Origin of the sequence: Nonomuraea harbinensis (assembly GCF_019396385.1) — a bacterium.
GTDB lineage: Bacteria > Actinomycetota > Actinomycetes > Streptosporangiales > Streptosporangiaceae > Nonomuraea > Nonomuraea ferruginea.
In genome coordinates, this window is record NZ_JAHKRN010000058.1 from 1 (window position 1) to 54,219 (window position 54,219).

A 54,219-nucleotide genomic window follows, 5' to 3' on the forward strand; every position below is an offset into this window, starting at 1 on the left:
GACGGCGCCCGGCGTGCCGGGCGCCGTCGCCTCGTTCAGGACGCGCTGTTGCTCATGTAGCGGTCGATCTTCCAGGAGTCGTTGTCCTTCATCAGCAGGAAGAACCCGCGGGTCGCCTCGGCGCCCTGTCCGGAACTCGCGAAGACGAAGGCGCTCTTGCCCATGGTCTCCGACTCCTCGATGCTCGGCGTGCCGCCGGCGCCCTGCTGGCTCTTGAAGAGCTCGGTCAGCGCCTGCGTGCCCTCCGCCGTCTCGTGTCCCTGCACCGCCGCCACGCCGTCCGAGGTGAACATCTTGGCGGCCTGCTCGCCGTTGCCCGAGGCGAGCGCCTGGTAGAACTTCTCCACCACCGACCGGGGCGAGCCCTTGCCGGTCTCGGTCGGTGTCGCCGTGCCCGTTTCGCCGGGCATCGGGCTTTCGGTCATGCCGGGCTCGGTGCCCGTAGGCGAGGCGGGGCTCGCCGCGCCCTTCATCGCTTGTCCGGTGCCGCCCGCGGCGCAGCCGGCGGTGAGGAGGGCAGGAACGACCATGGCCAGCAGGACGCCCCTGCGCAGGAATTTCATGCTCATGGCCGCAGTGATGCCCGCCCCGGTCGTCCGGGAATGCGCGCTTGATCCAGTCCGGACGAGTCCTTTACCGGCTGCGGATTACTCACACGAATGGTTCACCCGATTTGTCGAGATCGTTCAGAGGTGCGATCGTTGCCACCTCGATACCAATTTGGCAAGGCGTCGCCTATAGCGTCCCTTCAGTGCCGCAAATTAAGGCGAACCTAAGCACGGAGCCCGAGCCCCTGCCCCTGCGTGAGGAGGCCGAGCGCTGTGCCGCGGTCGACGCCGGCCGACGCTGCGTGCTCCCGGCGACTCACCCGGGCGCCCACGTCTACCCGCCCACCGACACGAGCCCGCGATCCTGAGCGCGGGCGCCGGACGGCGGAACACTGACGGACACCTGAACCGCGCCGTCGCGGACGCGCGCCCGGTAGACGGGGATCGCGACCGCGGGCTCGTCCAGGCAGCGCCCCGTGACCAGCGAGAACACCTGCTTGTGCAGCGGCGAGGCGACGGTCGCCTCGCCCTTCCTGGTGCCGACGATCCCGCGTGAGAGCACGTACGCCCCGCTGAACGGGTCGCGGTTGCCCAGCGCGTGCACCGTGCCGTCGTAGGTGCGGAAGAGCGCCACCTGCTCGCCGTCCACCAGCGCGCACACGCCGCGCTCGGGCAGCAGGAGGTCGTAGCCGCAGATGCCGATCCAGTTCATGACATCACCACCGGTTTGATCTGGTCTCGCTCTGTCGCGAAGACGATGGACGGGTCGGGGACCCCTGGTGCGTTGACGAAGCTGACGAACCGGCCGAGCTTGTCCGGGTCCTCCAGCGTGGCCCGCCACTCGTCGGCGTAGGTGGCGACGTGCCGCTCCATGTGCGCGTCGAGGTCGGCGCAGATGCCGAGCGAGTCGTCCATGATGACCGAGCGGAGGTACCCGAGCCCGCCGTCGAGCGACTCCAGCCACGCGGAGGTGCGCTGCAGCCGGTCGGCGGTGCGGATGTAGAACATCAGGAACCGGTCGATGGTCCTGATCAGCTCCTCGCCGGTCAGGTCGGCGGCGAGCAGGTCGGCGTGGCGGGGCTTGAAGCCGCCGTTGCCGCCCACGTACAGGTTCCAGCCCTGCTCGGTGGCGATGACGCCGAAGTCCTTGGACCTGGCCTCGGCGCACTCGCGGGCGCAGCCGGAGACGGCCGACTTGAGCTTGTGCGGCGAGCGCAGCCCCCGGTAGCGCAGTTCCAGCGCGATGGCCATGCCGACCGAGTCCTGCACCCCGTACCGGCACCAGGCCGAGCCGACGCACGACTTCACCGTGCGCAGCGCCTTGCCGTAGGCGTGGCCGGACTCGAACCCGGCGTCGACGAGCCTGCGCCAGATCTCCGGGAGCTGGTCGACGCGGGCGCCGAACAGGTCGATCCGCTGCCCGCCGGTGATCTTCGTGTAGAGGCCGAAGTCGCGGGCCACCTCGCCGATGACGATGAGCTTGCCGGGGGTGATCTCGCCGCCGGGGATGCGCGGCACGACCGAGTACGTCCCGTTCTTCTGGATGTTGGCGAGGAAGTGGTCGTTGGTGTCCTGCAGGGCGGCGTTCTCGCCCTCCAGCACGTGCCCGTTGTGCAGCGAGGCGAGGATGGAGGCCACGGCGGGCTTGCACACGTCGCAGCCGCGGCCCTCCCCGTGCTCGGCGATGAGCTGGGAGAACGTGCGGATGCCGCGCACCCGTACGATGTCGAACAGTTCCGCCCTGGAGTGGGCGAAGTGCTCGCACAGCCCCTTGCCGGTGTCCACGCCGGCCTTCTCCAGCAACTGCTTGAGCATCGGCACGCAGCTCCCGCAGGTGGTGCCGGCGCGGGTGCACGCCTTGACGCCGGGCACGTCGGCGCAGCCCTGGTCGTGGATGGCGGCGCGGACGGCGCCTGCGCTGACGTTGTTGCAGGAGCACACCTGCGCGTCGTCGGGCAGGTCGAGCTGGACCCCGCCGCCGGCGAACAGCAGGTCGGCAGGGGGTGCGGGCAGCGGCTTGCCGACGTAGGAGCGCAGCGTGCCGTACGGGGACGCGTCGCCGACGCAGATGCCGCCGAGCAGGGTGGTGGCGTCGTCGCTGATGAACAGCTTCTTGTAGACGCCGCCCACCGGGTCCATGTAGGTGACGTCGAGCGCCCCTTCCATGGCCCCGAACTGGGCCACCTCGACGCCGAGCAGCTTGAGCTTGGTGGACAGGTCGGCGCCGCCGAACGCCGCCCCGCCGCCCGTGATCCGCTCGGCGGCGACCTCGGCCATGGTGAAGCACGGCCCGGCGAGCCCGTACACCATGCCGTCGTGCAGGGCGCACTCGCCGACGGCGTAGATGTGCGGGTCGGAGGTGCGCATGGCGGAGTCGACGACGACGCCGCCGCGCTCCCCCACCGCCAGGCCGCACTCCCTGGCCAGCTCGTCGCGCGGCCTGACCCCGGCGGAGAAGACCACGATCTGGGCCTCGACGAGGGTGCCGTCCGGCGTGCGGAGGCCGGTGACCTTCCCCCGGCCGTCGGTGACGATCTCCTGTACGCCGGAGCCCGCGTGCACGCTCAGCCCGAGCGCCTCGATGTGGCCCTTGAGCACCGCGCCGCCGCCCTCGTCCACCTGGCGGGGCATCAGCCACGGGCTCATCTCCACGATGTGGGTGCGCAGCCCGAGCCCGCGCAGCGCGTCGGCGGCCTCCAGACCGAGCAGCCCGCCGCCGACCACGACGCCGTCGGTGGCCCCCTCGGCCGCCGCCCTGATCGCGTCCAGGTCGTCGATCGTCCGGTAGACGTGCGCGTGCCCGGCCCCCGGCACCGGCGGCACGAACGGCCTGGACCCGGTGGCGAGCACCAGCACGTCGTACGGCTCCGGCTCGCCGCCCTCGACGGTCACCCGGCGGGCCCGCCGGTCGATGCCGGTGACGCGGCTGTTAAGCCTGGTCACCACGCCGGGCGGCACCGGGTAGGACAGCTCCTCGGCCGAGACGCCGTCCAGGTACGAGGTGAGCGCCACCCGGTCGTAGGCGGGCCTGGGCTCCTCGCCGATGACCGTGATCGTCCCGTCGAAGTCCCGCTCCAGCAGGGCCTCCACGAGCCGGTGGGCGGCCGGCCCGTACCCGGCCACGACGATCTTCCTCATGCGGGAACCCCTTCCTGTTCGCACAGCCAGCCGACGATGCCCGCCACGGCGTCACGGCAGGTGCCGCAGCCGGTCGTGGCCCTGGTGGCGGCGGCCACGCCGGCCACGTCCCTGGCGCCCGCCTCCCAGCACGCCCTGATCTGTCCCTTGGTCACGTCGTTGCAGTGGCACACCTTGGCCGCGTCGGGCATCAGCGTCGGGCTGTCGGCCCTCGCCGCCGGCGCCGGCCCGGGGAACAGCAGCCCGGCCCGGTCCCCCGGCAGCGGCCCGCCGCGGTCGTAGAGCTGGGTGAGGGTGCCGACGGCGTCGGTGTCGCCCAGCAGGATCGCGCCGACGAGCCGGTCGTCGCGGATGACGAGCTTGCGGTAGGTGCCCCGGGCCCGGTGGCTGAAGCGCACCACCTCGGCCTGCTCGTCGGTGAGGTGCGTCTCGCCCATCGCGGCCAGCTCGACGCTGCTCGCCTTGAGCCGGGTGACCAGCCGGGAGCCGCGGTAGCGCGACGCTCCGCCGGTGATCACGTCGGCGGCCACGGCGGCCTGTTCCCAGGCGGGCGCGACCAGCCCGTACACGGTGCCGTCGTGCTCGGCGCACTCGCCGATGGCCAGGATGGACGGGTCGTCGGTGCGCAGCTCGTCGTCGACCACGATGCCGCGCCGCACTTCCAGCCCGGCCTCGGCGGCCAGCGCGGTGAGCGGGCGGACGCCGCACGCGAGCACCACCAGGTCGCCCTCGACCAGCTCGCCGCCGGCCAGCCGGACGCCGCCGTCCTCGACGGCGACGGCGCTGGCGCCGGTCCTGATCGCGACGCCGAGCCCGGCCAGCGTCTCGCCCAGCACCAGGCCCGCCTCGGGGTCGAGCTGCCGTTCCATCAGGTGGCCGGCCAGGTGCAGCAGCGTCACGGGCAGCCCGCGCCCGGCCAGCCCGCGGGCGGCCTCGACGCCGAGCAGCCCGCCGCCGATCACCACCGCGCGGCGGCTGTCGGCGGCGGCCTTGACGATGCGGTCGCAGTCGTCGAGCGTCCGGAACGGGATGGCGCGCCCCACGCCGGGGATGGGCGGCACGATCGCCTCGCTGCCGGTGGCCAGCACGAGCAGGTCGTACGGCGCGCGCCGGCCGTCGGCGGTGTGCACGGCGCGCGACTCGCGGTCGATCCAGGCCACGGCGCTCCCGAGCACCGCCTCCACCCGGTGCGTGTCGTACCAGGACAGGTCGTGCAGGCCGAGCTGCTCGGGCCTGGCCTGCCCGGCGAGCACGTTCGACAGCAGCACCCGGTTGTAGGGGCTGCCCTGCTCGGCCCCGAACACGGTGACCTGCATCCGCGGGTCGCGCGCCCGTACCTCGCTGACCAGGCGCGCGCCCGCCATCCCGTTGCCGACGACGACGAGCCTCATGTGACCCGCTCCACCCGTACGGCGCAGACCTTGAACTCCGGCATCCGGGACGTGGGGTCGAGCGCCGGATTGGTCAGCCGGTTCGCCCCCTCCCAGTGAAACGGCATGAACACGGTGTCGCTCCTGATCGCGTCGCTGATCCTGGCCACGCCCTGTCCCTGGCCGCGCCTGCTGGTGACCCGCACCAGGTCCCCCGCCCCGATGTCCAGCCGCCCGGCCAGATCGGGGTGGAGCTCCACGTACGGTTCGGGCACGGCGGCGGCGAGGGCGGCGATCCTGCGGGTCTGCGCGCCGCTCTGGTAGTGCGCGAGCACGCGGCCCGTCGTGAGGTAGACGGGGTAGTCGTCGTCGATCTCCTCGGCCGGGCCCCGGTGCTCGACCGGCACGAACCTGGCCCGCCCGCCGGGGGTGGCGAAGGCTTCCAGAAACGGCCGCGGCGTCCCCGGGTGCCCCGGCGCGGGACACGGCCAGAAAACCCCGACTTCCGCCCCGCCCCGATCATCCGCGCGGTCCCGGACCTCTCCTCCGTACGGGACGTCTCCCCCACCATGGGTTTCCCCGGGGTCTTCCGTTTCTCCCGTGATGCGGTCGTACGTGATGCCCGAGTAGTCGGCGGGGCCGCCCGCGCTGGCGCGGCGCAGTTCCTCGAACACCTTGCCCGGCTCGTCGGCGAAGTCGTGGCCGAGCCTGCGGGCCAGCCCGGCGATGACCTCCAGGTCGCTCCGCACGCCGGGCGGCGGCCGGACCGCCTGCCGGCGCAGCAGCACGCGGCCCTCCAGGTTGGTCATGGTGCCCGTCTCCTCGGCCCACTGGGTGACGGGGAACACCACGTCGGCCAGCGCCGCCGTCTCCGACATGACCACGTCGCAGACGACGAGCAGGTCCAGCGACCTGATCCGCTCGGCGACCCGGGCGGAGTCGGGCGCGGACACGACCGGGTTGGAGCCGAACAGCAGCATCGCCTTCGGCCCCGCCGGCGTGCCGAGCGCCTCCAGCAGCTCGAACGCCGACCGCCCAGGACCCGGCAGGTCGCCGGGGTCGACGCCCCACACGCCGGCGACGTGCTCGCGGGCCGCCGGGTCGTCGATCCTGCGGTAGCCGGGGAGCTGGTCGGCCTTCTGCCCGTGCTCCCTGCCGCCCTGGCCGTTGCCCTGCCCGGTGAGGCACCCGTACCCGGAGCCGAGCCGTCCGGGCAGGCCGAGCGCGAGCGCCAGGTTGACGAACGCGGTGACGGTGTCGGTGCCCTGGGCGTGCTGCTCGGCGCCGCGCCCGGTGAGCACGTACGCGTTCTTCGCGTACGCGAGCGCGCGCACGGCCTCGCGCATCCGCGGCACGGGCACGCCGGTGATCCGCTCGACGCGCTCCGGCCACCAGGCGGCGAGCGAGGTCCGTACGGCGTCGAACCCGCTCGTGCGCTCCTCGACGTACGCGGCGTCGACCAGGTCCTCGGCGACGGCCAGGTGCAGCAGGCCGAGCGCGAGCGCCAGGTCGGTGCCGGGCGCGGGCCGCAGGTGCAGCCAGGCGAGCCTGGCCGTGGCGGTGCGGCGCGGGTCGACGACGATGAGCCGCGGCCCGTCCAGGTGGCGGACGAACGGCGGCATGGTCTCGGCCGGGTTGGCGCCCGCCAGCAGCACCACGTCGGCCCCGGCCAGGTCGGTGACGGGGAAGGGCATGCCGCGGTCCATGCCGAACGCCCTGATCGAGGCGGCGGCGGCCGACGACATGCAGAAGCGGCCGTTGTAGTCGATCTGGCTGGTGCCGAGTGCGACCCTGGCGAGCTTGCCCAGCAGGTACGCCTTCTCGTTGGTGAGCCCGCCCCCGCCGAACACGGCCACGCCGTCGGGGCCGTGTTCGAGCCTGATGGCGGACAGCCGGTCGGCGACGTGGCCGAGCGCCACGTCCCAGTCCACCGGCCGCCCGTGCAGGAGCGGGCTGGTCAGGCGGGCGCCGTTGGTGAGCAGGTCGGCGGCGGTCCAGCCCTTCTGGCACAGGGCTCCGGCCGCGTTGGCAGGGACGTCGGTCCGCGGCGTGATCGTGATCCCGGACGCGGTGGCGCTGATCGCCATCCCGCACTGCAGCGCGCAGTACGGGCAGTGGGTCTTCACCGGCTCGGCCATCCGGTCAGACCCTCGCGTGGGCGAGGCTGGCCACCCGAGAGACGCCGACGGTGCGCAGGTAGCACCACCAGGTCAGGGCGGCGCAGCTCGCGTAGAAGAGGCCGAAGGCGAGGAACGCGCCCGCCGGGCTGCCGGTGGCGGCGAACGACATGCCGAACGCCCGGTTGATGAGGAAGCCGCCGAGCGCCCCGACGGCGGAGATGATGCCGATGGCCGCGGACGCCTGCCGCTTGCCGTGCAGCAGCGCCGCCTCGTCGTCGCCCTTCTCCGCCACCGCCTTGGCCTGGAAGATCGCGGGGATCATCCGGTAGGTGGAGCCGTTGCCGATGCCGGCGGTCAGGAACAGCGTCTGGAAGGCGAGGAAGAACAGCCAGAAACTGCCCGATCCCGACGCCGCCCAGACGAGCAGGACGCCGCCGCCCATAGCCGCGAAGTTCCACAACGTGACCGGGGCCCCGCCGAGCCGGTCGGCCAGCCACCCGCCCACCGGCCGGATCAGCGACCCGATCAGCGGCCCGGCGAACGCCACCGCGGCCCACGGCGCGTCCGGGAACAGGCTCGTGCTGAGCAGCGGGAAGGCGGTCGAGTAGCCGATGAACGAGCCGAACGTGCCCACGTACAGGAACGACATCACCCACGTCTGTGCCTTGCCGGCCACCGCGAGCTGCTCGCGCGGGCTGGCCTTGGCGCTGGTGAGGTTGTCCATGAAGAACCAGGCGCAGACGGCGGCGACCACGACGAACGGCAGCCAGAACCACCCGGCGGCGGCCAGCCCGAACGCGCCGATCACCAGCGGCATGACGAGCTGCACCGAGCTGACGCCGATGTTGCCGCCGGCGGCGTTCAGGCCGAGCGCGACGCCCTGCTTGCTCCGCGGGTAGAAGTAGGTGATGTTGGCCATGCTGGAGGCGAAGTTGCCGCCGCCCACCCCGGCCGTGGCCGCGATCAGCAGGAACATCCAGTACGGGGTGTCCGGGCTGCTCACCGCGACCCCGAGCAGCACGGCGGGCACGACCAGCAGCAGCGCGCTGACGACGGTGAAGTTGCGTCCGCCGAACCTGGCCGGCCCGAACGTGTACGGCACCCGCAGCACGGAGCCGATCAGGTTCGGCAGCGCGACCAGCCAGAACAGCTGGTCGGTGGTGAACTCGTAGGCCCCCATCCGGGCGGCCACGATGCTCCACAGCGTCCAGACGGTGAAACCGAGATGCTCGGCCAGGATCGAGAAGACCAGGTTGCGCCGGGCGACCTTCCGGCCGGTGGTCCGCCAGAAGGCCGCGTCGTCGGGATGCCACTCGGCGATCCAGCGCGCCATCATTCCTCCTACGTTCTGAGCTGACTCGAACGTAGGAACCCGGGGTTACGCACAGAGGCGGATCGGCGCTGTGCGTTCGTTACGGGTGACTCACCCGGGCAACAGGCGATACACAAGCGTCACGCCGGAAACACGCCGTTAACGAACGCTCCTGAAGAAGGCCCGGATGTCGCGGACCAGCAGCTCCGGCTCCTCCATCGCGGCGAAGTGGCCGCCGGTCTCGAACTCGGTCCAGTGGACCACCTTGTCCGTCCGCTCGGCCAGCCTCCTGATCGGCAGCACGATGTCGTGCGGGAACACCGCGACGCCGAGCGGGGTGGGCGACGACTGCGGCATGGACCAGGCGTGGGAGAACTCCCAGTAGATCTGCGCCGCCGAGTCGGCCGTGTTCGTCAGCCAGTAGAGGCTGACGTTGGTGAGCAGCCGGTCGCGGTCCACCGGCCGGTCGGTCCACTCGCGGAACTTCTCCGCGATCCAGGCGAGCTGCCCCGCCGGCGAGTCGGCCAGGCCGAACCCGAGCGTGTGCGGCCGGCTCGACTGGATCGCCATGTAGCCGCCCATGTCCCCGGTGAACTCCTCCAGCTTGGCGAGCCGCGCCTTGTCGGACTCGCTCACCTCGCCCAGGTCGCCCGACGGGAACGTCATGAGGTAGTTCACGTGCACGCCGATCACGTGCTCGGAGTCGGTCAGCCCCAGCTCGCGGGAGATCCCGGATCCCCAGTCGCCGCCCTGCGCCCCGTACCGCTCGTACCCGAGCCTGGCCATCAGCGTGGCCCAGGCGCGGGCGATCCGGCCGAGCGTCCAGCCGGTGCCGCGCAGCGGGGCGGAGAGTCCGAAGCCCGGGACGGACGGGATGACCAGGTGGAAGGCGTCGGCCGGGTCGCCGCCGTGCGCCTCCGGGTCGGTCAGCGGCCCGATCACGTCGAGGAACTCGACGACCGAGCCCGGCCAGCCGTGGGTGAGGATCAGCGGGGTGGCGTCCGGCTCGGGCGAGCGCACGTGCAGGAAGTGGATGTCCTGGCCGTCGATCTCGGTGACGTACTGCGGGTGGGCGTTGAGCTCGGCCTCGTGCGCCCGCCAGTCGTAGCCGGTGGCCCAGTAGCCGGCCAGCTCGCGCAGCTCCGCCACGGTGACGCCGCGCTCGCTGCCTGCGCCCGGGGTCTGTACGGGGTAACGGGTCCGGCTCAGCCGCTCGCGCAGGTCGTCGAGGTCGGCCTGGGGGATGTCGAGGTGGAACTCCCTGATGGTCATAGATGTACCGTCCCAGGGATTGTGGCAAGCTTTTTGCCGCTTTTTCCGGGAAAATCGGCAAATGCTGGAAACCTCCGCGCGGCTGCTGCGCCTGCTGTCGCTCCTGCAGACCCGGCCCGCCTGGACCGGCGCCGAGCTGGCCGAACGCCTCCAGGTCAGCCCCCGGACCGTCCGCTACGACATCGGCAAGCTGCGCGGCCTCGGCTATCCGGTCCACGCCACGCCCGGGGTGGCCGGGGGTTACCGGCTGGGCGCCGGGGCCGAGCTGCCGCCGCTGCTGCTGGACGACGAGGAGGCGGTGGCGGTCGCGGTGGGGCTGCGCACCGCCGGTGCGGTGGAGGGCATCGAGGAGACGTCCCTGCGCGCCCTGGCCAAGCTGGAGCAGGTGCTGCCCGACCGGCTGCGCCGCCGGGTCCGGGCGCTGCACGCGGCCACCGTGTCCCTGGCGCCGGGCGGGCCGGCCGTCCCCGCCGAGACGCTGACCGCCGTCGCCACCGCCTGCCGCGACCGGCACCGGCTGCGGTTCGACTACCGGACGCACGACGGGTCCGTACGAATGCGGGACGTGGAACCGTACCGGCTGGTGCACACCGGGCGGCGGTGGTACCTGATCGGCTGGGACGTGGAGCGGGACGACTGGCGCACCTTCAGGGTCGACCGGCTCGCGCTGCGGACGCCCGGCGGCCCGCGCTTCACCCCCCGGGAGGCGCCGCCCGCGTCGATGGTGCCGAAGGGGGTCGACACGGCGCTGATGCGGCACCGGGCGCGGGTCACGGTGCACGCCCCGGCCTCCGCCATCGCCCCGCTCCTGCCGGAATCGGTGCTCGTCGAGAGCGCCGGAGACCGTACGTGCGTGGTGCACGCGGGCGGCGAGACCCCGATGCGGCTGGCGCTGCACATCCTCGCGCTCGACGCCGATTTCACCGTCGACAACCCCCCTGAGCTGCTGGAAGCCCTGCGCACCCTCTCGGCGCGGGCCGAGGTTACGGCGCTCGGGACAGGGGAACAGCATTCACAGCAAGGGGGGACATCATGATCAAAATGCTCCACAAGATGGGCATCAAGTCAAATCACATGTATCTGGCAGGAATCGGCTCCGTCGGCCTGGCCCTGGCCAGCTGGGTGATGTCGAAGAACTACGAAGGCGCGGAGCTGGATCGCGCCGACCGCTGGGGGATCTTCATCGGCGAGTGGGCGCCCACGTTCTTCGCCATGGGCGTGGCGCTCCGCATCGAGGAGACGCACCGCGAGCTGGGTGAGGGGCCGGAGGAGATGTACGGCCAGACCGGCCGCCAGCCGGAACGGGTGCACGCGGGCACCGGCATGTGACTTCCGAGAAGGCCCGCAGCCCGCCAGGTCTGCGGGCCTTCTCGCGTCCCGCCCCGGCTCGTGGTTCAGGTCCGGGAGCCGGCCGCGCCCACGGTCCGGACGACGATTTTCCCGCGGACTCCGCCGGATTCCAGCGCGCGGTGCGCCCCGGCGATGTCCGCCAACGGATGGACGGCGTCCACCACCGGCCGGATCGCCCCGCTCTCCACGAGCCGCGTCAGGTCGGCGAAGAGCTCGTGGGTGGGGTTCCCGCTGAAGAACCGTACGCGTCGCGAGCCGTACACGGTGGAGACCAGGATGGAGGCCAGGGACGGGACGAGGCGGCCGAGGTCGAAGCTGATCGTCACCATGCGTCCGCCGGGTGTGAGGAGCCGGCGTTAGGCGCTCAGGGCGGTGCCTGCGGTGTCGAGGATCACGTCGAACCGGCCGAGGTCGCCGGGTTCCGCCTGCGCCTCGACCGTCGACGACGCCCTGGAGGACCCCGACCCGTGGCGCGCCTTCCGCACGGTCATCGAGACGCTCTGCGCCATGCAGGCCGCCGACCGGGGGTTCACCGCCGCCTTCCTGACCGCGTTCCCCGAGGCCCTGGACTACGAGGACAAACGCGCCCGCGCCGAGCGGGGCTTCGCCGAACTCACCCGTCGCGCCAAGGCCGCCGGACGGCTGCGTCCCGACTTCGACCTGGCCGACCTCGTGCTGCTGCTCCTGGCCAACAACGGCATCGTCACCGAGTCGTCCGGGGCCGCGGCGGCCGCCTCCCGCCGCTTCGTCGCCTACCAGCTCCAGGCCTTCCAGTCCGACCGCGCCGGACCGCTGCCGCCCCCGCCCCCGCTCGGCCTCGACAGCCTGTACGCCTTGCCGTCCACGGGCCGGTAGCTACGACTTGCCGAACTGCTCCAGGGCGTCGCCACTGAGCCGGTAGCGGATCCACTCGTCGCAGGGGATGGCGCCGATGGACTTGTAGAAGTTGATCGTTGGTTCGTTCCAGTCGAGCACGGACCATTCGAAGCGCCCGTACCCGCGCTCGAGGCAGATCCGGGCCAGCTCGGTCATGAGCGCCTTGCCGTGGCCGCCGCCCCGATGCCGGGGGCGCACGAAGATGTCCTCCAGGTAGAGGCCGTGGGTGCCGGTCCAGGTGGAGAAGCTGAGGAACCACATGGCGAAGCCGACCACCTCGCCGTCGTCGTTCTCGGCCATGTGGGCGAACACCTTGGGCTCGGGGCCGAACAGCGCCTGGCGCAGCTGCTCCTCGGTGGCCTCGACCTCGTCGAGCGACTTCTCGTATGCGGCCAGCTCACGGATCAGCTGGTGGATGGCGGGCACGTCGGCAGGGGTGGCAGAGCGAATCACGCACACAGATTAGGACATATCCACTAGAGCAGCAGATTCAGGATCAGCGTCAGCAGCACCGACAGCACGACCGACACGATGATCATGATCAGGCAGCCCAGCCCGCCGCCGGCCGGCCGGATGTCCCAGTTCCCGAGTCTCATGCCTGACGGCTGCCCCGGATACATCCATCGATGTATCCGAGATCAGCCCATGTGAGGACCTTCTCCCCGCTGGGCGACGGCATCGTGGAAAGGTGACAGGCAACAGGATCGAAGCACTGGACGTGCTCAGGGGCGCGGCGATCGCGGGCACGCTGGGCACGAACATCTGGATCTTCACCAGCCCGGGCGGGCCCGCCGATCTGGCGGGGGCGCTGGGGCAGGCGGGGGCGGTGGAGTCGTTCCTGCGCTTCCTCGCCAACGGCAAGTTCCTGGCGTTGCTGACCCTGCTGTTCGGCGTCGGGCTGGAGCTGCAGTACCGCTCGGCCCGGCGGCGCGGGCTGCGCTGGCCGGGGCGCTACCTGTGGCGGGCGGCGCTGCTGTTCGCCGAGGGGCTGCTGCACTACGTGCTGGTCTTCGAGTACGACGTGCTCATGGGGTACGGGGTGACCGCGATCGTGGTCGCGTACCTGATCGGGCGGAGCGACCGGGTGGTGACCGCCTGGATGACGGCCGTCGGGTCGCTGTTCGTGCTGTTCGTGGGGCTGGCCACGGCCGCGCTCCTCAACAGCGGTGCCGCACTGGCCGGATCCTCGCCGGGGTCGCTGTTCACCGAGGGGTCCTACCTGGACCAGGTGGCGTCCCGGATCGAGCTGGCCGGGGTGTACCGGGCGGAGGCGGTGTTCATCGTGCCGCTGGGCGTCGTGCTGTTCCTGCTGGGGGCCCGGCTGCTGCGGGCGGGCGTGTTCGACGGCACCGAGCGCGGCGCGGCGCTGCGGCGCAGGCTCATGGCGATCGGCCTGGGCGCAGCGCTGCCGCTCAACCTGGTCACCACGTTCGCCGGCCCCGGCTGGTTCCTGGTGGACCGGTACCTGCTGCCGCCCCTGGTGGCGCTGGGCCTGCTCGCCCTGATCACCTCGCTGGTGCGCCGGGACGCCGCGCCGGGGCCGCTGCGCCGCGGCCTGTCCAACGTGGGCAGGACCGCGCTGAGCTGCTACGTCTTCCAGAACGTGGTCGCCTCGGCCCTCTGCTACGGCTGGGGGCTCGGGCTGGCCGCCCGGCTCGACTGGCTGCGGCCCTGGTGGGTGCCGGTGGCGTGGCTGGCCATCTGCGCGCTGTTCATGGCCCTGTCCACGCTCTGGCTGCGGCGGTTCAGCCGGGGGCCGATCGAGGCCGCGTGGCAGTGGGCGTACCAGCTGCCGTGGCGGTCGGCGCCGGCCCCCGCGCGCTCCGGGTCCGCCTAGACCATGCGCACCACGTGCAGCAGGTACTCCTTCCGGTTGCGCGGGTCGTGGCCGATGCGGCGGCGGGCGGGCGGCGGCCCTGGCACCCGCTGGTAGCGGTCGAAGGCGGTCTCCAGGACGCCTTCGCCGCGGGTCAGCGACGGCAGCGCCCGCTCCAGCCCGTGCACCAGCGCCGCCGGCACCGTCCCCTCGATCCGGTACGTGTCGCCGTGCGGCCGCGAGCCCGTCGGGACCGCGCGCAGCCGCGACAGTACCGGCAGCACCCCGCCCAGCAGGTCGGCGGGGATCTCCAGGTGGAAGCGGTGCAACGGCTCGTGCACGCGGGTGCCCGCCTGCTTCAGCGCGTCCATCAGCACCAGCGGCGTCAGGTTGCGGAAGTCGCCGGCGGTGCTGGACATGCTCTTGTCGAACACCCCGTGGGAGTGGCTCTGCCGCGCCCAGTAGCCGGTGTGGGTGAGGGTGACCGCACAGTCGATCACCTCCCAGCCGTGCAGGCCCTGCTGGAGCGTCTGCCGCGCCGTCTCCTCGACGGCGCGCATGAACGTGTACGGCATCGACCCCAGCTCGACCGCCAGCCGGAACGTCACCCCCGACCCGATCGGCCCGGGTTCGACGCGCAGCCCGACCGTGCCGAGGAACGGGTTGCCGCCCTGGGCGATGAACTCGGCCGCCGCGCCGGTGCCGGCCGGGCGTTCGACGCAGATCGTGGTGGTCTCCTCGAACGTCACGTCCAGCCCGAACTCCTCGGCCAGCGTCTGCTGGATAACCTCCTTCTGCACCTCCCCGTACAGGGAGACGTAGGTCTCCTGCCGGACGTCGTCCTGCCGCAGGCCGATCAGCGGGTCCTGCTCGGCGAGCTGGGTGAGCGCGGCGTGCAGGGCACCCCGGTCGGCGGCCCGGACGGGCGTGACGACGGTCTCCAGCGACGGCGGCGCGAAGTGGCGGCGCACCCGGCCGCGAGCCGGTCCGACGCGAATGCCGACGCGATCGGCGACACGATCGGCGTGGTGATCCATGACGTGGTCGGCGGCGTGGTCGGCGTGCTGGTCAGCGAGCTGGTCGCCTATGTAGTCGCCGACGCGGATGCCTCCGAGTCCCGACAGCAGGCCGATCCGACCGGCGCCGACCGCGTCCGCGCGGACGGCGGTGCCGCGGTCGAACACCCCGATCGCCGTCACCTTGCCGTGGCCGGGGACGGTGTCGCGGACCCGGAGCGTGCCGGAGAACATGCGGACGTAGGCGAGCCGCTCCCCCGCGGGCCCGCGCTCGACCTTGAACACGGCGCCGGACGGCGGCCCCGACGCGTCGCCTTCGGCGGCGGGCAGCAGGTCGCGGATGCCGTCCATGAGCGCGGGCACGCCCGCCCCGGTGATGGCCGAGCCGAAGAACACCGGGTGCGCCAGACCGTCGCGCGCCTGCCGGGTGAGCGCCTGGCGCAGCCGCCGGTCCGTGATGGGCCGGTCGTCCACGTACGCGGCGAGCAGGGTCTCGTCGTGGTCGGCGAGCAGCTCGGCCAGGCGCGGGTCGGCGGCGGGGGTGACGGCGGCGGCGCGGGTGCCGAGGCCGGTGACGGCCGACATGGCGACGCCCGACGGGGCCAGCCGGGCCCTGATCGCGTCCAGCACCTCACCGTACGCGGCGCCGCGCCGGTCGATCTTGTTGACGAAGATCAGCGCGGGGATGCCGAGCCGCCGCAGCGTACGCATGAGCACGCGCGTCTGGGCCTGCACCCCCTCGACGGCGGAGACCGCCAGAACGGCGCCGTCGAGCACGTCCAGCACGCGCTCGACCTCGGCGATGAAGTCGGGGTGACCCGGCGTGTCGATGAGGTTGACCGTCACGTCGCCGATGGGGAAGGAGACGACGGCGGATCTGATCGTGATGCCGCGCCGGCGTTCGAGCGCGAGGGTGTCGGTGCGGGTGCTGCCCTGGTCGACGCTGCCGAGCTCGTCGATGACCCCGGCGGCGTGCAGCAGCCGCTCGGTCAGGCTCGTCTTACCGGCGTCGACATGCGCGAGGATCCCGAGGTTGAGTGTTTTCACGGAGCGTCATGTCCTGTGCGTAGAAGGAAGTCTTCAGCTGGGTGGACATGAAAGTCGCTCGCATTTCTGCTCCTCGCTCACGGGATGCCGTTCCGCCGCTCAGCTCAGCAGACCGGCGCGCGCGATCACAACCGATTTAATTTCAGGAGTTTCACCTCATATCCCGCATTCTGACTCGTACGGAGAAATTTCGTGATATGAAGTGTCATGGAGATCCTGGGAGATCAAGCGCGACAGGGCCCCGGTCAGTGAGCAAGGACCGGGGCCTTTCGCGTGCCGTGATCAGTCGCCGTTGAGCACCGGCGTGATCCACTTCAGCGTGCCGGTGCGCAGGGCCTCTTCCGCCAGGCGCTTGCCGGTGACGGTCCTGAGCGCGGCCAGCGAGCTGTCGATCCACGGCTGCACGTTCTGGTTGCCCTGCTCGCGGTACTCGACCGCCTGGATCAGGCACTCCAGCTTGTCGGCGTCACGCGCGCACACCGCCTCCAGGCTGTCCTTCTCCTCGTACTCCCGGACCGCGCCGCTCACCATCTCCGCCACCTCGCCGGGCAGGCCGCGCGTCTGGTCGGCCGTGACCTCCTCGTTGGAGGCGGGCTTGAGGTAGCGCTTGCCGATGTACGGGATGTCGGTGATGCGGGTCTCCTGCGTGTCATGGAAGAGACTCATGAACGCGGCCCGTTCCGGGTTGCCGCCCTCCAGCTTGGCGATCATCCCGGCGATGACGGCGGTGCGGAAGGAGTGGTCGGCGATGCTCTCCGGATCGCGCACCCCGGCCACCAGCCAGCCGGTGCGTTTGTAGCGTTTGAGCAGCCCGAACTCGTACAGCAGCCCCGCCACTCCCGCGAGTTCGCCAGTCACGGAGATTCCCCCTCAACCTCGGTCCGGCTCGTGAGCCGAGCGTAGACGACGCGTGCCCGTCCCGGCGTGACGCGAAACCTCGCGGCGGGGCGGCGGCGGCGGCGCGGTAGGCGGCGGCTCCCGGTTGTCCCCGGTTTCCGTCATGATCGTGCCGGGGCGCGGTTCACCGAGGAGGGCCCGGGTAGCGGCCAATCATGTCCACTGTCATGTCAGCGCGGCTGCTCGCCTGCGCCGCCGCACTGGTCCTGGCGGCGACCGGCTGTTCCAGCTCGGTCGACCCGAACGACCCCGCCCGCCTGAACCGCCCGCAGAACGACGGCGCGAACGGCGACGTGCAGGGGGTGCACGTACGCGACGCGTTCCTGCTCGGCGAGATGTCCACCGCGTCACCCGCCGCGTCACCCGCCGCGTCACCCGCGGGCCGGCAGGCCCTGTACGCGGTGCTGATCAGCAACCGTGACCGGCCCGACCTGCTGGAGCGGGTCACCGTGGAGGGCGGCGGGACCGTCCGGCTGGCGGGGCCGGTCGAGCTGCGCCCCTACGAGGCCGCCACCCGGCCCGACCAGCCCATCGGCATGGCCAGCGGCATCCCCGGCAACTACGTGCCGATGACGTTCACGTTCCGCGACGCGGGCGCGGTGCGGATGGCGGTGCCCGTGATGGCGCGGCAGGGCAGGTTCGCCAGTCTGCCGCCGTCGCCGACCGGCACGCCGACGCCCACGTCGACCCCGTCGCCCAAGCGGTCCGGCCCGACGCCGAAGCCGACCGTCCCGCCGGAGCACGCCACCCGCGAGCCGGGCTGATCAGGCTCGCCCGCCCTACCATCGGTGAGGACCCCGTACCGCAACGAGAGAGACCAAATGATCTTCATCACCGCGAAGTTCCGCGTCCGGCCCGAGTCCGCCGACCGGTTCGCCGAGATCACCGCCGAGTTCACCCGGGCCACCCGCGCCGAGCCCGGCTGCCTGTGGTTCGACTGGTCGCGCAGCCTGGACGACCCGAACGAGTACGTGCTGGTGGAGGCGTTCAAGGACGGTGACGCGGGCGCCGCGCACGTCCAGTCGGACCATTTCAGGAAGGCCCAGCAGGACCTGCCGCCGCACCTGGCCGAGACGCCGCGGATCGTCAACACCACGATCCCGCAGGACGACTGGTCGCTGCTGGGCGAGATGGCGGTCGACTGACCCGGCGCGGGGCCGGCGGCTCGCCCGCCGGCCCCCCGAGGATCAGGACTTGGCCGCGTCGCGCAGCGCCCGCACGTCGATCTTGCTCATGCCCATCATCGCCTGCGCCACCTTCCCCGCGACCTCGGGGTCGGGGTGGCTCAGCAGCTCGGGCAGCTCCCTCGGGATGATCTGCCAGGACAGGCCGTAGCGGTCCTTCAGCCACCCGCACCGACCTTCCTCGCCGCCCTCGGTGAGCCTGCCCCACAGCTCGTCGACCTCCTCCTGCGACTCGCAGTCGACGAGCAGCGAGATCGCCTCGTTGAAGGTGTGGGCCGGGCCGCCGTTGAGCGCCAGGTAGCGCTGCCCCGCCAGCTCGAACGTGACCATCATCGCCCCGCCGTCCGGCCCCGGCTGGACCCCCACCACCCGGGAGCCGGCGAAGAGCGAGGTGTAGAAGGTGGCGGCCTCCTCGGCCTGGTGGTCGAACCAGAGGTAGGTGGTGATCTTCTGCATGACAGCGTCCTTTCAGGGTGCCGTTCGTCGTCTCACCGACGCGTCGAACGCCTCCGCGCCGGATCGACACGGCCGCCAGAACTTTTTCCGGCCCGGGACGCTCACACCGGCAGCACCGCCCGCACCCGGAACCCGCCCTCCGGGACCGGCCCCGCGGCGAGCCGAACATCGCCACCCGCTCGCGCATCCCGACCAGCCCGTAGCCGCTCTCGCCCGGCCGGGGCGGCGGGCCGGACGGCCCCCGGTCCACCACCTCCAGCGTGAGCTCGCGCGGCCGGTAGCCGACCGTCACCGTCACGTCGGCCGGCCCGGCGTGCTTGAGCGTGTTCGTCAGCGCCTCCTGCAGGATCCGGTAGGCCGACAGGTCCAGCGCGGGCGGCAGCGGCACCGGTTCGCCGTGGATCTCCGTCTTCACCGTCAGGCCGGCGGCGCGTACCTGGTCCACCAGTTCGTCCAGCCGGTCGAGCCCCGCGATCGGCACGGTCCCGTCGCTCTCGGGCCCGCGCAGCAGGTTGAGCATGAGCCGCAGCTCCTCCACCGCCTCCCGGCCGGCCGCCTCGACGGTGGCCAGGATCTCCCGCTCGGGCGCCCGCTCCTGCCCCAGCATCAGCCGGACCCCGCCGGTGCGCATGGTCATCACGCTCACGCTGTGGACCACGATGTCGTGCAGCTCGCGGGCGATGCGGGCGCGCTCGGCGGAGACGGCCTCGCGGGCGAGCAGCTCGCCGCGCCCCGCCGCCCGCACGGCCAGCGCCCGGTAGCGCCGCACCGCGATGCCCGCGCCCGCCGCGACGGTGGTCATGACCACGGCCACCGCGACGTCGCCCCACCCGGGCGCGTTCGAGGACGCGGCCAGCATCGCCGCCACGAAGACGCCGGTCATCGCCAGCCCCGTCACCGCCCGCCGGTCACGCGGGCACACCTCGCTCAGCAGCGTGAACAGCAGGAGCAGCTGCGTGTAGTACTGCCACGCCGCCGCCACGTCCGCGACCAGCAGGAACCCGGCGACGTTCGCGATCGTGTACGCGGACAGCACCCCGAACGGCGCCCGCCTGCGGAACAGCACGAGCACCGCCGCGGCGACCCCGGCGGCGATCCACCACGCCGCCTCCTGCCGGTCAGGGGCGGCCGTGCGCTCGCCGATCTCTTCGGCCACCGCGAACAGCCCGACGACGCCCGCCACGAGCCAGTCGACCGGAGAGGGGATACGCGGCGCCATGCCGGAAGTATGACCTGTGACCGGACCGGATCACGTGCCGGGTGGGCAACGGTCGTCCGGTTTCCGGTCGGTGCGGTTCCCCGTATCTGGGACAACCCGAACACCTGCCGTCGCGGGCGCCTGCCTCGTCCTGGCGCGGCCAGGAACGCCTGCGGGCGGACGCCGCGCTGAACGCGGCGCCCGCCCGGGCGTGGAGGGTTGGTGCTCCGTCAGCGATGATCCGCTACGCGCTGTGGACGAGGGACGGGCAACTGGCCGGCAGGGAGTTGCCGCCCGCGACCGCGCACGCCGTCTGCTGCATGTTCCTGTACGGCAGGAAGAACTGCTGGGCCGGCGAGAAACCGAGGAGCGACGCCAGCGAGAGCCGGCCGTCCTCGCTCAACTGGTGGGCACTCCGGCCGTCCAGCTTCTGGCCATCCACGTCCTGACCTTCGACGTCCTGAGCCTCGACGTCCTGAGCCTCAGCGTCGGGACCCTCGACGTCCTGACCCTCGACGTCCTGAGCCTCAGCGTCCTGACCCTCGACGTCCTGACCCTCGACATCCTGAGCCTCAGCGTCGGGACCCTCGACGTTCAGGTCCTCAGCGTCCGGACCCTCCACGTCCTGAGCCTCAGCGTCCTGACCCTCGACATCCTGAGCCTCAGCGTCGGGACCCTCGACGTTCAGGTCCTCAGCGTCCTGACCCTCGACATCCTGAGCCTCAGCGTCCTGACCCTCGACATCCTGAGCCTCAGCGTCGGGACCCTCGACGTTCAGGTCCTCAGCGTCCTGACCCTCCACGTCCTGAGCCTCAGCGTCCTGACCCTCGACATCCTGAGCCTCAGCGTCGGGACCCTCCACGTCCTGAGCCTCAGCGTCCTGACCCTCGACATCCTGAGCCTCAGCGTCGGGACCCTCGACGTCCTGACCCTCGACGTCCTGACCCTCGACGTCCTGAGCCTCAGCGTCCTGAGCCTCGACGTCCTGACCCTCAGCGCCCTGACCCTCGACATCCTGAGCCTCAGCGTCGGGACCCTCCACGTCCTGAGCCTCAGCGTCCTGACCCTCGACATCCTGAGCCTCAGCGTCGGGACCCTCGACGTCCTGACCCTCGACGTCCTGACCCTCGACGTCCTGAGCCTCAGCGTCCTGAGCCTCGACGTCCTGACCCTCAGCGCCAGGACCCTCGACGTACAGGCCCTCCATGGTCTGGCCGAACGCGTTCTGGCCGAAGGCGTTCTGTCTGTCCGCGTTCAACTGGTCCACGGTGGCCAGCCATGGGGTGAAGAGCGCACCGTAGCTGGGGAGGATCACCGACACGTAGTTGTTGGTGGCCTGTGCGTTGTTGGCGCTCCGGTCCTCGGGCCGGGCGGCCTTCTCGGCCTCGTTCTCGGCCTGGGTCCCCACCGGCTCGGCGTCGCTGGGCTCCGGCTGGTCCTGCGGGTCAGCGACCTCGGCGATCATCGGCTCGCGGTCCGCGGGTCCCTGGCGGTCCCAGGAGTCCTCGTGGTCCGGCCCGTCCTCGCGGCTCCAGGCGTCCTCGTACTCCGGCTCGTCCTCACGGTTCCAGGAGATCTCGTGCTCCGGCCCGTCCTCGCGGCTCCAGGCGTCCCTGTACTCCGGCCCGTCCTCACGGTTCCAGGAGATCTCGTGCTCCGGCCCGTCCTCACGGCCCCAGGCGTCCTCGTGCTCCGGCCCGTCCTCACGGCCCCAGGCGTCCTCGTGCTCCGGCCCGTCCTCACGGCCCCAGGCGTCCCTGTACTCCGGCCCGTCCTCACGGCCCCAGGCGTCCCTGTACTCCGGCCCGTCCTCACGGTACGAGGCTTCCTCGTGCTCCGGCCCGTCCTCACGGCCCCAGGCGTCCTCGTACTCCGGCGCGTCCTCGTGGCCCCAGGATTCGTGGTGGGCCGGCTCGTCCTCGCGGTATTCCGCTTCCTCGTAGCCGGGCTCGTCCTCGCGGTATTCGGCCTCCTCGTAGCCGGGCTCGTCCTCGCGGTATTCCGCTTCCTCGTAGCCAGGCTCGTCCTCTTGGTTCCAGGAATGCGGGTGGTGCGCCGACTCGTGGGCTTCCTCGCGGTGCCGGGTGTCCTCGTAGTTCGGGGAGTCCTCGCGGTGCCCGGCGTCCTCGTGGTCGCGGGATTCCCAGGCCTCCTCGGCCGAGTCGTCCTCGTGCCACTGGTCGTTGCGCTGGTCGGACATGGTGCTGTTGGGGCCCGGCCAGTCGGCCGTGCCTGCGTACGCGGGTCCCGTCGAAGCCAGGGGAGCCGCGAGAGCGACCGTGGCCGCGGCTACCCACAGCAGGCCGTTCCGGTGATTTGTCTTTTGCGTGTTTGGTCTGGTCATTTTTCTTTCCGTATACGTCTAGGGCTCTGCTATTACTTTCTTGGCGCTTCGCCTCTGCACGACTTGTACGGAAATACCCGTGGCCCTCTGGCCGAACCCGCCGATATTGCCAGCTACCAGCAAAGTACTACCATGTAAGATAATCAGGCCAGCCCGTGCCGAACTACAAAAATCCCCATTTAGACCGATTTACCACGCCGCCCATTTGTCCATATTTGCGCCGATTCTGGAGAGCAGTCGAACCATCTCCCGACCGGCGCCGCCAGACCCCTCAGGAGCGACGCCGAGGGCGGCACCACGGGCACAGAACGGGTCATCGTTCCTCAATCCAGTCGCATGGTCTCAAGAGGGCATGTATCTGGATACGATCAACGACCGTGCAGAGACTGAGCGGAGTGTTGATCGGGGCCGTGTTCGGCATGGTCTTCGTGGCGATCAACGCGAACGCGCCCCTCCCCCCGTCAGCCGGTACGGCGCTCCGCGTCATCGCGGGTCTCGCGCTCGCGAGCGTGGTCGTCATGTGGTTCCTCGCCGGCCGCCGCACCCGGGGCGGCGCCGCGGAACCCGGCGGCGCGCCCGGCGGCATGTTCAACCGCAGGTACGTGGTTATCGTCGTACTGGAAGCGCTGGCCCTGTTCGGCGGCCTCCGCGTGCTGGACGCCCTCGGCTGGCCGGAGCAGTCGGGCGTGGCCTGGATCGCCCTCGTGGTCGGCATCCACTTCGTCGCCCTGTGGCCGGTGTGGCGGGAGGTCAGCATCCTCGTCCCCGGCGCCGGTCTCACCGTCCTCGGCCTCGCGGGCCTGGCCATGGTCTGGACGGGGGCGGTCGCCTGGGTCCCGACCGTCAGCGGGGTCCTCTCCGGCCTGCTCCTGCTCGCCGGCTCCGCCTGCTACGCGCAGCGGGTCTTCCGCGCCCTGCCACGCGGCTAGCCGCCCCGGCACCGGGGCCCGGTAGCCCGCGGAGGAACGCCCAGCGCGAGCCGCAGGTGCGGGACGAGGCGGGCTCAGGTCCTCACCCAGCGCCGTCTCCCGGTGCGCGCATCAGCTTCTCGATCTCGTCGGCGGCGGCGGTGGCGCCGCCCGCCGCCTCGATCTCGCCGCGCATCCAGTCGAGCCTCTCCCGTACGCGGGCGTCCGAGGCCACGTCCTCGACCGCCTGCCACAGCGTCCCGGCCGTGACCTGGCCGGGCGGGAGGGTCTTGCCCAGCCCGAGTTCGGCGATGCGGTCGGCGTTGGCGCGCTGCTCGGCCATCTGCGGCACCGCCACCAGGGGCACGCCGTGATGGAGGCCCTCCATGGTGCCGCCCATCCCGGCGTGGGTGACGAAGGCGCGGGCGTGCCGCAGCACCGCCAGTTGCGGCACCTGCCGGTGCACCTCGACGTTGGGCGGGACCGGGCCCAGGCCGGCGGGGTCCGCCGCGCCCGTCGCGAGCACGACGCGCCACGGGCGGCCGGCCGCCGCTTCCAGGACCGTACGGTAGAAATCGGGCCGGTCGTTGTACCCCGTGCCGAGAGAGACCAGGACCACGGGCAGGTCGTCCGGGGGCTGCCAGTCACCCTGGAAGGCGCGGCCGGTCAGGGCGGGGCCGACGAAGCGGTAGCCGGGGCCGAAGGTCTCGCCCGCGTACTGGAAGGCGCGCGGCAGCATGACCAGCCGGAGCTCCGCCCGCGAGCCCTGCATGAATCCCTGGACGTCGGCGCCGAGACCCTCCCTGCGCAGGAAGGCGGCCAGGCGCGCGAACAGGAGCAGGAAGCCGGGGCTGAGCGGGTTGAAGGTCGTGTACTTGAGGTGCATGGACCAGTGCTCGTTGCCGACCAGGTTCGGCCAGGTCTCCACGGACGGGACGTCCCACCGGTGGGCCAGGACACGGCCCCACCAGGCCATCGGGCCGTCGTGGACGACCAGGTCGGGGCGCTCGCCGTCGCCGAGCTGGGCGAGCACGGCCTTGGTCTCGCCGAGAAGCATGCGGGTGGCGCGGATGAACTCCCGGCCGTGCATCTGCGGCGCCGGCCGGCCCTTGAGCGCTTCCCATGACGAGGTGAACGGCACGACCTCGGCGCCGGTCTCGGCGACCCGGGGCGCGTACTCCTCCGTGGTGGCGTACGTGACGCGGTGGCCCCGCCGCACCAGCTCGGCGGCCAGGCCGAGAGTGGGGTTGACGTGGCCGGCGGCGGCCGGGGCGAAGAATGCCAGCGTTCCCATACTGCTGTATGTTAATACACAGGTATGAAATAAAGGAGGGCCCGTGCCGAAGAAGGTCGACCACGACGAGCGCCGCCGGCACATCGCCGAGGCCGTGCTGCGCATCGCGGGCCGTGACGGTCTCGACGCCGCCACGCTGCGGGACGTGGCGGCGGAGGCGGGCATGTCACTCGGCGCGGTGCAGTACTACATGCGCACCAAGGACGAGATGCTCCGGTACGTGGTCGCCTACCTGGGCGAGCAGGTCACGGCCCGGATCACGGCCGGGGTCGACTTCGCGTCCGTGGACGTGCGGGGCTTCCTGGTGTCGATGGCGACGGAGATGCTGCCGCTGGACGACCGCCGCAGGGCCGAGCGGCGGACCGGGCAGGCGTTCGGGGCCCGCGCCGGAGCCGTGCCCGAGCTGGCCGAGGCGCTGCGGGAAGGTCAGGCCTGGCTGCACGACCGGGTGGCGGATCTGATCAGCGAGGCGCAGCGGACCGGCCAGGCGGCGGGCGACCTCGATCCCGGGCACGAGTCGGTGGTGTTCCTGGCGCTGGTCGAGGGCCTCACGGCGGAGATCATGCTCGGCCTCCGGGACCCGGACGCGGCCCTGGCCGCCGTCCGCTACCACGTCGGCCGCGTCCTTCCCTGACCGTCAGGACCGGCGCCGCTCCCAGCGGTCCCAGAGGGCGGGGAGCTCGCTCTCCAGGAAGCGGTACAGCTCAGCGACGTTCGCCAGCCGCTCGCGGCGTCCGGGCGCGGCGCCGGACAGGACGGTGAGGCCACGTTCGGTCACCTGGCGGAAGGCCGTGGTCTTGGCGTAGCGGTTGGCGAGCATCCGGCTCCAGCCGTCGGCGGCGATGCGGAAGTACTCCTGCCGGTCGCCGCGCCTGCGCACGCCCTCGACCAGGCCGCTCGGCGTGAGCAGGCGGGTCGTGGAGCTGATGGAGCTCCGGCTGACCTGCAGCGCCTGCGCGAGCTGGGCGGCGCTCTGCTCCGGCGGGTCGCAGATGAGCAGCCACCCGATGACCCGCCCGGCGATGTGCGGCAGGCCCTCGGCGGCGAAGAAGGCCGCGACGTCGTCGACGAAGTCGAGCTCGGCGTCCGTTGGCTCGGTCATGATCTCATTGTCGTGTTCTCGCCGGGGTCCCCGTGCCCGGAGGCCGGTGATTCGCGCAGGAAGCCGGTGATGAGGGCGTTGACCCGCTCGGGCTCCTGCCGGTTGGACCAGTGGCCGGCGCCCTCGATGAGCTCGAACCTCGCCCCGGGCACGAGCCCGGCCGCGGCGCGGGTGTGCCGGGGCCGCACGCCCGCGTCCTGACTGCCCTGGATGAACAGCGTGGGGCAGCTGATCGTGGGCAGCTCGGGCCGGAGGTCGACGCGCATGCGGCGGAACCCGATCGAGTCGTTCTGCCAGTCGGAGGAGCCGGCGCCGTTGGCGAGGACGTCGGCGTGGTACTCGTCGACGATCTCCTCGAAGTCGGCGACCGGCCCGGCGAACAGGGCGCGCCTGGCGAACCACGCGCAGGCGGCCCGGCTCCGGAAGACGAGCGACGGGATGGTCCGGTTGAGCAGGCGCGACTTGGCGGTGAGCCAGAGCATCTGATGGACGACGGGCGGGAACGAGATCACGCCCGCGGGCGCGAGCGCGACGAGCCGCGACACCCGCTCCGGATGCCTGATCGTGTACGCCAGCGCGATGGCGCCGCCCTGGGACAGGCCGACGAGCGCGGCCTGCCGCAGGCCGAAGTGGTCGAGCACGGCGGTGACGCACTCGATCATCCGGTCGTGGCCCGCGAAGCCCTGCCACGGCTTACTGCCGCCCTGCTTGGGCCAGTCGAGGGCGAACACCCGGTGCCCGGCGGCGGCGAGGGCGGGGATCGCGTGCCGCCAGCTCAGCATGGCGTTGTCGACACCCGCGCCGCTGAGCAGGAGCACGGGTGGACCGGTGTCGCCGCGCACGATGACGCGCAGGCCGCCTTCGGGCTGAGGGATGTGGACGCTCTCACCAACCATGCACCTCACGTTACAGTCGTTGCAGTCATCACTGCAACGACTGCTACGAGGACGGCTCCTGTGATCGGCCAGACGCGTCTCGTGAGGCGCGTTCGGTCGCGAGGGCGTCGAGGTGACGCTCGATGGCGGTGGTCAACGACTCGGCTGTGTGGATATCAGGGCGCATGGCCGCATGCACGGCGAGGCCGTCCAGAAGAGCATGCAGGCGGTCGGTCTCGGCCGGCACGTCGGCCGGAGCCAGACCGGCCGCGGACAAGTCCGCGATCAGCGTGCGACAGCCGGCCCGCAGAGCGTCGTATCCCTCGCCCCGCAGGGCCCGAAGCGCAGGGTCGACCATGGCTCGGGAGGTGAAGGCCAGCCAGACTTCGTTCTCCGCCCGCCGTCCCTCGTCCAGCGGGAGCAGTTCGCTCAATATGCGCTGAGCTCTCCGCCGGGGGTCGGATTCGGGCTCCAACCCGGCGAGGCGGAGCTCTATCCGCTCGACGACCGTCCGGAACGCGAACACCATGAGCTCGGACTGGCTCGCGAAGTAGTGCCGCAGCGAGCCCATCGACAATCCCGCCTCTCGGGCGACGTTGCGGACCGACGCCTGCTCCAGACCGTCGCGTCGCACCACCCGGAGGACCGCCTCGGCCAGCAGCGATCGACGCTCCGCCGGATCCACCACTTTAGGCACTGCCTCTTTATAGCACAGTCGTGCTAGCATGCCAGTTACTAGCACAGTCGTACTACAAAAAGCTGGGGCGGAACGGTGAAGCTTTCCCGCACAACCGACTACAGGCCACGTCCACCCCGGCGTGGCCTGACAGCGCTGCTCTGCGATCGCAGCGTCCAACTCGCCATCATCGGCTGGCTCGGCTGCAATGTGGTGGTGCTCGCCGTGGCGGGTGACGCACTGCCGTTCGACTGGCCGGCTGTCGCGACCCAGACGCCGGCCGGTCGCCTGCTGGACGCCAATCTGGCGCTGGCCGAGGTACTCCTGCTCACCGTGCTGACGTTCTGGCTCACCCGCAAGCGGACACCGCCCCGCCTGGCCGACCGCGCGCCGGAACGCTCGGTGGCAGCCCGCGAGACGCTGCTCCTGCTTCTGTACGGGGCCGGCGCGCTGGGACTCGACTTCCTCCTTGGCCGGCTCGCCGGATGGCACCCGTTCGGACTGCACCTCGCCGGCTCGATCTACGGAACGCACGACCATGTCAGTCCCGCCGAGTCCATCGCGTGGGCGGCCTACAACCTCCTCGTCTACGCGGTGATCCCGCTCCTGTGGTTCCGGCGGCGCTACTCCACCGAGGCACTCAACCTCCGCTCGGGCAATCGCCGGGCCGACACCGTCCTCATCGGCGCCGTGCTGCTGGTCGAGTCACTCGTCCAGGTCGCCACGCTCGCCCCACGGATCTTCGAGCTGACCCCCGGCCAATTCGCACTCGGGGTTCCCCTGACCTTCACGTTGTACCTCGCCGGCGCGGTGCTACCAGCCATGATCTTCATCTACGCGATCCTGGTGCCACGCTTTCTACGCCTCACCGGATCTCCCGCGACCACGGTGATCCTGGGCGGGCTCACCTATACGGCGTTACACATCTGGGACGCCTGGACAGTGTTCACCTCGCCGGGCGACACCGCCCTGTCGATCGTCTTCCTGCTGCTTACCTACTTCGCGCCGGGCATGTTCAAGACGGTGCTCACGGTGCGTACCGGCAACGCATGGGTTCATGTCTGGGGCTATCACGCACTCGTGCCCCACACCCTCATCGACGCCCCGCACATGGTTCACGTCTTCCACCTCAGATAGGGGCCGCCCCCGTGCCGAACTGAGCGGTGACCTCACGGGCGGAGATCCTTGTGGTAGACGCGGAAGTCGCAGGGCCCGGCCAGATGTGGCGCGAGATCGGGGTAACTCTCCTCCAGGCTGCCGACCCGTACGAGCAGGTAGCCGATCCGGGAGTACCACTCACCCAGATACTCCTTGAAGGGATGCGTCCACTCCCGCGGCGTCAGCAGCTCCAGCTGCATGACCTGCGCGCCGCGCTCACGGCCCAGTTGTTCGGCGAAACCCACCAGCCGCGACCCGATCCCGGCACCTCGGCAGGCGGGATCGGTGGCCAGCATCCCGAACTCGGCCTCCCCGCTCTCCAGCCGCCGCACCCGGACGCCGCCCACGACCCGGCCGTCCAGCCAGGCCACCGCGATCTCCCCGGCGCGGATCAGCTCCGCCATCTCCTCCGCGCTCGTACGGGAGACCTCGCGGGCCCACAATCCCTCTTCCGAGGCGGTGTAGACGCGGTTGACCAGCTCGGTCAGCTCACCGACGAGCGCCGCGTCGCCACCGGCGGCAGCGGGCAGCAACCGGACCTCGACCTGCGACATCGATCCTCCGTACCGGTTCTCCTGGCGCCAATCTACCGTCGCGCCCGGTCGATGCCGCCGGGCCGGACCGGGCCCGCGTCAGGTGGTGACGGCGTCGGTGTAGGGGACGCGGAACGTGGCCGAGAACTCGGCGAGCAGCGCGGTGTCCCCGCTGAGCGTCACCGCCCCGGACGCGACGGCCGCGCCGGCGTCGAGCACGCCCGCGAGCAGGTCGCGGAAGCCCGGCCCGGCGACGACGACCAGGTCGGGATCGGGATGCCCGCCGGCCTCGACCGTGACCGTGCCGTCGCGGACCGTCGCGCACGCGACCGCTTCGCCCGACCTCACGACGTACACCCGGCTCCGCCCTTCCGGCGGAGCCTCTCCCCCGCCCGCGGCGACCCTGAGCCCGGCCACCAGGGCGGCCTCGGTGACCACCTCGCCCTCGTGCGGATCGCGCATGGCGGCGGCGCCCCAGCGGCCGAGCGCGTCCAGGGCCGGCGCGAGCTCCCCGGCCCGCGGAGTCGCCCGGTAGACGACCGATCGGCCCTGCCCGCCCTGCAGCTCCCTGGTCACCAGCCCGTCGCCTTCGAGCTCCTTCAGTCGCGTGGCGAGGATGTTGGTCGGTATGCCGGGAAGGCCCGCCGCGAGGTCGGAGTATCGCCGCGGCCCCACCAGCAGGTCGCGGAGGATCAGCAGGGTCCAGCGCTGCCCGAGGACTTCCGCGGCGCGGGCCAGGCCGCAGTACTGACCGTATTCGCGAGTACGCACGAGCACATCCTAGGTCGTTGACTTCACTTCTACAAGCATGCTTCACTTTTGCAAGTAGCTACCCCGGACAGAGGGAGCGGACCATGACCAGTGACCTGATCGTCGACATCTTCCTGTCGGTCGACGGATGGGCGGGAGGTGATGGGCTGCCCGGATACTTCGGCTACTTCGGGCCCGAGCTCGAGGAGTGGATCAACGCGGAGAGCGACGCGCCGCAGCTGGTCGTGATGGGCCGCCGCACCTACGAGGCGCTGGCGGGGCTTCCCGAGGAGGCCAAGGACGCGTCATGGCAGCGGCTGACCGAGCTGGACAAGGTCGTGTTCTCCACGACCTTGACCCGGGCCGCCTGGCCGAACACCAGGATCCTCCGCGGCGACCTGGCGCACGAGATCCAGCGGCTGAAGGCCGGGAGCGCGGTGCCGCTCCGCACGATGGGGAGCCTGTCCCTGGCCCGTCAGCTCGTCAGCGCGGGCCTGGTCGACCGGCTCCGGTTGATGACCTTCCCGCTGTTCGCGGGCGACGCGGGCCGCGACCCGGCGTTCGCCGGCATCACGTCCGCCGACCTCGAACTGGCCGGTCACCGCGTTCTGGACGGCCGGATCCTGCTGAGCGAGTACCGGCCCACGGGCAAGGACATCCCCCGGGCCTGAGGCTCAGGACGAGGTTCTGACCCGGACGGCCTGCTCCTCCTGGACCTCGCGGGCGGTACGCAGGAAATCGAGGACGACGGCCAACTCGTCAGGCCCGTACTTCTGCAGCGCCTGGGCGCCCGCCCGGCCGACCGGGACGAAGATCTCCGTCTCGGCCGAGCGGGCGGCGTCGGTCGCGGCGACCAGGACGCGGCGGCGGTTGCCCGGATCGGGCGCACGCGACACCATGCCCGCCCGCTCCAGCCGATCGATGACCGTGGTGGTGGCGGCCGGGCTGAGCTTCAGCGCGACGCTGAGCCGACCCGCGGGCAGCGGGCCGCCGGCCAGCACCACGTCGAGGCAGCGCAGGTCGGTGCGGTTGAGCCCGAGCCGGGCGGCGGCCGCCTCGTCGAAGGCGTCGAAGCTCCGCTGCAACCGCCGGAGCTCCATGGCGATCTCTCCGATGACGCTATTCTTCGACATTCGAAACTTTCTGGTATCGTACATTTCGCTGATCGAACCAACGATATCATCCTGCGGAGGCACCGCCATGCGCCCGACCACCCTCACCGACACCGCCCAGATCGAAAGGCTCTTCGCCGACTTCCTGGCGGCCTGGACGGCGGGTGACGCCGAGGCGTTCGGCGCGCTGTTCACCGACGACTCCGACTACGTCTCCTACGACGGCACCATCGCCCGCGGCCGCCTGGAGCACGAGCGCAACCACGACAAGCTCTTCCGCGGCGTCCTGGCCGGCTCGGCGCTGGCCGGCGAGCTGGAATCGGTCCGCCACCTCACGCCGGACGTGGCGGTCGCGCACGGCACGGCCTCCGTCCTGATGCCGTGGCGCGCCACGCTCCCGGCGCGGCGGCTGTCGCGGCAGACCATCGTCGTGACGCGGACGGCGGCCGGCTGGAAGATCAGCGCCATCCACAACGGCCGCGTCCGTCCCGTCACCGTCCCCGAGCCCGACGCGTTCCCTGCCAAGATGTCCCAGCTGATGGCGCGCGTCGCCCGCCGGCTCGGCCTCGGACGCCGCTGACCCCTACCTTGTGTGCGCGCAGCCCGGAGCCGGACGGCGGGCGACGCCGGCGAGCACCAGGTCGAGTTCGGCCAGCGACTCCTCCAGCGCGGCACGCGGGTCCGGGGCGCGCGCGATGTCCAGGGCGCTCTCGCAGATCCCCCCGTACAACAGCGAGGTGGCGGGGTCCAGCGGCCGGTCCGGGATGCACCCGGCCTCGATCGCGATGGCGAGCCCGCGCCGCATCTGCTCCTTGCACCCGGCCTGGATGTCGCGCATCGCGGACCAGCCGAGCGCGCCCGGCGCCTCGACCAGCGTGATCTTGCGTACGGCGGGTTCGAGTGACGCCTCCAGCAGCCGCCGGCAGCCCGCCGCCACCCCGTCCCACGGATCCGGCTGGGCCTGGAACGCCTGCCTGACGATCGCCGCGAGCGCCTTCTGGTCGGCGGCGTAGACCTCGCGGAAGATGTGTTCCTTGTTGCTGAAGTGATGGTAGAACGCGCCTCGGGTCACGCCGGCCCTGGCGCAGATCTCGTCCACCGCGGTGGCGGAGAAGCCGTCGCCGATGAAGAGCTCGCGCGCCGCCGCGACCAAGGCGCCCGTGGTCGCCCTGGTGCGTTCGTGCTGGCTCCGCCGCACACTCGTGTTTCCTGCCACCCGCGCATCTCCTCCTGCTCCGAACCCGAGGTTAGAAGAACATACGCGGCGAACGTGTCGCCCCGACCGTGCATCGGCATCACGTCATCATGCGGTCGCCTGAAGGATGTCCGCCAGTGCCCGCGGCGCGGTGACCATGGCGTCGTGGCCGGCGTCCAGGACGGTGGCCGCCCAGCCGTGCTCGCCGGCCAGCCGCGGGAACGGCATGGGGCCGCCGGGTGTGCAGAGCACCGCCCGGCACGCGATCGCGTCGACGGTCCCGGACAGCCTGGTCGGCTCGGAGAACGTCCGCCGGGGATGGGCCGTCAGCAGGGGCTCCAGCCATGCCACCTGATCAGGTTCCGTCACCCCGACGGCGGCCGCCGGGGAGGGCGGGATCATGCCGTCCACGGTGACCGACTCGATCCAGTCGAGAAAGAACGCGGGAGCCAGATCGTCCAGCGACTCCCCGTCCCGGCCCGCCCAGGCGTCGACCATGACGATCCGGGAGACGCGTTCCGGCACCCGGTCGGCGGCCTCGCGCACGACCAGGCCGGCGTAGCTGTGCCCGACGAGCACGACGTCCCGCAGATCCTCGTACCTCAGCAGGCCCAGCAGGTCGTCCACGTGCGTCCGCAGCCCGATCTCCGGGCCGGCCAGGTGGGCCCGCTCGCCGAGACCGGTCAGCGTCGGAGTGTGGACCTCATGACCCGCCTCCCGCAGCCGCGCGGACACGTGCCGCCAGCACCAGCCGCCGTGCCAGGCCCCGTGGACCAGCACGTACGCCGTCATCGCGGCACCGCCTTCACCCGCTCCCGCCAGGCGGCGAACCGCGCCGCGGCGTCGGCGCTGGACAGCCCGAGTTGCTCGCACATCTGATGGAAGTCGAAGAAGAACCGCTCGTGGCCGATCAGCCCGTCCCGCACTCTCCAGTGGCAGGCGAACGGCAGCGCGAAGGCCCTGCCCGTGGGCTCGATCCCCACCAGGCTCTCCATCATGGTGGCCCGGATCGTCCCGGCGCCGACGACCAGGTCATCCGCCTCGGCGCGATAGTCGAGCTCCACCCCGTAATCGGGAAAGGCGCGCAGGAACGCGGTGGTCTGCCGGGCGACCTCGCCGAGGCCGGTCGCGACGGCCTGGAACGCGATCGTCTCGAAGACGGTGTCCTGGCCGCAGTACCGCAGGGCCTCCTGGACATCGGCGCGGCTCTTGGCCCGCGCGTAAGCCCGGACGACGTCAGCCGGTGTGGTGCGCTGTTCCGACACTGCTCCTCCTCAGTTCGTCTCGCCGACGGCGAGCACGACCTTGCCCCTGGTACGCCCCGAACCGAGGAGGTCGTGCGCCTCGGCCGCCTCCGCCAGCGGGAACACCGCGTCGACGTGCACCTTCAACCGCCCCTCGGCCACGAGGCCGGCCAGCGCGTCGAGCCCGGCGCCGTCGGGATCGACGAGGTAGCCCGCGGCACGCACGCCGAGCTCGCCGGCGCGCTCGTGCAGCCCGGGGGTCCAGGCCGCCTGCCCGCTGACCAGGATGCCGCCGGGCCGCACGCACTCCAGCGCCCTGAGCCCGGCCTCGCCGCCGAACATCTGGACGACGACATCCATGTCACGCGCCACGGTCGTGTGGTCGATCACTTCGTCCGCCCCCAGCCCGCGGACGAAGGCATGCTTGGCCGGGCTCGCGGTGCCGGTCACATGGGCGCCGCGGGCTTTGGCGATCTGGACCGCCAGGTGTCCCACGCCCCCGGCCGCGCCCGACACGAGGACCCGCTGTCCCGGGGCGACGGCGGCGACCTCGGTGAGCATCTGCCACGCCGTCAACCCGGCCAGCGGCAGCGCCGCCGCCTCGGTGAAGCCCAGGCCCTCCGGCATCCGGGCGAAGTGGCGGGCGGGAGCGGTCACGTACTCGGCATGACAACCCGCGGCCCGGGGGAACCACGGCATCCCGAACACCCGATCGCCGGGCCGGAACCGGGTCGTGCCGTAACCGGTCCTCACCACCGTCCCCGCGACGTCCCAGCCGTTGACGAACGGCAGGTCGAGCACCCGGTTGTACGCCTGCCCCCGGCGCGTGAAGACGTCCACCGGATTGACCCCGGCCGCCATGACCCTCACCAGTACCTCGCCGAACACCGGCACAGGCTCCTCCACCTCGACCAACGCCATGGCCTCGGCTTCTCCCCACGCCGCCTGCCGCATCGCCCGCATGACCGCCCCTCCTGAAGTAATGACATCAAGGACGATACATACATACACCATGTATGTAAATGTGGAGGCATGGTCGTACGGTGGCCGCCGTGGACGCTCGCAGGACCTGGCAGGCCTCTCCATCACGTCGGGTCCAGGCCGAAGCCGTGGCAACCTCAACGTCTGCGCATCGTCCAGTGGCCCACCTGTCCCCTGCGGACATGGCAGGGTGCACCAAGCCAGCACCGCGGCCCGGCCCTCAGGCGTACGCGGATGACACTCCGAAGGGAGCACCGTGAACAACTTCCTCGCCCGCCTGTGGCTGCTCATCCGCGGACCGCTGCAATGGCGGCTGCTGTGGTTGTGGAACGCCAAGTTCATGATCGGCGTCACCGGCGTCGTCAGGGACGAAGAGGGCCGCGTGCTCCTCCTGCGGCACCGCATGTGGCCGCCCGACCGGCAGTGGGGCTGCCCCACCGGCTACGCCAACCGGGGCGAGAAGTTCGAGGACACCGTCATCCGCGAGGTGCGGGAAGAGACCGGTCTGCACGTCAAGGTGGGGAGTCTCATCCACCTCAAGAGCGGATACCGGCTGCGGGTGGAGGCGGCTTACGAGGCCGCGTTCATCGGCGGCACACTCGCGATCGATCCTACGGAAATCCTGGAGGCGACATGGTTCTCCCCGCACGACCTCCCTCAGGGGCTGCAGGAGTCACACAGGCTCCTCATCCAGCGCACACAGCCCTGAGCCCGGGACCCCTGTCTGGTCGCTACCCGGTGAAACGGGAACGCGCTTCGGAGTCGATGAACCGCAGGACGCGGGTGTTGACCAGTTCCGGCGCCTCCAGTGGAAGCCCGTGGCCGATGCCCGGCACGATCTCGGCGCGTACGCCGGGGATGAGCGCGCTCGCACGGCGTAGCGCCTTCTCAGGGCTGAGCAGCATGCTGCGCCCGGCGAGCAGGACGAGCGCGGGGACGCGTATCGAGCCCAACTCCTCGTCGGTGAAGGGCCTGGCCGCCGGACGGTAGGAGGGACGGTACGTACGCGAGCTCAGCACGATCGGCGCCATCAGCCGGGCCGGGGCGATCAGCGCGTGGTTGGCCAGCACTCGCGCGAACCAGGGTCGGCACCGGCGAGGAAAGAGCATCGCGAACAGGCCGCCGATCGTGCCGGCCAGGAAGCGGAGGGGGACCTTCTGCAGACCGCCGGGGTCGAGCAGGGTGACGGAGGCCAGGCGTTCGGCGCCGTAAACGGCCTGGTTGAGCGTCAGCCAGCCGCCGTAGGACAGGCCGACCAGATGGACCCGGTCCAGGCCGAGCCTCTCAAGCACCTCGTTCACCCAGGCGGCGTTGTCCCGGGAGTCCTTGACCACGGTGTGCTGGACGCTGCGACCGGGGTCGTCGATGGTGTCGATGGCGTAGACGGGGTGGTGCTCGCCGAACGCCTCGATCTGCGGGTACCAGTTGGAGGAGTTCGCGCCGTGCCCGTGCAGCAGCACAATGGGCTCTCCCCGCTCGACACCCGCGCGATGCACATGCACGACGCCGAAGCGGGTTTCGACGTCGAACTCCTCCCGAGGCTCGGGCCACAGGCTCATGGCCTCCTCGTAAGCCTTCAGGAACCTCTCTCTCGCCTCGTCGCTGACGAAGCGGCCGACGGCTGTCCTGGTCATCGAGCTCTCCTCATTTTTGGTAGTACTATCGTACTACCAAAAATCGTACAAGAGAGTGAGTCGCATGCCGAAGCTGACTGACCATGGCGAGCGTCGCGCCCAGATCGCCGAGGCACTCCTGCGCATCGCCGGGAGCAGAGGGCTGCATGCCGTCACCATGCGGTCGGTCGCGGCGGAGGCGGGCTTCGCGGTGGCTGTCGTTCAGTACTACTTCGAGTCCAAGGAGAAGCTGCTGCTGTTCGCGCTGCAGCACCTGGCGCAGCGGGTGGGCGAGCGGGTCCGGGAGCGGCTGGCCGAGGCCGGCTCGAACGCGAGCCCCCTGCGCGTCGTCGAGGCCGTTCTCGCTCAGGCGGTTCCCGCGGACGAGGAGAGCCGGATCTTCCACCTCGTGTACACGGCGTACGCGGTTCTGTCGGTGACAGATCCGGCGCTGGCTGCCCAGCCCTTCCTGGACGCCCCCGACCAGATGCAGACCTTCGTCGCCGACCGGCTGCGCGAGGCCCGGGACGCGGCAGAGGTCGCCGCCGACCTCGACCCGGAGACCGAGGCGGCCGGGCTGCTCGCCATGTCGGCCGGTCTGGGCACCAGCGTCCTGCTCGGCCAGCGCAGCGCCGAGCAGGCTCTGGACATCCTGCGCTATCACCTCGCCCGCATCGCCCCGCCTGACATCCCGAACGCCGACACCGCACGCGCGGCCCACGAGCCGAATGCCGGCCACCGAGAAGCCCGTCCGACCTGACCTTCTCCAGCCTGGCCTCCGGAGCTACCAGGTACAGGTCGCCCACCACGGCGCTTGAAGTCGTCCCAGTCGGGGAGCAGGTCGGCGTTGGTGTAGGAGTTGATCTCCAGCCGGGCCGAAGCGCCGTGGAAGGCGGCGGTATGGCCTCGGCGCCCCTCGCGGTCGCGTTGAGCGAGGTCCCAGCCGAATGCTCGGACATCCGGGTGGTCGCCGGGGGCGGCGAGGTCGGGCCGGTCACGGTCGGTGATGAGGATGGTGCGGCGTTCGGGCATGGGGCGGACGAAGGAGCCGCGTCCCCATCGAGGACATCTCACGCCTGGTCGGACACTCCAAGACGATGGTCGCCGAGACCGTCTACCGGCACCAGGTCCGACCCGTGATCATGCAAAAGCTGCGGCGATGGGCAAGATCTTCGGGGGTTAGTCACTCAGCCGCTGTTATCAAGATCGAATATTTCATGCTGGTGGGCGGTACTGGGTTCGAACCAGTGACCCCTCGCTTGTAAGGCGAGTGCTCTACCGCTGAGCTAACCGCCCCTGATCGGCACTACACCTTACGACACCAACGGCGCCGCTCGCACATCCACGTCCCAGCTCGCCCCCAGGTCGGGCCGACCGGCCGCGCGCCAGCCCAGGAGGGCCGCGCCCAGCATGCCCGCGTCCACCCCCAGGGCGGCCGGCAGCAGCGGCGGGGCCTCCCTGAACGACAGCCGCTTGACGAGGCGGGTCCGTACGGGGTCGAAGAGCGCGGGCCCGGCCTGGGAGAGCCCTCCGCCCAGCACGATCATGGCCGGGTCCAGCAGCAGCGTGTAGGTGGCCAGCGCCAGCGACAGCGCTTCCACGGCCTCGTCCCACACCTCGATGGCGATCGGGTCGTCGGAGACGACGACCTGCTCGGCCTTGGCGTTCTCCAGGCCGGCCCGCTGGGCGTAGCGCCTGCCGACGGAGGCGGCGGAGGCGTACGTCTCCAGGCAGCCGTACTGGCCGCAGGCGCACTGCTCGCCGTCGGGGAAGACGGGGATGTGCCCGATCTCGCCGCTCCAGCCCGCCGCTCCCCCGTACGGGGCGCCGTCGACGATCATGGCGCCGGCGATGCCGGTGCCGATGGGCAGGAACAGGAAGTCGGCGGCGCCGCGCCCGGCGCCGAGCACGCTCTCGGCGAGGCCCCCGGTGCGGACGTCGTGGCCGAGGACGACGGGCACGCCGAGGTCGGTGAAGTCCTGGGCGGGGATGTCGCGCCAGCCGAGGTTGGCGGCGTAGAGGGCGGTGTCCTCCGACACCAGCCCGGGGACGGCCAGGCCGACCCCTGCCGGATTGCCGTCGCCGGTCTCGGCCAGGTGGCCGATGAAGTCGCGGATCGCGGTCACGACCGCCTCCGGGCCGTCGGCGCGCGGGGTGGGACGCCGCTCGGAGAGCAGGACGACGCCGTTCTCGCTGACCAGGCCGCCCTTCATGGACGTGCCGCCGACGTCGAGCGCGACGACGTACGCAGGGGTGTGGGACACGGAAGGAGACGATAGCGCAGCTCAGCGTTTGTCTGGAAAAGTCCCCTGCGTTTCAGGTACGGCCGAGCACGCGGTCGAGCGCGGCCTCCACCTCGGCCGAGAGGCCCGGCGGCGAGCCCGAGGCGAGCAGCGCGCCCGAGTCGACCGGCCTGGTGGTCCTGGCGACCCGCACGGCGCCGCAGGAGCGGCATTCCACCTCTCCGAGCCGGCAGATCAGCGCCGCCGACCCGCATCCCGCACACGTGTCGAGGTCGAGGTCGTGCGACCGTTGACAGTCCGGGCAGACCAGCACCTGGGTCTCGCGGCGGACCCCGCGTCTCCACGGGCTGACGCCGCGGACCGGGTCGGTCTGCCGGGCCCCGCAGCGGTAGCAGGGCATGGTTTCCTCCGTTTAGGCGATGTCGGCGAGTGCCTTGAGGTAGTCGGCGACGTCACGCGCCTCACCGATCGGCTTGACCACCGACCAGCGGATCACGCCCTCGCCGTCGATGATGAAGGTCCCCCGGCGCGCGAAGCCCTTCCCCTCATCGAACACACCGTACGCCCGCGCGACCTGTCCATGTGGCCAGAAATCGGAGAGAAGCGGGAAAGCGTAACCCTCCTGGTCCGCCCAGGCACGGTGGGCGAAGACGGAGTCGACGGAGACGGTGAGCAACTGCGCGTCAGCCGGGAATTCGCGCAGCGCCGAGAGCTCACCGTGACACACCCCGCTGAAGGCCAGCGGGTAGAAGACCAGCACGACACGCGTGCCCCTGAACTCGGACAGCCGCACCGGGCTGCCGTGCTGGTCCTGGAGCTCGAAATCCGGAGCGGTGGCGCCGACCTCGACAGGATGTCCGTTCACACGCCTCATCCTGCCGTACGGGCTGGCGCTCTCGCTCTCCTACCGCCTGCCTTTGGGCGTGACGAGCCGGGTCCCCGACCAGTCGGGTGCGGCGGAGATGCTGCTGGTCTGCGAGAGACCCGCGGTAACGGCGTCCTCACCTATGTCGCTCGGCTCCACGTGGCCGTCGCGCCCCGCCTTGGGCGTGAGAAGCCAGATCTGACCGCCTTCGGCGAGAGATCGCATGGCGTTGGTCAGGGCGTCGAACAGATCCCCGTCGCCGTCGCGCCACCACAGCAGCGCCACGTCGACGACGTCGTCGGTGTCCTCGTCGAGCAGTTCGTTGCCGGTCAGGTCCTCGATGGACTCGCGAAGCTTCTCGTCGACGTCCTCGTCCCAGCCGATCTCCTGCACCACCTGACCCGGCTTGAGGCCGAGTCGTTCGGCCAGGCCGCGCTCGCCCTGCGCCTGACCCGCGGTCGCGCTCACGTTTATCCCTCCTGCTTGAGTGGCCCCGCATATGCGGTTTATCGCTTCGGGACAGTCCACACGCTGTGACCCTCAGTCGTCAACGGTCGCCACGGGTGCGGCCGTACTCGGCCAGGTTCAACCGGGCAGAAACGACAGCCGAACCTGACGTTGCGTATTGTCGACATTCAGGTCGACCAGGGCGACGGACTGCCAGGTGCCGAGCGCCATCCTGCCGCCCAGCACGGGGATCGTGGCGTACGGCGGCACGATCGCCGGCATGACATGTGACCTGCCGTGACCCGGCGAACCGTGCCGATGGCGCCAGCGGTCGTCGGCCGGCAGCAGATCTCCCAGCGCCGCCAGCAGGTCGTCGTCGCTGCCCGAGCCCAGCTCCAGCAGGGCGACGCCCGCCGTCGCGTGCGGGACGAAGACGTGCAGCAGCCCGTCTTCACCCTGCTCGCGGACGAAAACGGCGCATTCGGCGGTGATGTCGTGCACCGTCTCTCGTGATCCCGTGGCCACGGAGATGAGTTCGGATCTCACCCGTGAATCCTACTGAGGCACGATGACGGAATCGGGGCCCGGAAACACCAGCGCCGTGTGGCCGTCATCGAACCGCACGATGTACGGAGGCCCTCCGTTGGGCCCCCGGACCTCGATGATGACGCCGGTTCGGTCCCTTTCGCCGACCGTGCTGCCGTGCACGAGAAGCCGGTCGCCTGCCGTCGCATTCATAGGTCCAGATTCGTACGGGGAAGGCCTGGCGAAAAGAGGGGAATCGTCCACGCTTCCCCAAGTGTGGGTAAGAGAGGCCCGAAACACCCTGCTGCGGGCGGGCGCAACGGGGCCCGCCGGGGGCATGATCGACGCGAAGCTGAGACTTTCCTGGCAATCTTCGCGGGGACCGCGCGGGGGCGAGCCAGTTCGGGCGGACCGACGGACGGGTAGGGGGCGTTGGGGCGACCCGGGAGGTGACGCCACCCCCCTGCGGGGGGATACTCGACCATGTGAGGCAAAATTTCGTAGGTTTTCCGGTCTTGTTAAATTGAACTGCCGTTGTAACCTTGGCCGGTAATTCGTCCTACCATCGGTGGTCTAGGCCACCGATGGCGGCCCTGCCAGCAGGGATGTCCTGGTTACTCATCGGTAGAGATGCACTTTCGACCGTGAGCGACCAGGATGGAAAGCGACCCCAGACCAGACATCAGTCAACCTCGGAAGGCGAGACCCAGTGGCTTCCGGACGCCAGCGTTTCTCGATCATCAGCGACGGCCTACCCAGCCAGTTGCCTGATGTCGATCCCAGTGAGACCAACGAGTGGCTCGAGTCCCTCGACAACGTCGTCAAGACGGAGGGCCGCACGAGAGCCCGCTATCTGATGCTCCGCATTCTGGAGCGGGCGCGCGAGCACCAGGTCGGCGTGCCGGGCCTGCGCAGCACCGACTACATCAACACCATCCCGCCGGAGCGCGAGCCCTGGTTCCCCGGCGACGAGCACGTCGAGCGGCGGATCCGCGCCTACATCCGCTGGAACGCCGCGGTCATGGTGTCGCGGGCCAACGCCCGCACCAACGTCGGCGGCCACATCGCCACCTACGCCTCCGCCGCGTCGCTCTACGAGGTGGGCTTCAACCACTTCTTCCGCGGCAAGGACCACGGCGAGTCGGGCGACCAGGTGTTCTTCCAGGGCCACGCGGCGCCCGGCATCTACGCCCGCGCCTTCCTGGAGGGGCGGCTCAACGAGAGCCAGCTCGACGCGTTCCGTCAGGAGCTGTCGCACGGCTTCCACGGCCTGCCCTCCTACCCGCACCCGCGGCTCATGCCCGACTTCTGGGAGTTCCCGACCGTCTCCATGGGTCTGGGCCCGATCAACGCGATCTACCAGGCGCGGTTCAACCGCTACCTGCTCAACCGCGAGATCAAGGACACCAGCCGCAGCCACGTCTGGGCGTTCCTGGGCGACGGCGAGATGGACGAGCCCGAGTCGCTGGGCGCGATCGGCGTCGCCGCCCGCGAGGAGCTCGACAACCTCACCTTCGTGATCAACTGCAACCTGCAGCGGCTCGACGGTCCGGTACGCGGCAACGGCAAGATCATCCAGGAGCTGGAGGCCTACTTCCGCGGCGCCGGCTGGAACGTCATCAAGGTCGTCTGGGGCCGCGACTGGGACCCGCTGCTGGCCGCCGACGTCGACGGCGTGCTCGTCAACCAGATGAACACGACTCCCGACGGCCAGTTCCAGACCTACTCGGTCGAGTCGGGCGCCTACATCCGCGACCACTTCTTCGGCACCGACCCCCGGCTGCGCAAGATGGCCGAGCACCTCAGCGACGACGACATCCGCAAGCTGTCGCGCGGCGGCCACGACTACCGCAAGGTCTACGCGGCCTTCAAGGCGGCCCGCGAGCACGTCGGCCAGCCGACGGTCATCCTGGCCCAGACCATCAAGGGCTGGACGCTCGGCAAGGACTTCGAGGCGCGCAACGCCACCCACCAGATGAAGAAGCTCACCAAGGCCGAGCTGAAGGAGTTCCGCGACCGGCTCTACCTGCCGATCCCGGACTCCGCCCTGGAGGGTGAGCTCCCGCCGTACTTCCACCCGGGCGAGAACGACCCGGAGATCGAGTACATGAAGGAGCGCCGCGCGGCGCTCGGCGGCGTGCTGCCCAAGCGGGTCAACCGCGCCAAGCCGGTCAAGCTGCCCGGCGACGAGGTCTACAAGGGCTTCACCAAGGGCTCGGGCAAGCAGCAGGTCGCCACCACGATGGCGTTCGTGCGGCTGCTCAAGGACCTCATGCGCGACAAGGAGATCGGCCACCGGTTCGTGCCGGTCATCCCCGACGAGGCGCGCACGTTCGGCCTGGACGCGATGTTCCCGACGGCGAAGATCTACTCGCCGCACGGACAGATGTACGAGGCCGTCGACCGCGAGCTGCTGCTGTCGTACAAGGAGGCCGTGCAGGGGCAGATCCTGCACGAGGGCATCAGCGAGTCGGGGTCGATGGCGTCGGCGATCGCGGCCGGCACGTCCTACTCCACGCACGGCGAGCCCATGATCCCGATCTACATCTTCTACTCGATGTTCGGGTTCCAGCGCACCGGCGACCAGATGTGGGCCATGGGCGACCAGATGGGCCGGGGCTTCCTGCTCGGCGCCACGGCCGGCCGCACCACGCTCAACGGCGAGGGCCTGCAGCATGAAGACGGGCACTCGCCGCTCATCGCCTCCACCAACCCGGCGGCGATCGTCTACGACCCGTCGTGGGCGTTCGAGGTGGCCCACATCGTCAAGGACGGCCTGCGCCGCATGTACGGCGACAAGCCCGAGGACGTGTTCTACTACCTGACCGTCTACAACGAGCCCTACCTGCAGCCGGCCCAGCCCGACGGCGTCGACGTCGACGGCCTGCTGAAGGGCCTCTACAAGTACGCCGACGGGCCGGAGACGCAGGGGCCGAAGGCCAACATCCTGTCCTCCGGCGTGGCCGGGCCGTGGGCGATGGAGGCCCAGCGGATGCTGGCCGACGACTGGGGCGTGTCGGCCTCCGTCTGGTCGGCCACCTCCTGGACCGAGCTCCGCCGCGAGGCGCTGACCTGCGACGAGCACAACCTGCTCAACCCCGACGCCGAGCAGCGCGTGCCGTACGTGACCCGCGCGCTGTCGCAGGCGGAGGGCCCGTTCGTGGGCGTCAGCGACTACATGAAGGCTGTGCAGGACCAGATCGCGCAGTGGGTCCCGGGTGACTGGTCCTCGCTGGGCACCGACGGGTTCGGCCTGTCCGACACCCGCTCGGCGCTGCGCCGCCACTTCCACGTCGACGCCGCCTCCATCACGCTGGCGGTGCTCACGTCCCTCGTACGCAGGGGCGAGCTCGACGGCGAGGTGCTGCGCGAGGCGATCGCCCGCTACCACCTGAAGAACGGCGTGACCGAGGCCGGCGGCCCGGAGACCAACGACACCCAGTCGATGGGCGTCTGACACATCCGTGAGGCGCGCCCCCGCGAAGAACATGCGCGGGGGCGCCTTCCGTTCCGGGGGCGCCCGTCCCGGGAAGGCGGCGCGCGTGCGGAGGGGTGGCGCGCCGCCCGATCCCGTGCGCGGTCCCGTATTGTGGGCAGGGCTTCCCCCGGAGTCGACAAGGGGGAGACTGTTCGTGATGCGCCGCGTCCTTGCCGCCGCACTCGTGGCCGCCACAGCCGCCATGACGGCCGGCTGTGTCGACACCGCCGAGCCCGCCAGCGACGGATCGCCCGTGGAGCCGACCGGGGGGCAGATCGCGTGGGGCCCGTGCACCGACATCAAGCGTGCCGACGGGGAGCCACCCGCCCGCCAGGACAAGAACGTACGCTGCGGGAAGCTGGCGGTGCCGCTCGACTACTCCGACCCTGAGGGCGAGAAGATCGAGCTGGCCATGATCAAGATCCCGGCGGTCGACCGGGGCAACCGGATCGGCTCGCTGCTGTTCAACTTCGGTGGCCCCGGCGCGTCCGGCGTCGACACGCTCGACCAGGCGGCCAAGGCCCTGTCGTCGCTGCGCGCCCGCTACGACCTGATCAGCTTCGACCCGCGGGGCGTCGAACGCAGCTCGGGGGTGCGCTGCGGCACGGGGGCCGACCTGGACGAGTTCACCGCCTTGAACACCCTGCCGCCCGGCGAGGAGACCCGCCGCAGGATCAACGAGGCCAACCGGAAGTTCGCCGACTTGTGCGGCCAGGACTCGGGCAAGATCCTGCCGTACGTCGGCACCGTCAACGCCGCCCGCGACATGGACCGGATGCGGACCGCGCTCGGCGACGAGAAGCTCCACTACGTCGGCATGTCGTACGGCACCCAGCTCGGCGCCGTCTACGCGACCCTGTTCCCCGGCAACGTCGGCCGCATGGTGCTGGACGCGCCGCTGGACCCGACGGTCAGCTTCGAAGAGCGCACGCTGGCCCAGACCCGCGGCTTCCAGCACGTCTACCGGAACTTCCTGAAGGCGTGCGTCAAGGAGCGGTGCGAGGTCGGCGCGAGCGTGGAGGCCGCCAACGCGAACGTGGAGAAGCTGCTCAACGACCTGGCGGCGCGGCCGCTCAAGGTCGGCACCCGCGAGCTGACCCAGGGGCTGGCGGCCACCGGGGTGGCGTCGGCGCTCTACTCGGAGCTGAGCTGGCCGTTCCTGGAGACCGCGCTCGGGCAGGCGCTCAAGGGCCAGGGCGGCGCGCTGCTGTATCTGGCCGACACCTACACCGGCCGCAACGAGGACGGCACCTACTCCACCCAGATGACCAGCTTCCCGGCCATCACCTGCGTCGACACGGCCGAGCGGCCCGACGCGCGGACGCTGCGCCGCACGGAAGAGGCCGCGCTGAGGATCTCGCCGCTGTTCGGCAGCGAGGGCTCGGGCGGGATCTGCAGCGTCTGGCCGGCCGCGGGCGGCGACGAGGCCAAGCGGGTGGACGCCACCGGCTCGGCCCCCATCGTGGTGATCGGGGGCAAGAACGACCCGGCGACCCCGTACGAGTGGGCTCCCAAGCTGACCGCCCAGCTCAAGACCGCCACGCTGGTCACGTACGAGGGCGAGGGGCACGGCGCCTACCTGTCGGGCAGCCAGTGCGTCGCCAAGCTGGTCGACTCCTATCTGCTCGACGGCAAGCTGCCCCGGCGCGGCGCGACCTGCCCGGCGGCCTAGGCTCTGACATGTGACGGACTACTGCTCCCTGGTGGAGGACGAGACGGCGCGGGTGGCCCGGCTGGCCGCCGCGCCGGCTGACACGCCGGTGCCCGCGTGCCCGGGCTGGGTTCTCGGCGACCTCATCACGCATCTGGGCACCATGCACCGGTGGGTCACCCACATGGTGTCGACCCGCAACCAGGACCGGCTCTGGTCCCGCGAGGTGCCCAACGGCCTGGACGAGGGCGCGCACGGCGACGCCGCGTGGCTGGCGGAGGGGTCCGCCGAGATGGTGCGGACGCTGCGCGCCACCGACCCGGCGACGCCGCTGTGGACGTGGGGGCCCGGCGGCACCGCGGGCTGGTGGGCCAGGCGGATGGCGTTCGAGCTGGTCGTGCACCGGGTGGACGCCGAGCAGGCGCTCGGCGTGGAGCCCGAGGTGGCCGCAGAGGTGGCGGCCGACGGCGTCGAGGAACTGCTCGGCAACCTGCCGGGCGCGCGGTGGGTGAGCAGGCGGCTGGCGGAGCTGGGCCTGGAGGGCGCGACGTTCCACCTGCACGCGACCGACCTGCCCGGCGAGTGGACGTTCACGCAGGGGCCCGAAGGCGCGGTGACGTGGGAGCGCGGGCATGCCAAGGGCGACGCCGCGGTGCGGGCGCCGGCCCGCGACCTGCTGCTGCTGATGTACGGCAGGCGCTCGTGCGACGGGCTGGAGGTGTTCGGCGACCGGGCGCTGCTGGAGAGGTGGCTCTCGGCCGGCGGGCTGTGAGCCCCGGACGCGCCGCCACTCGGCGGTCGGCGGCGTGTCCGGGGCGGGGGCGCCGCCACTGAGGGCGGCCGGACGCGGGCCCGGGCTTCGCGGGGAAGGCGTACGCCGGGCCCACGACGATCAGTTTCGCCGGTGGAAGACGCCGAACAGGTTGCCCGAGGTGTCGTGCACGCAGGCGAGGTCGGTGCCGGTGCCGTCGTCGATCACCTTGTGCACCACCTTGCCGCCGAGCGCCTCGACCCGCCCGCAGGTCTCCTCGACGTCGCCCACGAGGACCTGGAAGACGGCGTGGGAGGCACCTCGAACCAGGCCACCGTGTTCTCGCTCATCCCATCTCCTCATGTCACTTTCCGGACGAGAACAAGAATGTGGCGCTCGGGCGACAACCCTATGTCGGTGTTTTCGAACTCCTAATCGAGAAGAGTGCCGTGGACGATCATCTCGGGCACGTCGGCGGCGAAGCCCTCCACCGGCCGGTCGGGGCAGCGCTCGGCCGAGACGGCGGCGCCGACGATGCGGTCGAGGCGGAAGACGCGCACGTCGTCGCGGAGCCGGCACCACGCCACGAGATACCAGAACCCGCCGCGACCGCCGAGGAAGACGCCCGGCTCCACGTCGCGGGAGGTCAGCGCGCCCTTGGCGTCGGCGTAGTCGAGGCGCAGCACCCTGCGGCGCAGCAGGGCCTCCTCGATGGCGCGGGAGACGCCCTCGGCGCCGAGCGGGCGGGCCGGGCCGCCGGGCTCCGGCGGCTCGGCGACGTGCATGACGCGGCGGGCCAGCTCCCGGGCCAGCTCGCCCTCGCGGCCCGGCATGGCGGCCACGACCTTGCGTAACGCGCTGCGGGCCTGGCGGCCGAACGGCTGGTCACCGGCCCGGCTGAGGGCCACCGCGATGGCCACCGCCTCGGCGGGGGTGAAGTTGAGCGGGGGCAGGGACATCTTCTTGTCGATCGCGTAGCCGCCCCTGCGGCCCGGCTCGGCGTAGATGGGCACCCCGGACTGCTGCAGCGCGGTGATGTCGCGCTCGATGGTGCGCACGCTCACCTCGAACCGCGCGGCGAGCTCGCGGGCCGAACGCGAGCGCGGTGAGATGGCGCGCAGGTCCTCGACGAGCGCGTAGAGCCGGTCGGTGCGGTTCACCCTTGTGACGGTACGCTCCGGCACCGACAATCCCTTGCCCGCCGGGGTTTCCGCGTCAGCGGGCCCACTCCAGGAGCTCGTCCGCGGGCCAGGTGTTGACGATCCGGTCCGGCCCGACACCGCACTGCGCGGCCCGCTCACAGCCGAACCGCTGCCAGTCGAGCTGGCCGGGCGCGTGCGCGTCGGAGTCGATCGCGAACACGCAACCCTGCTCGTACGCCTGGCGCAGCAGCCGCTTGGGCGGGTCGAGCCGGTCGGGCCTGGAGTTGATCTCGACGGCCACGCCGAACCGGCGGCACGCCTCGAAGACCAGCTCGGCGTCGAACTCCGACTCGGGCCTGCGCGCGCCGCGCTCCCCGCCCGCGCGCACGACCCGGCCGGTGCAGTGGCCGAGCACGTCGACGTGCGGGTTCGCGATCGCGGTGACCATCCTGCGGGTCATCTCCTCACGATCCATGCGGAGCTTGGAGTGGACGCTCGCGACCACCACGTCGAGCCGGCCGAGCAGCTCGGGCTCCTGGTCGAGGCTGCCGTCGAGGTTGATGTCGACCTCGATGCCGGTGAGGATCCTGAACGGGGAGAGCCGGCGGTTGAGCTCGGCGACCACGTCGAGCTGCTCGCGCAGCCGGGCCGGCGGCAGGCCGCGGGCGATGGTCAGGCGCGGCGAGTGGTCGGTCAGCGCCAGATAGTCGTGGCCGAGCGCGCGGGCCGCCTCGGCCATCTCCTCGATGGGCGAGCCGCCGTCGGACCAGTCGGAATGGCTGTGCAGGTCGCCCTTGAGCGCGGCGCGCAGCCCGGCGGCCTCCTCCCCCAGGTCGGCGCCCTCCGTCGCGCGCAGCCTGCGCAGATAGGTCGGGACCTGCCCGTCGAGCGCCTCACTGATGACCAGGGCGGTCACCTTGCCGATGCCGGGCAGCTCGGCCAGGCCGCCGGACCGCGCGCGCCGTACCAGCTCCTCGCGCGGCAGCTCCGTGACGACGGAGGCGGCGCGGCGGAAGGCGCGCACCCGGTAGGCGGGCTCACCAGCGCGTTCCAGGAGAAAGGCGATCTCCCGGAACGCCTCGACCGGTTCCATACGTTCATCCCTACCAGAAGCGGCCCGACGGGGAATTGTACGGCCGGGCGTGGCCCCGCTAGGCTTTCCGACCGCAAGAGAGCAGGAGCTAGATGGCCCAGACGCCGCACCACGCCGCCACCCCCGGCAAGCCGCCCCCCAAGAAGAAGTCGTCCAACGTCGTGACACTCACCGTCATCGGCGTCGTGTCGGTGATGGTGGTCGGCTACTGCGCGGCCACCTCCAACGCCGAGGACGTCACCGCCGACTGCGTCGACACCAGTCAGCGGGCCGACGACGGCTCCTACATGGTGGTCGAGGACTATTACTGCGACGACGACAACGGCAGCACCCACTACTACGGCGGCTCCCGGGCGGCCTATCACTGGTACTACGGCGGCACCAGGGTGGGGCAGCGGGTGCGCAGCGGCACCACGCTCCGCCCCGCCGACGCCACCATCACCAGCCGCGACGGGCGCTCGATCCAGCGGGGCGGCTTCGGCAGCTCCCGCACCGGCGGGGGCTGAGCGGTGCGGCGCGAGCACGGCGCCCCCCGCGAGGGCTGGGAGAAGACCATCGAGGGCCAGGGCCTGGCCTACCACCGGGCGGCCCACCCCGAGGGCCTCAGCAGGCCCTACTGGGACGAGTCGGTCCACTACGTCTTCTCCATGGCGGAGGTGGAGTCGCTGGAGGAGCAGGTCGAGGAGCTGCACGAGATGTGCCTGCGTGCCGCCGGGCACGTGGTCGAGACCGGGCGCTTCGCCGACTTCGCCATCCCCGAGTGGGCCGCCGACGACGTGGCCCGGTCGTGGGAGCGGCGCGACGCCCACCTGTACGCCCGGTTCGACCTGCGCTACGACGGCACCGGCCCGGCCAAGCTGCTGGAGTACAACGCCGACACGCCGACCTCGCTGCTGGAGTCGTCGGTGATCCAGTGGTTCTGGCTGAAGGACGCCCACCCCGGCGACGACCAGTGGAACTCCATCCACGAGCGGCTCATCGACCGGTGGCGCGAGATGCCGCTGCCGGCCGGCGCCACCCACTTCGCCTGGACCAACATGGACGAGACGGGCGAGGAGGCCATGACCCTGGCCTACCTCCAGGAGACCGCCGAACAGGCGGGCCTGCGCACGGTCGCCGTCGCCATGGAGGACATCGGCTGGGACGCGCTCAACCGGCGCTTCGTCGACATGGACGAGGAGATGATCCGCTCCGTCTTCAAGCTCTACCCGTGGGAGTGGATGCTGTCGGAGCCGTTCGGCCGCCACGCGGTGCGCCACTCCACCTGGATCGAGCCGCTGTGGAAGGCGCTGCTGTCCAACAAGGCGCTGCTGGCCGTGCTGTGGGAGCTGTACCCCGGTCACCCCAGCCTGCTGCCCGCCTACCTCGACGGCCCGCGCGAGCTGGAGTCCTACATCGCCAAGCCGCTGCTCGGCCGTGAGGGCGCCTCGATGCGGATAGTCACCCCGGCCCACACCCAGGAGACAGCGGGCTCCTACGGCCGGGAGGGATACGTCTTCCAGGGCTTCGAGGCCCTGCCCGACTTCGGCGGCCAGCGGCCGGTGCTCGGCGCCTGGGTGATCGGCGACGAGGCGGCCGGGCTGGGCATCCGGGAGACCACCGGCCTGATCACCGACGACACCTCGTCCTTCGTACCTCACCGAATCGAGCTCACATGACTCTGCTGGAGACCCTTCTGCGTGGCGCGGGCGCCATCGCCTCCTACGCGGCCGTCGGCGTCATCCTGATGATCGTCGGCTTCTACGTGATCGACCTGGCGACCCCGGGCCGGCTGAGCGAGGTCATCCGCAGCCAGCGCAACCCGAACGCCACGCTGCTGGCCTCCTCGGCGATGGCCGCCGTGGGGCTCATCGTCGCGGCCTCGATCTGGTCGTCCGGCGGGCGGCTGGCCGAGGGGCTGGCGGGCACCGCCGTGTTCGGCCTGGTCGGCATCGTGGTGCAGACGCTGGCGATGCTGCTGTTCGACCGGGTGGCGGGCATCTCGGTGCGCGATCTGGTCAAGGAGCCGGAGCTGCAGCCGGGCGCCAGGCTGCTGGCGGTCACGCACGTCGCGATCGGCCTGATCACCGCCGTCGCGGTCATCTGACGGGACCTGGCACTCTAGGAGCGTGACAGACCGGACCCGGGAGGACACCACTCGCAGGCTTGAGCGGGCCATGGGCGCGCTCGGCACGGCCGCCATGGCCCGGATGGACGAGCAGCTGCCCTGGTTCCGCGCGCTCAGCGCCGAGGACCGCTCGTGGGTGGGGCTGGTGGCCCAGGCGGGCATCGCCGCGTTCGTGGAGTGGTTCCAGTACGCCGGCGAGGACCGCCCGACACCCAGCATCGAGTTCTTCGGCACCGCTCCGCGCGAGCTGAAGCGCTCGATCTCGCTGCAGCAGACCGTCGACATCGTCCGGGTCGTGGTGGAGGTGGTGGAGGCACAGGTCGACCAGCTGGCCGCGCCCGGCGGCGAGGAGCAGCTGGAGCAGGCCATGCTCCGCTACACCCGCGACGTGGCGTTCGCGGCGGCGCACGTCTACGCTCGCGAGGCCGAGGCCAGGGGGGCGTGGGACGCCCGGCTGGAAGCGCTGATCGTGGACGCCCTGGTGCGCGGCGAGGTCGACGACGGACTCCATTCGTGGGCCGCCGCGCTCGGCTGGACGTCCTCCCCCGTGGTCGTGATCGCCGGTCACGCGCCCGACGGCGACCCGCGCGAGGTGATCGACGGGCTGCGCGAGCGGGGCCGCCGCATCGGCATGGAGCTGCTCGCCGGGGTGCAGGCCGACCGGCTGATCGTGATCGTGGGCGGCGCGGGCAGCGTCAACGACGCGGCCCGCCAGGTCGTGGCCCGCTTCGGCCAGGGCCCGATCGTCATCGGGCCCGAGGTGAACGACCTGCACGCCGCCGCCAACTCGGCCAGGGCCGCGCTGGCCGGGCTGAAGGCGAGCTCCGGCTGGCCCGACGCGCCCCGTCCGGTGCACGCCGAGGACCTGCTCGCCGAGCGGGCGCTCGACGGCGACGAGGCCGCCAGGGAGCAGCTCGTGGAGAACGTCTACCTGCCGCTGGCCGGCACCCCGCTGCTCGACACGCTCGCGACGTACCTGGAGCAGGGCACCTCGCTGGAGGCGACCGCGCGGCTGCTGTTCGTGCACCCGAACACGGTGCGCTACCGGCTCAAGAAGATCACCGAACTGACCGGATACCAGCCGACCGAGGGCCGTTCGGCCTTCACGCTGCAGGTCGGGCTCATCCTCGGCCGGCTCGCGGAAAGCGCCGTAACCTGGCGGCCTTAACGTAACCGGAGCGAAACCCGAACTGTGGGGTTCCTACAAAGCACCCCGGACAAAGTGTGTGCAGATCTTCATCAGCGTGTCGGACTTCTACAGGGCATGGTTGACTTCGTGCTTGTACTCGTCGCGCCGGGCCAAGGCGCCCAAACACCAGGTTTCCTCACTCCGTGGCTCGAGCTTCCCGGCGTGGCGGACCGGCTGGCCGCCTGGTCCGACGTGGCCGGGATCGACCTGATCGCCTGCGGCACCGTCGCGGGAGCCGACGAGATCCGCGACACCGCCATCGCCCAGCCGCTGCTCGTGGCCGCGGCCCTGGCCTCCGCCGAAGTGCTCGGCGCGGCGCCCGACGTGCTGGCCGGCCACAGCGTCGGCGAGTTCGCCACCGCGGCGCTGGCCGGCGTGCTGACCCCGGAGCAGGCGCTCGCCCTGGTCAGCGAGCGCGGGCAGGCCATGGCGAAGGCGGCGGCGACCGCCGCGACCGGCATGACCGCGGTGCTCGGCGGCGCCGAGGACGACGTCCTGGCCGCGCTCGACAAGCACGGCCTGACGCCCGCCAACATCAACGGCGCCGGTCAGATCGTCGCGGGCGGCACCGTCGAGCAGCTCGCCGCGCTGAAGGCCGAGCCTCCTGCGCGCGCCCGGCTGATCCCACTGTCGGTCGCGGGCGCCTTCCACACCGTCCACATGGCCCCCGCCGTCGAGCAGCTGCGCGAGGCCGCCGCCCAGATCGAGCCCGGTGACCCCGAGGTCACGCTGCTGTCCAACGCCGACGGCGCCGCCGTCGCGGGCGGCGGTGAGCTCATGCGCCGCCTCGTCGACCAGGTGAGCAACCCCGTGCGCTGGGACGCCTGCATGGCCACGATGGCCGAGCTGGGCGTCACCCGGATGATCGAGCTGCTGCCCGGCGGCACGCTGACCGGCCTGGCCAGGCGCGGGCTGCGCGGCGTCGAGACCGTGGCGCTCAAGACCCCCGACGACCTCGACGCAGCCAGGGAGCTGATGAAGTGAGGATCCTCGAAACCGCGCCGGGGGCGAAGCTGCTGGCGCTCGGCCACTACCAGCCTTCCACCATCGTCTCCAACGAGCAGCTGGCCAAGACCATGGACACCAGCGACGAGTGGATCCAGTCCCGCGTCGGCATCAAGGAGCGCCGGGTCGCCGGCGACGCGGAGAGCCTGGAAGACATGGCCGCCCAGGCGGGCGGCAAGGCTCTGGCGGCGAGCGGCCTGGCCGCCTCCGACGTCGACCTGGTGATCGTGGCCACCTGCACGCTGGAGAGCCAGATCCCCAACGCCGCCGCCGTGGTGGCGCACCGGCTGGGCATCGACGCGCCCGGCGCGTTCGACGTGAACGCCGCGTGCGCGGGCTTCTGCTACGCGCTCGCCACCGCCGACAACGCCATCCGCGCGGGCTCGGCCAGGCACGTGCTGGTCATCGGCGCGGAGAAGCTGTCGCAGTGGATCGACTGGACCGACCGGTCCACCGCGGTGATCTTCGCCGACGGGGCGGGCGCGGCCGTGGTCGGCCCGTCCGACGCCCCGGGCATCGGCCCGGTGGTCTGGGGCAGCTCGGGCGACAGGTCCGACGCCATCATGATCCCCGACCGCCACGGCTCCCTCCGCCAGGAGGGTCAGACCGTGTTCCGGTGGGCCACCACCGCCCTCCACCCGGTCGCCAAGCAGGCGTGCGAGCGCGCGGGCGTCGACCCGTCCGAGCTGTCCGCCTTCATCCCCCATCAGGCCAACCTGCGCATCATCGAGGCCATCGCCCGCAAGCTGGGCGCCGACAAGGCCGTCGTCGCCCGTGACATCGTGCACGCCGGCAACACCTCGGCCGCCTCGATCCCGCTCGCGCTCTCGCGCATGCTGGAGCGCGGCGAGGTCCGCTCGGGCGAGCTCGCGCTCGTCCTCGGCTTCGGCGCCGGCCTCACGTACGCGGGCCAGGTCATCGAGATCCCCTAGTCCCCCGTACGATCTCTCAGAGCTTGCACGGCCAGTCCGTGCAGAACCCAGGAAACCAAAGGAGAACCAACGACATGGCTGCCACCGAGCAGGAGATCCTCGAGGGCCTCGGCAAGATCATCAACGAGATCACCGGGATCCCGGCCTCTGAGGTGACCCCCGAGAAGAGCTTCGTGGACGACCTCGACATCGACTCCCTGTCCATGGTCGAGATCGCCGTGGCCGCCCAGGACGAGTTCGGCGTCGAGATTCCCGACGACCAGCTCAAGAACCTGAAGACGGTCAAGGACGTCCTCACCTTCATCCAGAACTGAAGTCCGGCAACACCAGCTGATCGACAAGGAGTGCGGAACGTGAGTGCAAACCGGGTACGTGTCGTCGTCACCGGGCTCGGCGCGACGACGCCCGTCGGTGGAGACGCCACTTCCTCCTGGTCGGCGCTCCTCGCCGGTCAGTCGGGCGTCGCGACGCTCACCGAAGACTGGGTCGACACCGTCCCCGTGACGTTCGCGGGGACGGCCGCCGTCGACCCGGCCGAGGTCCTGCCCCGGCCCGAGGCCCGCAGGCTCGACCGCAGCGAGCAGTTCGCCATGGTCGCCGCCCGCGAGGCCTGGCAGGACGCCGGCGCCCCCGAGGTGGCGCCGGAGCGGCTCGGCGTGGTCGTGTCCAGCGGCATCGGCGGCATCAACACCACCCTGTCCGCCTACGACACCTACAAGGAGCGCGGCTGGAACCGGCTGTCGCCCTTCACGGTGCCGATGCTCATGCCCAACGGGCCGGCCGCCTGGATCGGCCTCGACCGGGGCGCCCAGGCCGGGGTGCACGCCACCGTGTCCGCCTGCGCCTCCGGCGCCGAGGCCATCGGCTACGCGATGGACATGATCAGGGCCGGCCGGGCCGACGTGGTGATCGCCGGCGGCACCGAAGCCGCCATCCACGGCCTCAACATCGCGGCGTTCGCCGCCGCCAGGGCCATGTCCACGCGCAACGACGACCCGCAGGGGGCGTCGCGGCCGTGGGACCGCGAGCGCGACGGGTTCGTGCTCGGCGAGGGCGCGGGCATCCTGGTGCTGGAGAGCGAGGAGTTCGCCAGGGCGCGGGGCGCGCGCATCTACGCCTACGCCGCCGGTGTCGGCTACTCGGCCGACTCCCACCACATCACCCAGCCCGAGCCCGAGGGCCGCGGCATCATCATGGCGATGACCCAGGCTCTCACCGACGGCGATCTGACGGGCCAGGACGTCAAGCACGTCAACGCGCACGCCACCGCCACCCCCGCCGGGGACGTCATCGAGGTGCAGGCCGTCGCCAAGGCCATCGGCACCCACCCGCTGGTCACCTCGACCAAGTCCATGACGGGTCACCTCCTGGGCGGCGCGGGCGGCATCGAGTCCGTCTTCACCGTC

60 protein-coding genes, 1 tRNA gene and 2 pseudogenes (1 of these 63 only partly in view) are annotated in these 54,219 nt (G+C 71.3%); 27 read left to right on the forward strand and 36 right to left on the reverse strand.

Annotated elements, in window-relative coordinates; all coding sequences use genetic code 11:
* Positions 1-35: 35 nt before the first annotated feature.
* The 7 genes from KME79_RS37820 to KME79_RS37850 all read right to left on the reverse strand — a co-directional run bounded on the left by KME79_RS37820 (position 36) and on the right by KME79_RS37850 (position 9,760).
* The gene (locus KME79_RS37820; RefSeq protein ID WP_219550314.1) at positions 36-569 is read right to left on the reverse strand and encodes a Cif family virulence factor; all 534 of its coding nucleotides are present in this window, start codon (positions 567-569) and stop codon (positions 36-38) included.
* A gap of 313 nt (positions 570-882) precedes the next feature.
* Complete coding sequence (nirD, locus tag KME79_RS37825; protein ID WP_219550316.1) at positions 883-1,260, reverse strand: nitrite reductase small subunit NirD; 378 nt, start codon at positions 1,258-1,260, stop codon at positions 883-885.
* On the reverse strand, positions 1,257-3,686 hold the full coding sequence (gene nirB / locus KME79_RS37830; RefSeq protein WP_219550318.1) for a nitrite reductase large subunit NirB: 2,430 nt from the start codon (positions 3,684-3,686) through the stop codon (positions 1,257-1,259). The genes nirD and nirB overlap by 4 nt, the downstream gene beginning before the upstream one ends.
* Positions 3,683-5,077 carry an FAD-dependent oxidoreductase gene (locus KME79_RS37835; RefSeq protein ID WP_219550320.1) on the reverse strand — a complete coding sequence of 465 codons (1,395 nt, stop codon included), beginning with the start codon at positions 5,075-5,077 and terminating at the stop codon, positions 3,683-3,685. The genes nirB and KME79_RS37835 overlap by 4 nt, the downstream gene beginning before the upstream one ends.
* A complete protein-coding gene (locus tag KME79_RS37840; protein ID WP_219550322.1) occupies positions 5,074-7,194 on the reverse strand; it encodes a molybdopterin oxidoreductase family protein in 2,121 nt (706 codons plus the stop codon). The genes KME79_RS37835 and KME79_RS37840 overlap by 4 nt, the downstream gene beginning before the upstream one ends.
* A gap of 4 nt (positions 7,195-7,198) precedes the next feature.
* On the reverse strand, positions 7,199-8,512 hold the full coding sequence (locus KME79_RS37845; RefSeq protein ID WP_281429618.1) for an MFS transporter: 1,314 nt from the start codon (positions 8,510-8,512) through the stop codon (positions 7,199-7,201).
* A 135-nt stretch (positions 8,513-8,647) separates the two neighbouring features.
* Positions 8,648-9,760, reverse strand: a complete 1,113-nt coding sequence (locus KME79_RS37850) for an epoxide hydrolase family protein (RefSeq protein WP_219550324.1) — start codon at positions 9,758-9,760, stop codon at positions 8,648-8,650.
* A gap of 61 nt (positions 9,761-9,821) precedes the next feature.
* Between KME79_RS37850 and KME79_RS37855 the strand changes: the two genes are divergently transcribed.
* Positions 9,822-10,796, forward strand: coding sequence for a helix-turn-helix transcriptional regulator (locus KME79_RS37855; protein WP_219550326.1), 975 nt, complete (start codon positions 9,822-9,824; stop codon positions 10,794-10,796).
* On the forward strand, positions 10,793-11,089 hold the full coding sequence (locus KME79_RS37860; RefSeq protein ID WP_246641107.1) for a hypothetical protein: 297 nt from the start codon (positions 10,793-10,795) through the stop codon (positions 11,087-11,089). Before KME79_RS37855 ends, KME79_RS37860 begins: the two co-directional genes overlap by 4 nt.
* A gap of 65 nt (positions 11,090-11,154) precedes the next feature.
* Here the strand turns inward: KME79_RS37860 and KME79_RS37865 are convergent.
* Positions 11,155-11,451, reverse strand: a pseudogene (locus KME79_RS37865) (zinc-binding dehydrogenase); the annotation flags it as partial.
* Positions 11,452-11,491: 40 nt separating this feature from the next.
* Here KME79_RS37865 and KME79_RS37870 point away from each other — a divergent pair.
* Positions 11,492-11,965 carry an SbtR family transcriptional regulator gene (locus tag KME79_RS37870; RefSeq protein ID WP_246641129.1) on the forward strand — a complete coding sequence of 158 codons (474 nt, stop codon included), beginning with the start codon at positions 11,492-11,494 and terminating at the stop codon, positions 11,963-11,965.
* Here KME79_RS37870 and KME79_RS37875 read toward each other — a convergent pair whose 3' ends face one another.
* Positions 11,966-12,439, reverse strand: coding sequence for a GNAT family N-acetyltransferase (locus tag KME79_RS37875; protein ID WP_219550330.1), 474 nt, complete (start codon positions 12,437-12,439; stop codon positions 11,966-11,968).
* Between the two features lie 235 nt (positions 12,440-12,674).
* Between KME79_RS37875 and KME79_RS37880 the strand changes: the two genes are divergently transcribed.
* A complete protein-coding gene (locus KME79_RS37880) occupies positions 12,675-13,823 on the forward strand; it encodes a DUF418 domain-containing protein (protein WP_219550332.1) in 1,149 nt (382 codons plus the stop codon).
* On the opposite strand, the gene KME79_RS47275 is transcribed toward KME79_RS37880, so the two are convergent.
* Together KME79_RS47275 and KME79_RS37890 are read right to left on the reverse strand one after the other, a co-directional pair.
* The gene (locus KME79_RS47275; RefSeq protein ID WP_219550334.1) at positions 13,820-15,865 is read right to left on the reverse strand and encodes an elongation factor G; all 2,046 of its coding nucleotides are present in this window, start codon (positions 15,863-15,865) and stop codon (positions 13,820-13,822) included. The genes KME79_RS37880 and KME79_RS47275 overlap by 4 nt on opposite strands.
* A 282-nt stretch (positions 15,866-16,147) precedes the next feature.
* Positions 16,148-16,723, reverse strand: a complete 576-nt coding sequence (locus tag KME79_RS37890) for an HD domain-containing protein (protein WP_148030226.1) — start codon at positions 16,721-16,723, stop codon at positions 16,148-16,150.
* A gap of 194 nt (positions 16,724-16,917) precedes the next feature.
* On the opposite strand from KME79_RS37890, the gene KME79_RS37895 reads away from it, so the two are divergent.
* Entirely contained in the window at positions 16,918-17,526 is a 609-nt protein-coding gene (locus KME79_RS37895; protein ID WP_219550336.1) for a hypothetical protein, read from the forward strand.
* A 57-nt stretch (positions 17,527-17,583) separates the two neighbouring features.
* Positions 17,584-17,907 (forward strand): putative quinol monooxygenase, encoded by a 324-nt coding sequence (locus tag KME79_RS37900; protein ID WP_219550338.1) that lies wholly within the window; start codon positions 17,584-17,586, stop codon positions 17,905-17,907.
* 42 nt (positions 17,908-17,949) lie between these two features.
* Here the strand turns inward: KME79_RS37900 and KME79_RS37905 are convergent, their stop codons facing one another.
* Together KME79_RS37905 and KME79_RS47580 are read right to left on the reverse strand one after the other, a co-directional pair.
* On the reverse strand, positions 17,950-18,402 hold the full coding sequence (locus tag KME79_RS37905) for a VOC family protein (protein ID WP_219550340.1): 453 nt from the start codon (positions 18,400-18,402) through the stop codon (positions 17,950-17,952).
* 172 nt (positions 18,403-18,574) lie between these two features.
* A pseudogene (locus tag KME79_RS47580) lies at positions 18,575-19,039 on the reverse strand (sensor histidine kinase); the annotation flags it as partial.
* Here KME79_RS47580 and KME79_RS45790 point away from each other — a divergent pair.
* Genes KME79_RS45790 through KME79_RS45800 form a run of 3 tightly spaced genes read left to right on the forward strand, consistent with a single transcriptional unit; the run spans position 18,921 to position 19,634 of the window.
* Positions 18,921-19,163: a hypothetical protein gene (locus tag KME79_RS45790; RefSeq protein WP_246641108.1), complete on the forward strand. Its 243-nt coding sequence runs from the start codon at positions 18,921-18,923 to the stop codon at positions 19,161-19,163. The pseudogene KME79_RS47580 and the gene KME79_RS45790 sit on opposite strands and share 119 nt — an antisense overlap.
* Positions 19,164-19,202: 39 nt before the next feature.
* Positions 19,203-19,364 (forward strand): hypothetical protein, encoded by a 162-nt coding sequence (locus tag KME79_RS45795; RefSeq protein WP_246641109.1) that lies wholly within the window; start codon positions 19,203-19,205, stop codon positions 19,362-19,364.
* 57 nt (positions 19,365-19,421) lie between these two features.
* Positions 19,422-19,634 (forward strand): hypothetical protein, encoded by a 213-nt coding sequence (locus tag KME79_RS45800; RefSeq protein WP_246641110.1) that lies wholly within the window; start codon positions 19,422-19,424, stop codon positions 19,632-19,634.
* Between the two features lie 210 nt (positions 19,635-19,844).
* Here the strand turns inward: KME79_RS45800 and KME79_RS37915 are convergent, their stop codons facing one another.
* Entirely contained in the window at positions 19,845-21,800 is a 1,956-nt protein-coding gene (locus KME79_RS37915) for a hypothetical protein (protein ID WP_219550342.1), read from the reverse strand.
* Between the two features lie 521 nt (positions 21,801-22,321).
* Here KME79_RS37915 and KME79_RS37920 point away from each other — a divergent pair.
* The gene (locus KME79_RS37920; protein ID WP_219550344.1) at positions 22,322-22,873 is read left to right on the forward strand and encodes a hypothetical protein; all 552 of its coding nucleotides are present in this window, start codon (positions 22,322-22,324) and stop codon (positions 22,871-22,873) included.
* Between the two features lie 82 nt (positions 22,874-22,955).
* On the opposite strand, the gene KME79_RS37925 is transcribed toward KME79_RS37920, so the two are convergent.
* Positions 22,956-24,146: a macrolide family glycosyltransferase gene (locus KME79_RS37925; protein ID WP_219550346.1), complete on the reverse strand. Its 1,191-nt coding sequence runs from the start codon at positions 24,144-24,146 to the stop codon at positions 22,956-22,958.
* 43 nt (positions 24,147-24,189) lie between these two features.
* On the opposite strand from KME79_RS37925, the gene KME79_RS37930 reads away from it, so the two are divergent.
* The gene (locus KME79_RS37930) at positions 24,190-24,780 is read left to right on the forward strand and encodes a TetR/AcrR family transcriptional regulator (protein WP_219550348.1); all 591 of its coding nucleotides are present in this window, start codon (positions 24,190-24,192) and stop codon (positions 24,778-24,780) included.
* Positions 24,781-24,783: 3 nt separating this feature from the next.
* Here KME79_RS37930 and KME79_RS37935 read toward each other — a convergent pair whose 3' ends face one another.
* From KME79_RS37935 to KME79_RS37945, 3 genes are read right to left on the reverse strand one after another with little or no spacing between them, the layout of a single operon-like run.
* A complete protein-coding gene (locus KME79_RS37935) occupies positions 24,784-25,248 on the reverse strand; it encodes a GbsR/MarR family transcriptional regulator (RefSeq protein WP_148030219.1) in 465 nt (154 codons plus the stop codon).
* Positions 25,245-26,144, reverse strand: a complete 900-nt coding sequence (locus tag KME79_RS37940) for an alpha/beta fold hydrolase (protein WP_219550350.1) — start codon at positions 26,142-26,144, stop codon at positions 25,245-25,247. The genes KME79_RS37935 and KME79_RS37940 overlap by 4 nt, the downstream gene beginning before the upstream one ends.
* A 43-nt stretch (positions 26,145-26,187) precedes the next feature.
* Positions 26,188-26,820 (reverse strand): TetR/AcrR family transcriptional regulator, encoded by a 633-nt coding sequence (locus KME79_RS37945; protein ID WP_219550351.1) that lies wholly within the window; start codon positions 26,818-26,820, stop codon positions 26,188-26,190.
* Positions 26,821-26,895: 75 nt separating this feature from the next.
* Here KME79_RS37945 and KME79_RS37950 point away from each other — a divergent pair, with 75 nt between their 5' ends.
* Complete coding sequence (locus tag KME79_RS37950; RefSeq protein ID WP_219550353.1) at positions 26,896-27,936, forward strand: hypothetical protein; 1,041 nt, start codon at positions 26,896-26,898, stop codon at positions 27,934-27,936.
* 32 nt (positions 27,937-27,968) lie between these two features.
* Here the strand turns inward: KME79_RS37950 and KME79_RS37955 are convergent, their stop codons facing one another.
* Positions 27,969-28,511, reverse strand: coding sequence for a GNAT family N-acetyltransferase (locus KME79_RS37955; protein WP_219550355.1), 543 nt, complete (start codon positions 28,509-28,511; stop codon positions 27,969-27,971).
* A gap of 78 nt (positions 28,512-28,589) precedes the next feature.
* Positions 28,590-29,261, reverse strand: coding sequence for a winged helix-turn-helix transcriptional regulator (locus tag KME79_RS37960; RefSeq protein WP_219550357.1), 672 nt, complete (start codon positions 29,259-29,261; stop codon positions 28,590-28,592).
* Positions 29,262-29,344: 83 nt separating this feature from the next.
* Between KME79_RS37960 and KME79_RS37965 the strand changes: the two genes are divergently transcribed.
* On the forward strand, positions 29,345-29,911 hold the full coding sequence (locus KME79_RS37965) for a dihydrofolate reductase family protein (RefSeq protein ID WP_219550360.1): 567 nt from the start codon (positions 29,345-29,347) through the stop codon (positions 29,909-29,911).
* A gap of 3 nt (positions 29,912-29,914) precedes the next feature.
* Here the strand turns inward: KME79_RS37965 and KME79_RS37970 are convergent, their stop codons facing one another.
* The gene (locus tag KME79_RS37970) at positions 29,915-30,373 is read right to left on the reverse strand and encodes a MarR family winged helix-turn-helix transcriptional regulator (RefSeq protein ID WP_219550362.1); all 459 of its coding nucleotides are present in this window, start codon (positions 30,371-30,373) and stop codon (positions 29,915-29,917) included.
* 67 nt (positions 30,374-30,440) lie between these two features.
* Between KME79_RS37970 and KME79_RS37975 the strand changes: the two genes are divergently transcribed.
* Positions 30,441-30,932: an SgcJ/EcaC family oxidoreductase gene (locus tag KME79_RS37975; protein WP_219550364.1), complete on the forward strand. Its 492-nt coding sequence runs from the start codon at positions 30,441-30,443 to the stop codon at positions 30,930-30,932.
* A 3-nt stretch (positions 30,933-30,935) separates the two neighbouring features.
* Here KME79_RS37975 and KME79_RS37980 read toward each other — a convergent pair whose 3' ends face one another.
* From KME79_RS37980 to KME79_RS37995, 4 genes are all read right to left on the reverse strand, one after another.
* Positions 30,936-31,568, reverse strand: a complete 633-nt coding sequence (locus KME79_RS37980) for a TetR/AcrR family transcriptional regulator (protein WP_219550366.1) — start codon at positions 31,566-31,568, stop codon at positions 30,936-30,938.
* An 87-nt stretch (positions 31,569-31,655) separates the two neighbouring features.
* Positions 31,656-32,339, reverse strand: a complete 684-nt coding sequence (locus tag KME79_RS37985; RefSeq protein ID WP_219550368.1) for an alpha/beta fold hydrolase — start codon at positions 32,337-32,339, stop codon at positions 31,656-31,658.
* Positions 32,336-32,812, reverse strand: coding sequence for an ester cyclase (locus KME79_RS37990; protein ID WP_219550370.1), 477 nt, complete (start codon positions 32,810-32,812; stop codon positions 32,336-32,338). The genes KME79_RS37985 and KME79_RS37990 overlap by 4 nt, the downstream gene beginning before the upstream one ends.
* A 9-nt stretch (positions 32,813-32,821) precedes the next feature.
* The gene (locus KME79_RS37995; protein ID WP_219550372.1) at positions 32,822-33,754 is read right to left on the reverse strand and encodes an NADP-dependent oxidoreductase; all 933 of its coding nucleotides are present in this window, start codon (positions 33,752-33,754) and stop codon (positions 32,822-32,824) included.
* Positions 33,755-34,028: 274 nt separating this feature from the next.
* Here KME79_RS37995 and KME79_RS38000 point away from each other — a divergent pair, with 274 nt between their 5' ends.
* Positions 34,029-34,481 carry an NUDIX domain-containing protein gene (locus tag KME79_RS38000; protein ID WP_219550374.1) on the forward strand — a complete coding sequence of 151 codons (453 nt, stop codon included), beginning with the start codon at positions 34,029-34,031 and terminating at the stop codon, positions 34,479-34,481.
* 22 nt (positions 34,482-34,503) lie between these two features.
* Here the strand turns inward: KME79_RS38000 and KME79_RS38005 are convergent, their stop codons facing one another.
* The gene (locus KME79_RS38005) at positions 34,504-35,406 is read right to left on the reverse strand and encodes an alpha/beta fold hydrolase (protein WP_219550376.1); all 903 of its coding nucleotides are present in this window, start codon (positions 35,404-35,406) and stop codon (positions 34,504-34,506) included.
* 64 nt (positions 35,407-35,470) lie between these two features.
* On the opposite strand from KME79_RS38005, the gene KME79_RS38010 reads away from it, so the two are divergent.
* The gene (locus KME79_RS38010) at positions 35,471-36,145 is read left to right on the forward strand and encodes a TetR/AcrR family transcriptional regulator (RefSeq protein ID WP_219550378.1); all 675 of its coding nucleotides are present in this window, start codon (positions 35,471-35,473) and stop codon (positions 36,143-36,145) included.
* A gap of 461 nt (positions 36,146-36,606) precedes the next feature.
* On the opposite strand, the gene KME79_RS38015 is transcribed toward KME79_RS38010, so the two are convergent.
* From KME79_RS38015 to KME79_RS47280, 7 genes are all read right to left on the reverse strand, one after another.
* Positions 36,607-36,681 (reverse strand) — tRNA-Val (locus KME79_RS38015).
* Positions 36,682-36,698: 17 nt separating this feature from the next.
* The gene (locus tag KME79_RS38020) at positions 36,699-37,649 is read right to left on the reverse strand and encodes an ROK family protein (RefSeq protein WP_219550380.1); all 951 of its coding nucleotides are present in this window, start codon (positions 37,647-37,649) and stop codon (positions 36,699-36,701) included.
* A gap of 52 nt (positions 37,650-37,701) precedes the next feature.
* A complete protein-coding gene (locus KME79_RS38025; protein WP_219550382.1) occupies positions 37,702-38,028 on the reverse strand; it encodes a hypothetical protein in 327 nt (108 codons plus the stop codon).
* 12 nt (positions 38,029-38,040) lie between these two features.
* Entirely contained in the window at positions 38,041-38,493 is a 453-nt protein-coding gene (locus tag KME79_RS38030; protein WP_308249199.1) for a peroxiredoxin, read from the reverse strand.
* Positions 38,494-38,532: 39 nt separating this feature from the next.
* Positions 38,533-38,961, reverse strand: a complete 429-nt coding sequence (locus KME79_RS38035; protein ID WP_148030199.1) for a DUF3052 domain-containing protein — start codon at positions 38,959-38,961, stop codon at positions 38,533-38,535.
* 117 nt (positions 38,962-39,078) lie between these two features.
* Entirely contained in the window at positions 39,079-39,486 is a 408-nt protein-coding gene (locus KME79_RS38040) for a secondary thiamine-phosphate synthase enzyme YjbQ (RefSeq protein ID WP_148030198.1), read from the reverse strand.
* 9 nt (positions 39,487-39,495) lie between these two features.
* Entirely contained in the window at positions 39,496-39,804 is a 309-nt protein-coding gene (locus tag KME79_RS47280) for a DUF1918 domain-containing protein (RefSeq protein WP_308249200.1), read from the reverse strand.
* 370 nt (positions 39,805-40,174) lie between these two features.
* Here KME79_RS47280 and aceE point away from each other — a divergent pair, with 370 nt between their 5' ends.
* The 3 genes from aceE to KME79_RS38060 all read left to right on the forward strand — a co-directional run bounded on the left by aceE (position 40,175) and on the right by KME79_RS38060 (position 45,366).
* Positions 40,175-42,922 (forward strand): pyruvate dehydrogenase (acetyl-transferring), homodimeric type, encoded by a 2,748-nt coding sequence (gene aceE, locus KME79_RS38050; RefSeq protein ID WP_148030196.1) that lies wholly within the window; start codon positions 40,175-40,177, stop codon positions 42,920-42,922.
* 178 nt (positions 42,923-43,100) lie between these two features.
* On the forward strand, positions 43,101-44,615 hold the full coding sequence (locus tag KME79_RS38055; protein ID WP_219550386.1) for an alpha/beta hydrolase: 1,515 nt from the start codon (positions 43,101-43,103) through the stop codon (positions 44,613-44,615).
* 10 nt (positions 44,616-44,625) lie between these two features.
* A complete protein-coding gene (locus tag KME79_RS38060) occupies positions 44,626-45,366 on the forward strand; it encodes a maleylpyruvate isomerase family mycothiol-dependent enzyme (RefSeq protein ID WP_219550388.1) in 741 nt (246 codons plus the stop codon).
* Positions 45,367-45,486: 120 nt separating this feature from the next.
* Here KME79_RS38060 and KME79_RS38065 read toward each other — a convergent pair whose 3' ends face one another.
* From KME79_RS38065 to KME79_RS38075, 3 genes are all read right to left on the reverse strand, one after another.
* Positions 45,487-45,708: a VOC family protein gene (locus tag KME79_RS38065; protein WP_219550390.1), complete on the reverse strand. Its 222-nt coding sequence runs from the start codon at positions 45,706-45,708 to the stop codon at positions 45,487-45,489.
* A 68-nt stretch (positions 45,709-45,776) separates the two neighbouring features.
* Positions 45,777-46,505, reverse strand: coding sequence for a helix-turn-helix transcriptional regulator (locus tag KME79_RS38070; RefSeq protein WP_219550392.1), 729 nt, complete (start codon positions 46,503-46,505; stop codon positions 45,777-45,779).
* Between the two features lie 55 nt (positions 46,506-46,560).
* Positions 46,561-47,580, reverse strand: coding sequence for a PHP domain-containing protein (locus KME79_RS38075; protein WP_219550394.1), 1,020 nt, complete (start codon positions 47,578-47,580; stop codon positions 46,561-46,563).
* Positions 47,581-47,672: 92 nt separating this feature from the next.
* On the opposite strand from KME79_RS38075, the gene KME79_RS38080 reads away from it, so the two are divergent.
* From KME79_RS38080 to KME79_RS38115, 8 genes are all read left to right on the forward strand, one after another.
* Complete coding sequence (locus KME79_RS38080; RefSeq protein WP_219550396.1) at positions 47,673-48,086, forward strand: hypothetical protein; 414 nt, start codon at positions 47,673-47,675, stop codon at positions 48,084-48,086.
* A 3-nt stretch (positions 48,087-48,089) separates the two neighbouring features.
* Entirely contained in the window at positions 48,090-49,238 is a 1,149-nt protein-coding gene (locus KME79_RS38085; protein WP_219550398.1) for a glutathionylspermidine synthase family protein, read from the forward strand.
* Positions 49,235-49,666: a DUF350 domain-containing protein gene (locus tag KME79_RS38090; protein ID WP_148030189.1), complete on the forward strand. Its 432-nt coding sequence runs from the start codon at positions 49,235-49,237 to the stop codon at positions 49,664-49,666. The genes KME79_RS38085 and KME79_RS38090 overlap by 4 nt, the downstream gene beginning before the upstream one ends.
* Before the next feature lie 70 nt (positions 49,667-49,736).
* Positions 49,737-50,855, forward strand: a complete 1,119-nt coding sequence (locus KME79_RS38095) for a PucR family transcriptional regulator (RefSeq protein WP_219550406.1) — start codon at positions 49,737-49,739, stop codon at positions 50,853-50,855.
* Positions 50,856-50,963: 108 nt separating this feature from the next.
* Positions 50,964-51,860: an ACP S-malonyltransferase gene (locus KME79_RS38100; RefSeq protein WP_219550400.1), complete on the forward strand. Its 897-nt coding sequence runs from the start codon at positions 50,964-50,966 to the stop codon at positions 51,858-51,860.
* Positions 51,857-52,813 (forward strand): beta-ketoacyl-ACP synthase III, encoded by a 957-nt coding sequence (locus tag KME79_RS38105; RefSeq protein ID WP_148030188.1) that lies wholly within the window; start codon positions 51,857-51,859, stop codon positions 52,811-52,813. Before KME79_RS38100 ends, KME79_RS38105 begins: the two co-directional genes overlap by 4 nt.
* 74 nt (positions 52,814-52,887) lie before the next feature.
* Positions 52,888-53,127, forward strand: a complete 240-nt coding sequence (locus KME79_RS38110) for an acyl carrier protein (protein ID WP_148030187.1) — start codon at positions 52,888-52,890, stop codon at positions 53,125-53,127.
* 39 nt (positions 53,128-53,166) lie between these two features.
* Positions 53,167-54,219, forward strand: the 5' portion of a protein-coding gene (locus tag KME79_RS38115; protein ID WP_148030186.1) for a beta-ketoacyl-[acyl-carrier-protein] synthase family protein. 180 nt of this gene lie beyond the right edge of the window; only the first 1,053 of its 1,233 coding nucleotides appear in the window; the start codon lies at positions 53,167-53,169; its stop codon lies beyond the right edge, outside the window.

What these genes read in the sequence shown, in the direction of transcription:
- KME79_RS37820 (WP_219550314.1), bottom strand. Translation starts at nt 569, where the DNA reads ATGAGCATGAAATTCCTGCGCAGGGGCGTCCTGCTGGCCATGGTCGTT.
- nirD (WP_219550316.1), bottom strand. Translation starts at nt 1,260, where the DNA reads ATGAACTGGATCGGCATCTGCGGCTACGACCTCCTGCTGCCCGAGCGC.
- nirB (WP_219550318.1), bottom strand. Translation starts at nt 3,686, where the DNA reads ATGAGGAAGATCGTCGTGGCCGGGTACGGGCCGGCCGCCCACCGGCTC.
- KME79_RS37835 (WP_219550320.1), bottom strand. Translation starts at nt 5,077, where the DNA reads ATGAGGCTCGTCGTCGTCGGCAACGGGATGGCGGGCGCGCGCCTGGTC.
- KME79_RS37840 (WP_219550322.1), bottom strand. Translation starts at nt 7,194, where the DNA reads ATGGCCGAGCCGGTGAAGACCCACTGCCCGTACTGCGCGCTGCAGTGC.
- KME79_RS37845 (WP_281429618.1), bottom strand. Translation starts at nt 8,512, where the DNA reads ATGATGGCGCGCTGGATCGCCGAGTGGCATCCCGACGACGCGGCCTTC.
- KME79_RS37850 (WP_219550324.1), bottom strand. Translation starts at nt 9,760, where the DNA reads ATGACCATCAGGGAGTTCCACCTCGACATCCCCCAGGCCGACCTCGAC.
- KME79_RS37855 (WP_219550326.1), top strand. Translation starts at nt 9,822, where the DNA reads ATGCTGGAAACCTCCGCGCGGCTGCTGCGCCTGCTGTCGCTCCTGCAG.
- KME79_RS37860 (WP_246641107.1), top strand. Translation starts at nt 10,793, where the DNA reads ATGATCAAAATGCTCCACAAGATGGGCATCAAGTCAAATCACATGTAT.
- KME79_RS37895 (WP_219550336.1), top strand. Translation starts at nt 16,918, where the DNA reads ATGTCCACTGTCATGTCAGCGCGGCTGCTCGCCTGCGCCGCCGCACTG.
- KME79_RS37900 (WP_219550338.1), top strand. Translation starts at nt 17,584, where the DNA reads ATGATCTTCATCACCGCGAAGTTCCGCGTCCGGCCCGAGTCCGCCGAC.
- KME79_RS37905 (WP_219550340.1), bottom strand. Translation starts at nt 18,402, where the DNA reads ATGCAGAAGATCACCACCTACCTCTGGTTCGACCACCAGGCCGAGGAG.
- KME79_RS45790 (WP_246641108.1), top strand. Translation starts at nt 18,921, where the DNA reads ATGAGCCGCAGCTCCTCCACCGCCTCCCGGCCGGCCGCCTCGACGGTG.
- KME79_RS45795 (WP_246641109.1), top strand. Translation starts at nt 19,203, where the DNA reads ATGACCACGGCCACCGCGACGTCGCCCCACCCGGGCGCGTTCGAGGAC.
- KME79_RS37915 (WP_219550342.1), bottom strand. Translation starts at nt 21,800, where the DNA reads ATGTCCGACCAGCGCAACGACCAGTGGCACGAGGACGACTCGGCCGAG.
- KME79_RS37925 (WP_219550346.1), bottom strand. Translation starts at nt 24,146, where the DNA reads ATGGGAACGCTGGCATTCTTCGCCCCGGCCGCCGCCGGCCACGTCAAC.
- KME79_RS37935 (WP_148030219.1), bottom strand. Translation starts at nt 25,248, where the DNA reads ATGACCGAGCCAACGGACGCCGAGCTCGACTTCGTCGACGACGTCGCG.
- KME79_RS37940 (WP_219550350.1), bottom strand. Translation starts at nt 26,144, where the DNA reads ATGGTTGGTGAGAGCGTCCACATCCCTCAGCCCGAAGGCGGCCTGCGC.
- KME79_RS37955 (WP_219550355.1), bottom strand. Translation starts at nt 28,511, where the DNA reads ATGTCGCAGGTCGAGGTCCGGTTGCTGCCCGCTGCCGCCGGTGGCGAC.
- KME79_RS37965 (WP_219550360.1), top strand. Translation starts at nt 29,345, where the DNA reads ATGACCAGTGACCTGATCGTCGACATCTTCCTGTCGGTCGACGGATGG.
- KME79_RS37970 (WP_219550362.1), bottom strand. Translation starts at nt 30,373, where the DNA reads ATGTCGAAGAATAGCGTCATCGGAGAGATCGCCATGGAGCTCCGGCGG.
- KME79_RS37975 (WP_219550364.1), top strand. Translation starts at nt 30,441, where the DNA reads ATGCGCCCGACCACCCTCACCGACACCGCCCAGATCGAAAGGCTCTTC.
- KME79_RS37985 (WP_219550368.1), bottom strand. Translation starts at nt 32,339, where the DNA reads ATGACGGCGTACGTGCTGGTCCACGGGGCCTGGCACGGCGGCTGGTGC.
- KME79_RS37995 (WP_219550372.1), bottom strand. Translation starts at nt 33,754, where the DNA reads ATGCGGGCGATGCGGCAGGCGGCGTGGGGAGAAGCCGAGGCCATGGCG.
- KME79_RS38005 (WP_219550376.1), bottom strand. Translation starts at nt 35,406, where the DNA reads ATGACCAGGACAGCCGTCGGCCGCTTCGTCAGCGACGAGGCGAGAGAG.
- KME79_RS38010 (WP_219550378.1), top strand. Translation starts at nt 35,471, where the DNA reads ATGCCGAAGCTGACTGACCATGGCGAGCGTCGCGCCCAGATCGCCGAG.
- KME79_RS38025 (WP_219550382.1), bottom strand. Translation starts at nt 38,028, where the DNA reads ATGCCCTGCTACCGCTGCGGGGCCCGGCAGACCGACCCGGTCCGCGGC.
- KME79_RS47280 (WP_308249200.1), bottom strand. Translation starts at nt 39,804, where the DNA reads ATGCCCCCGGCGGGCCCCGTTGCGCCCGCCCGCAGCAGGGTGTTTCGG.
- KME79_RS38055 (WP_219550386.1), top strand. Translation starts at nt 43,101, where the DNA reads ATGCGCCGCGTCCTTGCCGCCGCACTCGTGGCCGCCACAGCCGCCATG.
- KME79_RS38065 (WP_219550390.1), bottom strand. Translation starts at nt 45,708, where the DNA reads ATGAGGAGATGGGATGAGCGAGAACACGGTGGCCTGGTTCGAGGTGCC.
- KME79_RS38075 (WP_219550394.1), bottom strand. Translation starts at nt 47,580, where the DNA reads ATGGAACCGGTCGAGGCGTTCCGGGAGATCGCCTTTCTCCTGGAACGC.
- KME79_RS38080 (WP_219550396.1), top strand. Translation starts at nt 47,673, where the DNA reads ATGGCCCAGACGCCGCACCACGCCGCCACCCCCGGCAAGCCGCCCCCC.
- KME79_RS38090 (WP_148030189.1), top strand. Translation starts at nt 49,235, where the DNA reads ATGACTCTGCTGGAGACCCTTCTGCGTGGCGCGGGCGCCATCGCCTCC.
- KME79_RS38095 (WP_219550406.1), top strand. Translation starts at nt 49,737, where the DNA reads ATGGGCGCGCTCGGCACGGCCGCCATGGCCCGGATGGACGAGCAGCTG.
- KME79_RS38110 (WP_148030187.1), top strand. Translation starts at nt 52,888, where the DNA reads ATGGCTGCCACCGAGCAGGAGATCCTCGAGGGCCTCGGCAAGATCATC.